Here is a 57671-nt window from a genome sequence, read left to right on the forward strand (position 1 = left end):
TGGAGCAGCGGCGCACGACTGCCGACCGAACCGGTGAGCGCGGGAAGATGCGCCAATTCTCGTCCCGGCCGACCGTCGCGTAACGCCACCGCCAGCTCTAGCCTTTAGAAACGAGGTACCGCACGACACTGGCGCCCGAAAGCTCGCGCCGGCCGATGCGGGAAGGGAACGCAGCACGATGGCCTTGCTAGACGGGCACTGGTACAGCTCAGCCGAACTTGCCGAGCTGCTCCACGTCGACGCATCCACCATTCGACGCTGGCGTACGTCGCATCCGCCCAAAGGCCCGGCCTTCGTACGCGTTTCGGACCGGGTGTACATGTATAACTCCAACGATGTCGAGGCATGGTTGTCCAGTCGGCACGTTGACCCCGGCGAGGTCGCGTGATGGCCGAAGAACTGACACTTCCACTTGGTGTTTCGTTATCAGTTGACATCGAGGAGCGCCCCAGCCGAGCTGCTCCCTTCCGCGCTCGGGTCCGGTGGATCGACCCGATCACCAAGAGCCGCGCTTCGAAATCAGCTTCGTTTGCAACGCGTGAAGCCGCGGTCGACTGGGCCGCCCGGATGGAACGCGCCGCGGCGCACGGGGTCGACCCGAAGACGGCCACGACGTCGCTGGCGGAATACGGCACCACGAACATGGAATTGGCGCTGCGTGGGCTTGAGTCCAAGACCACCGATCCCTACCTGGCCGGCTGGCGCAAACGCGTTGTCCCGACGCTTGGGCACCTGCCCATTGCGATGGTCACCAACGGTGCAGTGGATCGAGCTGTGCACGCGTGGATCGCGGACGAATGCAGTCGATCAACTGTCAAGAACAGCCTCGCCGTGCTCGTCCGCATCATGGAACAAGCGCTGCGAGACGGCATCATCGACCGCAATCCGGCTCGAGTCTCCGGTTGGCAGCGCCAATACAAGCTCGCCGAGGACGAACTCGACGATCCACGGGCACTTGCGCTCCCGAACTGGACTGCCCTCACCACCCTCGCCGATGCACTCGTCGCCCGGTCGGCGGGCCGTTATCGGGGTTGGGGTGACGCAGTCATCTTCGAGGCGTGCACCGCCGCCCGCATCGGCGAAGTGGCCGGATGCCTGGTGCGCGACATCAACACCCACGAGTGGATATGGACGGTGCGCCGTCAGACCACCCCATCGCCGGGTGGCTTGGTGGACAAGAACACTAAGGGCAAACGTGCGCGCGAAGTCCCGTTGATCCCGGCTGTCCGCGAACTCGTCCAGCGACGGATGGACGTCGTCGCAAGCAACCCCGATGCGCGACTCTTCATCGGCCCCAGGGGCGGAAGGATCACCACAGCCACGCTGCGCGACGCCACCTCTTGGGATGCCGTGGTCACCCAGCTCGGCTACGAAAAGCTCACGCGCCATGGTTTACGGCATACGGGACTGACGTGGATGGCCGATGCCGGTGTCCCGCTACACATCCTCCGCAAGATCGCCGGTCACGGAGCGCTGACAACGACCCAGCGCTATCTGCACCCCGATCGGCAATCCGTCATCAATGCGGGCGACCTGCTTGAGCGGCACTTGTGGTCCCCAAGTGGTCCCCAACTCCGCGTCATCTCATCCTGACCTAATCGCGTCACCGCAGATCAGGACACATTTCCTCTGGTCGGGCTGACAGGATTTGAACCTGCGACCACTTGACCCCCAGTCAAGTGCGCTACCAAACTGCGCCACAGCCCGCGCGCCAGTGGTTCCACCGGCAGCAGGTCGAAAGCCTACCGTAAACGCCCCGCCACCCCGCTAATCGACCTTCCCCAACGCGGCGTCCACCCTGTGCGCCCAGGCCAGCAGCGCCCGGGCAAGTTCGGCTTCGCGGCCGTAGAACCGCTGCGCGGGGACCGGCACGCTGACCGCCACCATCTCCTCGGTCAGCCCACTGAGCACGGCCCCCACCGCGCAGATGCCCTCGGTCTGCTCCTCGCGGTCATAGGCGACCCCGTCGCTCTGGACCTGTTCGAATTCGTCGCGCAACGCGACCGCGGTGGTGATCGTGTTGGCGGTGAACGCCGTCAGGCGGCTGGGCAGCGCCCGGTCCCGCTCCGCGGGCGGCAGTGTGGCCAGCATGGCTTTCCCGTTGGCGCAGCAGTGCAACGGGAAAGACTCGCCCACGGCACTGATCGCGCGCAGCCGATGCGGCGAGACCACCTGGTCGACGAACGTTGCGCGGTCCCCGTCCAGGATGGACAGGTCCACGGTCTCCCCCAGCTCGCGCGACAACTCCTCCAGATACGGGTGCACATCCATCACCAGGCTGACGCGCACGCTGCCAGCCATCCGCGCGATCTCCGGGCCCAGCCGATACCGTCCGCGCACGCCGCGCGAGGCGACCAGACCCTCGTCGTCCAGCGCGTTGAGGATGCGGCTGACGGTGGAGCGCGCCATGCCCAGCCCGTCGCCGATCTCGGCCTGGCTGAGCCCCCCGGGGTGGGCCTGCAGCAGCCGCAGCATTTCCGCCGCGCGGGCGATGACCTGGATTCCGCCGGCGCGGGCGTCGGGTTCGGTGGTTGTCACGCCGCCCGTCCCGTCTCGATGCGGTAGTCACCGGTCGGGTCGACGATCGCGACCAGCCGCACGATGCACCCGTCGCCGCCGACCCAGCGCCATGGGAAGGCGGCGAACGTGACGCGCTTGCCGGTGACCTTGTCCAGGTCGCCGCCCACGTTCTCGAAGCCGTAGATGCCCTTCGACAGGATCGCCCGGTGGCATGGTTCCCATTCGGGGAAGTCGTCGAGGACGTGGCGGCCGGTCTCCTGCTCGTATTCCTTGACGGCCCAAGGCAATAGACCGCCGGTGTGCTCGGCCGGGCCGTGCGGCCCGATCGAGGTGGCCAGCGGGTGATCCAGCGCCTGGGTGTCGGTGCCGACGGCTTTGACGCCCTTGGCCGCGAACCACTCGCCGGCTTCCTTGTAGAAGCCCGGGGAGTAGGCGTAGTACGCGGCGCTGTCGGCGTACTTGTGGTGCCATCCGGTGTTGACGATGACGATGTCGCCGGGCCGGATCCGCGGCGTGGCGTTCTCCAGGTCGTCGGCGGTGACGACGCCCCACTTGCCCTTGGGGATCGACACGACGACGCCGGTGCCGAAGAAGGCGCTCAGCGGGATCTCGTGCAGGAAGGGGGTGCCTTCGATCACGTGCGCGGGCGCGTCGATGTGGGTGCCGGAATGCATGACGGTGGTGATCTTTTGGGTCAGCACCCGGCTTCTGGCCATGTTGTGCAGCCGCTCGATCTTGACGTCCTCGAAATACGGCCACGCCGGCACGCCATGCCCCCACGGGTGCGACAAATCGTAGAACTCCAACCTCGATTCGGCCTCGCCCAGTGGCCAATTCGCGCTCATGCTTATCGGTTCCTTCCGTCGGGTGTGGGTCAGCACGCCGTATAGCCGCCGTCGAGGTACATCACCTGGCCGGTGAAGAAGGCCGACGCGTCGCTGAGCAGATAGATCAGGGCGCCAACGAAGTCGTCGGGTTCGGCGAAGCGGCGCAACGGGATTCGCGCGAACATCGCCTCGCGGGTGGCGCGCCCTTTCTCATCGTCGGTGTACATCCATTCGGTCAGCTCCGATCGGAAAACCGTTGGCGCGAGGGCGTTTACCCGGATGCCGGCCGGACCCCATTCGGCCGCCAGGCTCTTGGCCAGCAGGTCGGTGGCGGCTTTGGACGGGCAGTAGGCGGTGTAGCCGGCGGGGTGCCCTAGCGTCCCGCGCACCGAGGACACCAGCACGACGCTGCCACCGGCGCGCTGCTCGAGCAGGACGCGCCCGGCGGCCTGGCACACCAGCCAGGCGCCGCGGGCGTTGGCGTTCATCACCAGGTCGAAGTCCTCGACGGCCATCTCGGTGATGGGCGCGACGTGGTTCATGCCCGAGGCGACCAGGACTCCGTCGAGGCGGCCGTGCCGGGCGAGGGCGGCCTGGACGATGGCCTCGGCGTCGGCGGGTGTGTCGGGGCGGCGATCGACCACGGCCGCGGTGTCGATGCCGGCGTCGTCGACGAGCCGCGCGAGTCCGTCCGCGTCGCCGCCGGCCAGCGTCAGGCGGGCCCCCGCTTCGGCCAGCGCCCGCGCCGCGACACCGCCGAGCGCACCCGTTGCACCGGTGACCACGATCGACTTGTCTCGCACGCTGAACCGCGTCGCGGTCTCCACTACTGCCTCCGCCGTTCCCGCAGTGCGGGCATATCAACCCGTTATACGGGAGACGCTACGGCTGCTGGACGGCCAATGTCAACGTCATATCCCGCAATGCGGACGTCATCTGCCGTATCGCGGGAACATGGCCGTCATGCCCCAATCCGCTAGCGCCTGCGCTAGCGGATTCGAGATGCGCCACGTGGTCCGGGGAGAGACCGGAAACCGCCCCGAGAGCCCAGCGCTCAGCGCCGCCGGCCGCCCCGCTTTTCGCGCACCCGCACGTTGATCCGGATCGGAGACCCCTCGAAGCCGAAGGTCTCGCGCAGCCGTCGCTCCAGGAAACGCCGATACCCGGCCTCGAGAAAGCCGGTCGTGAACAGCACGAATGTCGGAGGCCGGGCGGTGGCCTGGGTGGCGAACAGGATCCGCGGCTGTTTGCCGCCGCGCACCGGCGGCGGGGTGGCCGCCACCACCTCTTTCAGCCAAGAGTTGAGCGGGCCCGTGGCGATGCGCGCATCCCACGACGCCAGCGACGTCTCCATGGCCGGCACCAGCTTTTGCACGGCGCGGCCGGTCTTGGCGGAGATGTTGACGCGCGGCGCCCACCGCAACTGCACCAGCTCGCGGTCGATCTCGCGCTCGAGCAACTCGCGCCGGTCCTCGTCGACCAGGTCCCACTTGTTGAAGGCCAACACGAGCGCCCGGCCGGCCTCGATGACCATCGACAGCACCCGTTGATCCTGTTCGGTCAGCGGGTCGGACGCATCGATCAGCACGACCACCACCTCGGCCGCGTCGATGGCCGAGTGCGTGCGCACCGAGGCGTAGAACTCATGGCCGCTGGCCTGGCCGACCTTGCGCCGCAACCCCGCGGTGTCGACGAACCGCCATACCCTGTCGCCCAGCTCGATGAGGGAGTCCACCGGGTCCACCGTCGTCCCGGCGACGTCGTGCACCACCGAGCGCTGATCACCGGCCAGCTTGTTCAGCAGAGAGCTCTTGCCCACGTTGGGCTTGCCGACCAGCGCCACGCGCCGCGGGCCACCGGGTTTGGGGCCCACCTCGGACACCGTGGGCAGCGCGGCCAGCACCTCGTCGAGCAGATCGGCCACCCCGCGACCGTGCATCGCGCTGATCGTGTGCGGCTCTCCGAGCCCGAGCGACCACAACATCGCCGCGTCCGCTTCGGCCTTGTCGCTGTCAACCTTGTTGGCGGCCAAGAACACTGGCTTTCCCGACCGCAGCAGGATCCGGGCGGCCGCCTCGTCGGCCGAGGTGGCGCCGACGAGGGCGTCGACCACCAGGATCACCGCGTCGGCGGTGCGCATGGCCACCGAAGCCTGCTGGGCCACCAGTTGCTGCAGCCCCTTGGCGTCGGGCTCCCATCCCCCGGTGTCCTGCACCACGAACCGGCGCCCGGTCCATAGCGCGTCGTAGGACACCCGGTCGCGGGTGACGCCCGGGATGTCCTGCACCACCGCTTCGCGCCGGCCCAGGATCCGGTTCACCAGCGTCGACTTGCCGACGTTGGGCCGGCCGACCACCGCCACCACGGGTGCCGGGCCGGCCTCCTCCTGTTCGTCGAGGCCGAATTCGACGGAGTCCCAGTCGCTTTCGTCACTCCACGTGCCGTCCTGAGTCACCGCACCGCTCCGCTTCGCTGCTTGACCAAGTCCCGCAGGTGGGTGATCACCTGCGCCTCGGTCATCTCACTGGTGTCGACGACCACCGCGTCGGGGGCCGCCCGCAGCGGCGACACCGCCCGGGTGGAGTCGAGATGGTCGCGGCGGCGGACGTCGGCGAGCACGGCGTCGTAGTCGTCGGCCAGCCCGGCCGCCACGTTCTGATCGTTGCGCCGACGCGCGCGCGTTTCGGCCGATGCGGTCAGAAAGATCTTGACCGGTGCGTCGGGCAACACGACGGTGCCGATGTCGCGGCCCTCGACGACGACGCTGCCCATGCCGTCGGCCATTTCGCGCTGCAAGTCGACGAGCCGGGTACGCACGCCCGCCACCGACGACACCGCCGACACCGCGGCCGTGACTTCGTCGCCACGGATCTCCGCCGAGACATCTTCTCCGTCAAGGAAATAGCGATCCCCGTCGGGGTGGTAGTCGACCGACATCCGCACGGCTTGCGCCGTGTCCGCGACCGACCGCGCATCGGCGGGGTCGATACCGGCGCGCAGGACCGCCAGCGTCACCATTCGGTACATCCCACCGGTGTCCAGATAGCGCGCCCCCAGCGCCTTCGCCAAACCCTTTGACACCGAGGACTTTCCGGTGCCCGCCGGCCCGTCGATGGCCACCACGACGCCGCTCGCTTCGCTCACAGGCCCACCGCCTTGTAGAGCTGCCCGATCTCGTCGCGCCCCAGCGCCCGGAAGCTGCCCGGCCGCTGCTTGCCGAGCGAGACCGGACCTATGTCGGTGCGCACCAACGCTTCCACCGGGAACCCCGCGGCGGCCAGCAGCCGGCGCACGATGCGATTACGGCCCTCGTGCAATGTCACCCGCACCAGCGTCTTGCCCGGGATGGCGTCCACCACCGCGAACTCGTCGACCCGCGCGGGCCCGTCCTCCAGCTCGATGCCGGCGCGCAGCGTCTTGCCGACCCCGCGCGGCACCGACCCGGTCACGGTGGCCAGATACGTCTTGGGCACTTCGTGGGACGGATGCATCAGCCGGTGCGCGAGTTCGCCGTCGTTGGTCAGCAGGATCAGCCCTTCGGTGTCGGCGTCCAACCGCCCGACGTGAAACAGGTTCTTGTTGCCGCGAACTCGGCGTTCGATCAGATCACCGATACACGGTCGGCCCCGGTCGTCCGACATGGTCGAGTGCACGCCGCGCGGCTTGTTCAGCGCCAGATACACCTGCGAATCATCGAGGACTATCCGTGCGCCGTCGACGCGGATCACCGAGGCGTCCGGATCGACGCGGGTGCCCAATTCGGTCACCACCTGACCGTCGACCTCGACGCGGCCGTCGATGATCATCTTCTCGGCGGCCCGCCGCGACGCTATTCCGGCTTGGGACAACACCTTTTGCAGCCGGATCCCCTCAGCTTCGACCATCAATCCTGGTCCACGTCGAACGTCAGCGCCGGGTCGGCCGCCTGGCCGCCGGAAAGTTTGATGAAACGTGGCTCGCTGTCCAGGGATTCGCTGAGGTCCTCGATGGTGTCCACGTCGGGCAGCAGCGGTGCGATGTCCGGCAGGTCGGCCAGCGACGTCAGGCCCAGGCGCTCCAGGAACAGCTCGGTGGTGGCGAACGCCGTCGCGCCGCTGTCGTCGTCGACCCCGGCTTCGGTGATCAGGCCGCGCGCCAGCAGCGTGCGCATCACGGCGTCGACGTTGACGCCGCGCACCGCGCTCACCCGCGCGCGCGTCACGGGCTGGCGGTAGGCGACCACGGCCAGCGTCTCCAGCGCGGCCCGGGTGAGCTTGGACCGCGCCCCGTCCAGCAGCAGCTTCTCCACGTACGGCGCGAACCGGGCGCGGGTGTACATCCGCCAGCCCTCGCTGTTCTTCCGCAGGTCGATACCGCTGTCGCGGGCGGTCAGTTCCTCGGCCATCTCCTGCAGCTTGGTGGCGATCCGGTACACCGGCTGTTGCGTGGCCGAGGCCAGCGCCTCCGCGGTCACCGGGGTGTCGACCACCAGCAGCAGCGCCTCCAGCACCGAGCCGAGTTCCTCGGACTCCATCGGCGCGGCCTCGGCGATGTCCGGAATGCCCGCGTCGAGGTCGGTACCGAGGTCGGAATCCAGATCGGTGCCGGGATCGACGTCGCGATCGACGTCGTGGGGCAGCACGTCGTCGCCCGGTTCGGCACCGTTCAGATGCCGTTCCTCCGCATCGCCACGCTCTGCGTCGTCACCGGCGGTGCCGAAGCGCCGTTCCTCCGCATCGCCACGCTCTGCGTCGTCACCGGCGGTGCCGAAGCGCCGTTCCTCCGCATCGCCACGCTCTGCGTCGTCACCGGCGCCATTCATGATTCGTCCCGCACTTCTACCAAGGCTTCACTGACCGGACGTTCGCCGGTCCACGAGATTTGGAGCACGCCAAGCGGCTCTAACTGGTCGAATGCTACCGCCCGCGACCGATACAGTTCGAGCAGCGCCAGGAACCGCCCGACCACCTCCATCGACGCCTCACAGTCGGCGACCAGCTCGGAGAACGTCGCCCACGCGCCGCTACCCCGGGCCTGCAGGATCGCCAACAACTTTTTGGCCTGCTCGGGAACGGAGACCTGCACCTCGTGCAGGTGCGACACCGACACCGTCGGGACGGGCCGCGGGCTGAACGCGATCGCCGCGATCTGAGCGAAGCGATCGGCGTCGACGCCGATCATCACCTCGGGCAGCAGCTCGGTGAACCGGTCATCCAGCGACACGGCGCGCGGATAGCTGCGCAGTGCGGTGGCCTCCAGCTCGGCGAACATCTCGGCGACGTGCTTGAACGCGCGGTACTGCAGCAGCCGGGCGAACAGCAGGTCGCGCACCTCCAGCAGCGCCAGGTCCTCGTCGTCGTCGACCTGCCCGGCCGGCAGCAACCGCGCGGCCTTCAGGTCGAGCAGGGTGGCGGCCACCACCAGGAACGCGGTGGTCTCCTCGAGCTCCAGCTGGGGACCGATTTCGCGGGTGTAGGCGATGAAGTCGTCGGTGACCTGGTGCAGCGCCACCTCGGTCACGTCGAGGCGATGGGCGAAGATCAGCTGCAGCAGCAGATCGAACGGCCCCTCGAAATTGGTCAGGCGGACCTGAAAGCCGTTCTGCTGGGGCGCCTCACCATTTGCGGTCGCGTTCACGCGCCGAATCGGTCGATGAACTCGCGGGCCAGCGCGCGATAGGCGATGGCCCCGGTGGAGCGCGGGGCCCACGTGGTGATGGGCTCGCCGGCCACGCTGGTCTCCGGGAACCGGACGGTCCGGGTGATGACGGTGTCGAACACCAGGTCGCCGAATCGTTCCACTACCCGGGCCATCACCTCGCGAGAGTTGACCGTGCGGGGGTCGTACCGGGTCAGCAGGATCCCGCTGATCTCGAGCTTCGGGTTGAGCCGGTCGCGCACCTTGTCGACGGTGTCGGTGAGCAGCGCCAGGCCGCGCAGCGAGAAGTACTCGCACTCGGTGGGGATCACCACGCCGTCGGCGCAGGCCAGGCCGTTGACGGTGAGCAGGCCCAGCGACGGCTGGCAGTCGATCAGCACGTAGTCGTAGCGATCGAGCACGGGGTGCAGCGCCCGGCCCAGGGTCTGCTCGCGCCCCACCTCGTTGACGAGCTGGATCTCGGCGGCCGACAGGTCGATATTGGACGGCACGAGATCCATGTGCTTGACGCGGGTCTGCAGCAGCACGTCGTCGACCGACACCCGCGGCTCGACCAGGACGTTGTGAATGGTCTTTTCCAGCTCGTAATGCGGGACGCCCAGGCCGGCGGACAGCGCGCCCTGCGGATCCATGTCCACCAGCAGCACCCGGCGGCCGTATTCGGCGAGCGCGGCACCCAGGTTGATGGTGGACGTGGTCTTCCCGACGCCGCCCTTCTGGTTGCACATGGCGACAACTTTGGCCGGGCCGTGCGAGGTGCGCGGCTGCGGTTCCGGGATCGCCCGCGGCGGCCGCCCGGTCAGGCCGAGCTCGACGCCGTTCTCCGGCTGCTCGGTCATGGCGGGGGTGTTCGGGAGGTGAACATCGACCGAAAGTCTAACGGGTCCGCGCGCCGAAACCCGGCGACCCGCAGGCAATTAACCAGCCAATATGAGCGAACATCGGTGGTGAAACGCACATCCCGACAGCCTATTCACTCCAGTCACAGCAGCACCAGTTTGGGGGCGGTATGCCGGCCGCGAAAAGCTGTCGCCAGCGAGGGCACCGCCGGCGGTCGGCCTATCGTGGCCCCTATGGATCTCAAGCGACGGATACCCCTGCTGCGGTGGTCGGTCTGGCGGATGGCCGTCGGGAATCGCAACATCACCACCACGGGCCAGATCGGCGACGGGCGCGAGGCAGCCGCCGTCGAGTACGTGCTGCAGAACGCCCGGGCCGGCGACGTCGACGACGTGTTGGCGACCATCGACAAGTTCGCCTACGAGAAGTCGATGTTGATCAATGTCGGCGACGAGAAGGGGCTGCTGCTCGACGCGGCGGTGCGGCGCGCCGATCCGGCGCTGGCGCTCGAATTGGGCACCTACTGCGGCTACGGCGCGCTGCGCATCGCCCGGGCCGCGCCGAAGGCCAAGGTGTTCTCGGTCGAACTCGCCGAGGCCAACGCCGCCAACGCCCGCCAGATCTGGGCCCATGCTGGCGTGGCCGACCGTGTGACGTGTGTGGTCGGCACCATCGGCGACGGCGGCCGCACCCTGGACGTGCTGGCCGATCAGCACGGGTTCGCCGGCGGCACACTCGATTTCGTGTTCCTCGACCACGACAAGGACGTATACCTGGACGACCTGAACAGCATCCTGGACCGCGGCTGGCTGCATCCGGGGTCGATCGTGGTCGCCGACAACGTCCGCGTCCCGGGCGCACCGAAGTACCGCGCGTACATGCACCGGCATGAGGGCAAGCAGTGGAACACCGTCGAGCACAAGACCCACCTCGAGTACCAGTCGCTGATGGCCGACCTGGTGCTGGAGTCCGAATACCTGGGCTGAGCGTCGACTTGTTGTCGACGATTCCGCCTTTCCCGCGCAACAACTCGACGTTCGGCGGAGAGGGAATGGGTTAGCGCGCCCGCGGGTGGGCCTCGGCCCACACTTCGCGCAGCGCGTGCACGGTGACCATGGTGTAGATCTGCGTCGTCGTCACCGAGGCGTGCCCGAGCAACTCCTGCACGACACGCACGTCGGCGCCGCCCTCGAGCAGATGGGTGGCGAACGAATGCCGCAGCATGTGCGGCGACACCCCCGAGCTGATGCCCGCGCGTTCGGCCGCGTCCTGCAGCACCTGCCACGCGCTCTGACGCGACAGCCGCCCGCCGCGCACATTGAGGAAGATGGCCGGCGTCCCACGCCCGCGGCGCGCCAGGTCCGAACGCCCGCGCACCAGGTAGGCGTCCAGCGCGGCCACCGCGGGCCGTCCGATCGGCACCAGCCGCTGCTTACCGCCCTTGCCGCGCAACAACACTGACCTGGCCTGCGTGTCGACGTCGTCCACGTCGAGACCGACGGCTTCCGAAATCCGCGCGCCGGTGGAGTACAGCAGTTCCAGCAGCGCCCGGTTGCGCAGGGTCAGCGGGCCGTCGGCCGGGCTCTCGCCCCCCGCGCCCTCCAGCAGCGCCAGGACCTGGTCGATGGTCAGGCTTTTGGGCAGCCGGCGCCCGGGCGTGGGCGGGCGGACCGCGCGCGCCACGTCGAGTTCGGCCAGCCCTTCGGCGGCGGCGAAGCGGTGCAGGCCGCGCACCGCGATCAGGGCCCGCGCCGCCGACACCGCCGACAGCGCCGCCGCCCCGGTCTCGGGATCGCCGCGGCGCAGCGCCACCAGGAACTCGCTGACGTCGTCCTCGCCCACCTTGGCCAGATCGTGGATTCCGCGGTCCGACAGGTGTTTTGTGTAGCGGCGCAGATCGCGGCGATACGAGCTCAGCGTGTTGGCCGCGACGCCGCGCTCGATCGTGAGGTGGTCGAGGTAACCCTGGAGTTGGGTATCCAGCGCCACCGTCGTCATGGCCCGTTCTTTCGCGCCGCGAACGCGGTCGGCCGGTCGATCCAGGGGCTGTCCACCGGCCGCGGCTGCGCGACGCCTTCGGTCACGGCATGGGCCGCCAAAATCCCGGCGATGGCAATGGAATTCACGACGTCGCCGCTGAACACCCGGCGCACGGCCTCCGCGATGGGAACCCAGCTCATCGTCATGTCGGCTTCCTCGTGGTGCGCCTCGGGCCTGCCCACCTCGGTCAGCCCGGTCGCCAGATAGATCCGCACCGATTCGTCGCTGAAGCCCGGCGCGGAGTTGAGGTCGACCAGCACCTGCCACGTGTCCGCCCGCAGGCCGACCTCCTCGTGGAGTTCGCGGGCGGCCGTGTGCTGCGGCGGCTCCCCCGCGACGTCGAGCAGCCCGGCGGGCAGCTCCCAGAGCCGCCGGCCGAACGCGTGCCGGTACTGGTAGACCATCGGGATGTTGTTGTCGGCGTCCAGCGCCGCGATGGCCACCGCCCCGTAATGCTCGACGACCTCGCGCACCGCGGTGGTGTCCCCCGGCATCCGCACCCGGTCGCTGCGCAGCGCGAAAATCTTTCCGGTGTACAGCGTTTCGGACGACGCCGTTTCGAAGTTGTGTTCAGCCACGGGACGCGGGCTCAGGTATGGGCCGCGCGGCGCTGTCCCGATGCTGGATGCCGTTGGACGACTGCTCGGGGATTTCCACCGGCAACCGTTCGCCGGCCTTGTATTCGAGGGCCGCGCCGACGAACGCGACGAACAGCGGATGCGGCCGGGTGGGCCGGCTCTTGAGCTCCGGATGAGCCTGCGTGCCGACGATGAACGGGTGGATGTCCGGCGGGTACTCGACGAATTCCACTAGGTGGCCGTCGGGTGAGGTGCCGGAGAACCTGAGGCCGCTCTCGGCGATCTTGTCGCGGTAGGCGTTGTTGACCTCGTAGCGGTGCCGGTGGCGTTCGGACACCTCCGTCGCGCCATAAGCTTGGGCCACAATCGAATCCGCTTCCAGCACGGCGGGGTAAGCACCCAGCCGCATGGTGCCGCCGAGGTCGGCCTCGCCGGCGACGATGTCCACCTGATCGGCCATCGTGGAGATCACGGGATCCGGTGTCTCCGGGTCGAATTCGGCCGAGTTGGCCTCGATCAGCCCGGCCGAGCGGGCGGCCTCGATCACGATGCATTGCAGCCCGAGGCACAGGCCGAGCACCGGCAGCCCCCGGGTGCGCGCGTAGTGGATGGCGCCGAGCTTGCCCTCGATGCCGCGGATGCCGAACCCGCCGGGGATCAGCACGCCCTGCACGTCGCCCAGCGCCGCGGCGGCACCGGCCGCGCTCTCGCAGTCGTCGGACGCCACCCAGACCATCTCCACCTTGGCGTGGTGCTTGAAACCACCGGCGCGCAGCGCCTCGGTGACCGACAGATAGGCGTCGGAGAGTTCAACGTACTTGCCCACCAAGGCGATTCGCACCGTTTCGTGCGGCTCGTGCACCCGGCGCAGCAGGTCGTCCCATTCGGTCCAGTCCACGTCGCGGAACGGCAGGTTGAGCCGGCGCACGACGTAGGCGTCGAGCTCCTCGCGGTGCAGCACCTTCGGGATGTCATAGATCGACGGCGCGTCCGGGGTGGAGATGACGCCGTCGATGTCGACGTCACACATCAGCGCGATCTTGTTCTTCAGCGCCTCGGGGACGTCGCGGTCGCAGCGCAGGATCAGCGCGTCCGGGGTGATACCGATGCTGCGCAGCGCGGCCACCGAGTGCTGGGTGGGTTTGGTCTTGAGCTCGCCCGACGGGGCCAGATACGGCACCAGGGAGACGTGCAGGAAGAAGACGTTCTCGCGGCCCAGGTCGTGACGCACCTGGCGGGCCGCCTCCAGAAAGGGCTGCGATTCGATGTCGCCGACGGTGCCGCCGATTTCGGTGATGACGACGTCGGGACGGTTGCCCTGGGCGTCGGGCTCGGCCATCGCCATGATGCGCCCTTTGATCTCGTCGGTGATGTGCGGGATCACCTGGACGGTGTCGCCGAGGTATTCCCCGCGGCGTTCCTTGGCGATGACGGTCGAATACACCTGCCCCGTAGTGACATTCGCCGAGCCGGACAGGTCGCGATCCAGGAACCGCTCGTAGTGGCCGACGTCGAGGTCGGTCTCGGCGCCGTCCTCGGTGACGAAGACCTCGCCGTGCTGGAACGGGTTCATCGTGCCCGGGTCGACGTTGAGGTACGGATCGAGCTTTTGCATCGTCACGTACAGCCCGCGCGCCGTCAGCAGCTGACCAAGGCTGCTGGCGGTCAATCCCTTACCCAACGAGGATGCGACGCCCCCGCTGACGAAGAGGTGCTTGGTGGCGGTTTGCGGGTGCTTTCGCAACAGGCGACCTCCGTGAAGACGGGCAGGGCTTGAAAAATGTTTCTAGCGAACAACTAGATGGGCCTGCCGACCCACGGAAACCCACCCTAACATCCACGGCGCCGAGCCGCGGCGAACACGCCCGCTACTGAGGAACCGTGATGGAAGTCGCCCCGTGACCGGTGCCGTACTGGCCCGCGTGACCGCCGCCCAGCAGGTCATGCAGACCCAGCACCGCGGTGATGCGCCCCGGCGCGACGTCCACGTCGTCGACCGTGCTGATCGCGGAGTTCAGGCCGGCGTCGGCGCGCGCCACGGCCACGGCGGCGCCGCCGGTCGCCGAACCGTCGCGCCCGGCGAGCAGCGTGCCCGAGCCGTGCGGGGCCAGCGCGGCCGAGAACCGGGCGACGCTCGCCCCCTGGTTGCCGGCGTCCTGGGGCAGCGCGCCGCCGGTGACGACGAGCGCGGCGTTGGCCGCGCCCATGTGGTCGGTTGCCTGATAGGTGATGAAGCCGGTGTCGCGCAGCGCCGCCAGCACGGTGTTGCGCTGGGTGTCGTCCACCGCGGGCACCTCGGGGTTGGGGTTGGCCAGCAGGGCGATGCCCATCAGGTCACCCGCCTGCGAACCCTGGTCGACGAGCTTGGTGCTCAGCTGCTGACCAGCGGGCAGCACCGACGAGTTCACCACGGTCTGCAGCTTCTCCGCCGAGTTGGCCTCGACGAACTCCTGCGTCAGCGACACCGTCCCGGTCACCGTCCCGCCGGCCTGGCCGATGAACTTCGACACCGCGGTCACGTCGTCGTCTTTGGCGTCCGGGGTGCGGAACATCACCACCGATTTGCCGGCCAGCGCGTCGTGCACGATGCGGCCGGCCAGTTGGGTGTCGAAATTATTTGCCGCACTGAGCTTTTCGTTCAGCACATTCTTCTGGTCGTTGAGCCCGCTGATCTGGGTGTTGAGGTCCTTCTTCTCGTCACGCAGGCTGGACAGCAACGTGTCCGACAGGAAGCCGGAGCCCAGCACGACGCCCACGGCCAGCGCCAGGAATACGGCGGCCAGCGACAGGGCGTGTTGGCGTAGCGAGATCATTTAGGTGATCCACTTCTGCACCATCGCGCAGAAGTGGTTCCAGTAGTCGGTGACCCAGTGCAGCACCACGCCGTCGGTGCGCGACACCCACAGCGCGACGATGACGGCGATCAGCATCGTCAGGGCCAGCAGCGCGATGGCACCCGCCGAGATGTGGTTGCGGTACAGCGTGGCCACGGCCTTGGCGTCCACCACCTTCTCCCCGACCCGCAACCGGGTCAGGAAGGTGGACGGGTTGCTGTGCGCGCGGGTGCGGTCGAAGAACGTCTCGATGTTGGCGGTGTGGCCGGCGGTCACCAGCAGCGCGGCGCCGTGGTGGTCGGCCAGCAGCAGGGCCAGGTCGATCGCCGACCCCGCGGCCGGGAACGTCATCGCCCCGACGCCGAGGTCCTGGATGCGCTCCAGGCCGGGCGCGTGCCCGTCGGCGTCGGCCGGCAGCACGACCTGCGCGCCGCACTTGAGCGCGTCGGTGCTGATCTGGTCGGGGTCGCCGACGATCACCTGCGGGCGATACCCCGCCTTGCGCAGGACGTCCGCGCCGGTGCCGACGCCGATCAGCGCCGGCTGATACTCCTTGATGAACGGCTTGAGCGACTTCAGGTCCTCCTCGGCGCTGGGCTCGTCGGCGACGATCACCACGTGCCGACGGCGCAGGTCGACGTCCACATCGGGGATGCCGATGCCGTCGATCAGCAGCGGGCTCTCGCTCTTGATGAACTCGATGGTGTTGCCGGCGAACGCCTCCAGGTGGGCCGACAGCCCGCTCTTGGCCTCGCGCATCAGGTCGGCGATGTCGTGGTCGGTGCGCTCGGTGCCGCGGACCAGCCGCCGGTCGCCGGCGTACACACCGCCCTCGTGCAGGCGGATCTTCGCGCCGTCTTTGACCTTTTTGAAGATGTCGGGTCCGGCCTCGTCGATCAGGGTGACCCCGTTGTTGACCAGAACCTCGGGCCCCAGGTTCGGGTAGCGGCCCGACACCGACGGCGAGGCGTTGACGACCGCGGCGATGTCGGCCTCCACCAGGGCGTCGGCCGTGATGCGATCCAGATCCAGGATGTCGAGCACGACGATGTCGCCGGGGCAGACCCTGCGCAGCAATCGGTCGATGTTCCGGTCAACGCGGGCGGTGCCGACGAGGCCCGGCCGGGCGGGATTACGGGAAAGCAGGCCTGACATCTTCATGGGGGCGATTCTGTCGGTGATGCCCGGACGACGCGGGGAGGCGCGCCGTAACATTAGCCCCAGAAGTTATCTAGAGTCCCATTAGTAACAGGTCGGTGCCGAACTGGTCTCGAACGTCGACTCGATGCCGCGAAACGCCGTGGACGCTGACGCCAAGTCGACGTTCGCGGCGGTGGGCTAGCGCTAGATCTCGTCCTTTTGCGCCGCCTCGAGCAGCTCGCGGGCGTGCGCCCGGCCGCTGTCGGATTCGCCCAGCCCGGCCAGCATCCGTGCCAGCTCGGCGACCCGCTCGTCGCCGCCCAGGCGCCGCACCACGCTGGTCCCCTTGGGTCCGGCCGCGTGCACCACCAGGTGCACGTCGGCGTACGCCGCGACCTGAGGCAGATGCGTGACCACGATGACCTGGTGGGTGCGCGCCAGCCGCGCCAGCCGGCGCCCGATCTGTACCGCCGCCCGGCCGCCCACCCCGGCGTCGACCTCGTCGAACACCATGGTGGTGCCCGCGGCCTCCTTGCGGGACGTGGCCAGCACCACCTCCAGGGCGAGCATCACCCGGGACAGCTCGCCGCCGGACGCGCTCTTGGCCAGCGGCAGCTGGTCCATCCCTCGGTGCGCGGCGAAGCCGAACTCGACCTGGTCGACGCCGTCGGCGCCGGCGCGGACGAGTTCGCCCGACGCAAGCCGTAGCGCGGCCGAGTCCTCGGCGGCCGACGCCGCATCGGGTGCGGCGTCCAGGGTCACGTCGATGGTGAATTGCGCGTCGGCCATCGCCAGCCCGGACAGCTCGGCGGTGACCTCCTTGGCGAGCCGCTTGGCGGCCTTGCGCCGGGTGTTGCTGAGATCGACCGCGGCCTGGGCCAATTCGCGGCCGAGCTCGTCGACCCGGGCCGCCAGCGCCGCCAAGCCCTCCTCGGAGACGTCGAGCTGGGCCAGCCGTTGCCGCGACTCCTGGGCCCACCCGATCACGCCGTCGATGTCGGCGGCGTACTTGCGGGTCAGGGTGCGCAGTTCGGCTTGCCGGGCCAACTTGGATTCCAGCGCGCTGGCGTCGACCGGCAGTTCCTCGAGGAAGCCGCCCAGTTCACCGGCCGCGTCGACGAGCACGGTCAGCACCTCGCCGATCTGGCCGGCCAGCGCCGCCAGCTTCGCGTCGTCGGTGGATTCCAGTGCGGCCCTTGCCTTTCCCAGGCTGTCGGTGGCGCTGAGGCCGGAGCCGTCGGTCTCCTCGGAGGACAGCGCCGCGCGCGCGGTGGCGGCGGCCTCGCGCAGGGTGTCCAGTTCGGAGAGCCGCACGATCTCGGCGACCAGGGCGTCGTCCTCGCCAGGTTGTGGGTCCACGGCGTCGATCTCGTTGAGGGCGAACGTCAGCCGGTCGGCCTCCAGCGCGAGCTCGCGCATGCGGTTACGGCGGTCGAGCAGGTCGCGCCGCGCCGACAACCAGGCGTCGCGCCGTTTGCAGTATCGCTCGAGCGCGGGTTCGGCCTTGGCGAAGCGGTCCAGCGCCGCGCACTGTTCCTCCGGCCGGATGAGACGCAGTTGGTCGTTCTGCCCGTGCAGGGTCAGCAGTCCGGCGGTGAAGTCGCCCAGCGATTTGGCGGGCACGCTGCGGCCGCCGAGGTAGGCGCGCGACGGCCCGTCACGGCTGACCGAGCGCAGCGCGATGACGCTGCCGTCCTCGTCGCGTTCGGCGCCCGACGCGTCGAGCATCTCGTCGAGCTGCACGACCATGGCCTCGTCGAGATCGGTTGTGCTGAAGCGTCCTTCGACGACCGCCCGCTCGGCCCCCGAGCGGACCCGGGTGGCGTCGGCGCGGGCACCGCCGAGCAGATGCAAGCCCGTGACCACCATGGTCTTTCCGGTGCCGGTCTCCCCCGTCAGCACCGTCAGGCCGCGGTCGAACTCGCCGACCGCCGAGCTGATCGCCCCGAGCGACTCGATCCGGATTTCAGTCAGCATTCAGTCAGGATCCTGTGCTGTGCCGTCAGTTTCCGCGCCACCCGGTCACCGGCAGCCGGAACTTGCGCACCAGCCGGTCCGTGAATGGGGCGCTGTCCAGCCGGGCCCACTTCACCGCGGTGTCGCAACGTTTCACCTCGATGCGGCTGCCGGCGGGGATCAGGATCTCGCGGCGGCCGTCGCAGAACACCAGGGCGTCGTGGCCGTCCGCCTCCACCTCGATCGCGATGGTGGCGTTCGGGCTGGTGACCATGGGGCGGCCGAACAGCGCGTGAGCGTTGTTGGGTACCACCAGGATTGCCTCGAGGTCGGGCCAGAGCACGGGGCCGCCCGCGGAGAACGCGTAGGCGGTGGAACCCGTCGGGGTCGACACCAGCACGCCGTCGCAGCCGAAGGCGGACACCGGTCGCCCGTCGATCTCGACCACCACCCCGAGCACACCGAGCCGGGGACCCTTTTCCAGGCTGACCTCGTTGAGCGCCCAGCCGTGCGCGGAGACGCGGCCGCCCTGGCGCACGACCACATCGAGCGTCAGGCGGTTCTCCACCCGGTAGTCCTGTGCGACAACGTGGTCCAGCACCCGGTCGATGGCCTCGGCCTCGGCCTCGGCCAAAAAGCCGATCCGCCCAAGGTTGACGCCCAACACCGGGATGTCGGCGTTGCGCGCCAACTCGGCGGCCCGCAGGAACGTCCCATCGCCGCCGAGTACCAGCACCAGTTCGCAGCCCTCGGCGGCCCGCGGGTCGGCGTCGACGACATCAATCTCGACGCCCATCGCCCGCATGTCGTCGGGGGCCAGGTGCAGCGGCCCCCGGTCGACCGCCTCGGCGGACAGCACCCGAAGCCCGATTCCGTTGTCGCCCAGCGTTTTCTGTACACGGCGGGCCGTCTCGGTGGCTTCTTCGCGGCCGGTGTGGACGACCATCAAGACGGTGCGTTCGGCTGGAGTCACTGCGGCCCGCTTTCCACCGCGCGCCGCACCGCCGTCACCAGCGCATCGCCGGCGAGTGGTCGATCGGTCTCGGCGCGCAGCCAAAGGAAGTATTCGACGTTGCCCGACGGTCCCGGCAGCGGGCTCGCGGTGACGTCGACGGTGTGCCAACCCAGCTCGGCCGCGCGGCCCGCGACGGACGACACGGCGCCGGCGCGCAGGTCGGGGTCGTGCACCACGCCGCCCGCGCCGACCTGACCCTTCCCCACCTCAAACTGTGGCTTCACCATGGGAACGATATCCGCGTTCGGTGCGGCGCATCCAGCCAGCGCCGGCAACACGGTGGCCAGCGAGATGAACGACAGGTCGGCCACGACCAGGTCGGCCGTGCCGCCGAGCGCCTCGGGCGTCAGGTCACGGACGTTGGTCCGCTCGACGACGACGACCCGCGAGTCGCTCCGGAGCGACCACGCCAGCTGGCCGTATCCCACGTCCACGGCCACCACTTCGGTGGCCCCGCGGTCCAGCAGGACCTCGGTGAAGCCGCCCGTCGACGCCCCGGCATCCAGGCAGCGGCGGCCCGCGACGGAGATCCCGAAGGCGTCCAGGGCCCCGATGAGTTTGTGCGCCCCGCGCGAGACCCAGCCGCGTTCGCCGGCGGTGGCCACGGTCAGGGCGGCGGTGACGGCGACGGCCGTGCCGGGCTTGCGCGCCGGCATCCCGTCGATGCTCACCTTGCCCGCGTCGATCAACTCCGCGGCCTGCTGACGCGAGCGGGCCAGGCCGCGACGCACCAGCTCGGCGTCAACGCGGGCACGTCGAGACATGCGCGCACTCAGCCCTTCTCCGCCGACTCCAGTGCGGCCAGCAGGACGTCGTGGGCCTCGGAGAGCCGGCGCGCGATCTCTTCGAGCTCGTCGAGCGAGGGCACCTTCTCGGGATCCTCCTGATCGCCGGGCTGGGGCAGCCGGGCCAGCAGGGCGCCGATTTCGGCGCGAATCTGATCGGGGTCGATACTCATCGCGTTCCTACGCTAGTCACCCGTCAGTCGGTGCGCACCAAATACCAGCGCTGCAGCGCGGCGCGCGCCCGGTCGTCGCCGGCCTCGATGCGCACGGCGTCGGAGTCCGATGCGCCCCACACCGCGCCGGCGACCGCGCGGACGATCGACAGGCCATCGCCCTCGTCCGGGTCACTTGCGCTGACGGTGACCGTCCCGTCCGCGACGTCGACCCGCCAGCTCTGCTGCGGCCCCACCGCGAGCCGCTCGCCGTCGGCATGCAGCGAGCGCAGATCGTGGCCGATGTAGGTGGGTCGCTGGGCGGGCTTGGCGTACACCGCGTCCCGCGCGGAGTTGACCCCGGTGAGCACCATCAGGCTGGGCAGCTCGGCGGCGTTGGCGCCCTCGATGTCGGTGTCGAGCCGGTCACCGATCACCAGGGGCGCGCGGAAGTCGCCCCGCGCGGCCGCGTCGCGCAGCAGCGCGGGCGCCGGTTTGCCCGCGACCTGAGGCTCGGCCCCGGTGGCCGCCCGCAGCGCGGCCACGAACGATCCGTTGCCGGGCAGCAGCCCGCGTTCGGTGGGCAGCGTGAGGTCGACGTTGGAGGCCACCCACCGCGCGCCGGCCCGGATGGCCAGCGCCGCCTCGGCCAGCTCCGGCCACCCGATCGTCTGGGACAGGCCCTGCACGACGGCGTCCGGGTCGTCGTCGTAGCTGCGCACCGGGCGCAGCCCCACGGCGGAGATCTCGCCGGCCAGGGCCTCGGTGCCCACGATCAACACCGGCGAGCCTTGTGGCAGTTGGTCGGCCAGCAGCCGGGCCGCGCTTTGCGCGCTGGTGGCGATGTCGTCGGCGACGGCGGTGAAGCCGAGTTCGCTCAGGTGCGCGGCGACCTCGTCGGCGCTGCGGGAGGCGTTGTTGGTGACAAAGTACGCGCGGCTGCGCACCTCGGCCAGCGCCTGCACCGCGCCCTCGGTGGGCCGACGGCCGCGAAACATCGTGCCGTCCAGATCTATCAGCAGGCAATCATATTCCTGCGCAAGGGTTTTCACGTCGGCAATTCCGTCGCGTCAGCCGAGTTCACTGACCCGGTCTTCGGCGTCGGTGACACCGTCGACGTCGGCGGCCGCCGAACGCAGGAACCATTGCAACGCGTCGTCGGCGCGGTCGAGCGCGAGCAGCGTGTCCGCGTAGGCGTAGAACAGCCGTGCCGCCGTGGAGCCGGTGCGGCTGGGATCCAGTTGCGGCGTGGACAATACCGTCAGCGCCTGCTCCAGCTGGCCGAGGTCCGCGCGCGCCCCGGCGGCGACGATGCGGAGCTCGTCGGCGTCGTCACCGGACAGCTCGGCGGCCTCCGGTCCGCGCGCGAGTTCGATGGCCCGCTCCGGACGGCCAAGTCCGCGTTCGCAATCGGCGATCAGCGGGAGCAACGCGGACTTGCTGCCCATCCGGCGGGCCGCGCGAAACTCCGCCAGCGCCTGCGACCAGTCGCCGCAGTGGTAGGCGGCGATCCCGACCGCCTCGCGGATGGTGGCGATCCGGGAAGACCGGGCGCGCGCCGCGCGGGCGTGGCGCAACGCCGCCTCCGGGTCCTCGTCGAGGAGCTCACCCGCGGCGACGAGGTGGCGCGCCACCGCGTCGGCTGTGGCGCGGTCCAGGGTGCTCAGTTCGCGGCGAACGTCGGGTGCCAGCTGCTTGACTTCCACGCCGGCCGGGATCGGCGGCCCGTCCTGCGGCGCGCGATCGGCCGGGGCGTCCCGGCGCGCGGCGCTCTGCGGCTGAGCCGGCCGCGCACGGCCCGGACCGGACCAGCCGCCCGATGCCGGCCGCGCTTTCCGCTCGCCGCGATGCCTCTGCCTGTCGTCGACCACGCTGCCGAGAATACGGGCAGCACTACACCTAACTTGGCAGCCGGTTGCCCAGCAGCGGCGCGACCAACGCCGGGCAGTAGGTCGCGATCGCGACGATGGTGAACCTGCCGGCCGTCTCGTACGACATGCCGTTGCCCTCGGCCATCTTGGACGTCACCGCGTCGAAGGACCCGCCGGGCTCGAACAGCATCGGGCACACCGACTGTCCCATTGCGGCGGTGCCGGTGGGCTGGCTATAGGAGATCCCGGCGTTCGTCAGCGCCGACAGGAACGCATTGCTGAGCATGTCCGCACGGATCGGCGCCGACAGGGCCCCCGACAACGTCGCCGCCAGCGCCACCAGGCCGGTGATCACCCCCAGGCTCCGCAGGACGGTCAACCGCACACGCGTCGCGAAAATCACCGTGACAACAGTGGTCCCCGCGGGTCACGCCGACGACACGGTGAGGTAAAGATCTGTGCACGCACGTGTTTTGCGGAGCCTCTGTGGCGCCCGGGCGGTCTAGACCTTTTCGACCCCGGCGACGGTGCGCTTGCCGCGGCGCAGCACCAACCATCGGCCGTGCAGGAAGTCCGACGTTTGCGGCGCCCACTCCTCGCTTTCGATGCGGACGTTGTTGACCGAGACGCCGCCCTCGCCGATGGTGCGCCGCGCGGCCTTCTTGCTCTCGGAGAGGCCGCTGGCCACCAGCAGGTCGACGATCCCGTCGGGGCCACCGGGTTTGAGCTCGGCGACCGACGTCTCGCGCAGCGCCGCGGACAGTGTGGCCTCGTCCAGCCGGTCCAGCTCGCCCTGCCCGAACAGCGCCCGGCTGGCGTGCTCGACGGCCTCGGTGGCCGCCTCGCCGTGCACCAGCACGGTGAGTTCGCGCGCCAGCCGCCGCTGCGCGGCGCGTTGTTGGGGACGCTCGGCCGTGGCCTGCTCCAGCTCGCCCAGCTCGTCGGCCGACAGGAAGGTGAACCACCGCAGGTAGCGGATCACGTCGGCGTCGGCGGTGTTGAAGAAGTACTGGTACCAGGCGTACGGGGTGGTCAGCGCGGGGTCCAGCCACAGGCTGCCGCCACCGGTGGATTTGCCGAACTTGGTGCCGTCGGCGGCGGTCACCAGCGGCACCGTCAGCGCGTGGACCGAGGCACCCAGCTGCTGGCGGACCAGCCGGACGCCGGCGATGATGTTGCCCCACTGGTCGGAGCCGCCGATCTGCAGGCTGCAGCCGAAGCGGCGGCGCAGTTCGACGTAGTCGTTGGCCTGCAGGAGCATGTAGCTGAATTCGGTGTAGGAGATGCCGTCGCCGTCCAGGCGACGCCGGACGGTGTCGCGGTCCAGCATGACGTTGACCGAGAAGTGCTTGCCGATGTCGCGCAGGAACTCGATCGCCGACAGGGGCCGCGTCCAGTCCAGGTTGTTGACGACGACGGCGCCGGTGGGCGAGTCGTCGAAGTCGACGAAGCGTTGCAGCTGTCCGCCGATCCGTTCGGTCCACTCGGCGACGGTGTCGGCCTCGTTGAGGGTGCGCTCACCGACGTCGCGCGGGTCGCCGATCATGCCGGTGGCGCCGCCGGCGAGCACGATCGGGCGGTGGCCGGCCCGCTGAAACCGGCGCAACGCCAGCAGGGGCACCAGGTGGCCGGCGTGCAGGCTCGGCGCGGTGGGGTCGAAGCCGGCGTACACCGTCATCGGCCCGCGCTGGGCTTCGGCCGCCAGCGCATCGAGGTCGGTGGACTGCGCGATGAGGCCGCGCCAGCCCAGCTCGTCGAGGATCATGGTGTACGAGTCTTCCAGAGCGCCGATGCCGAGCGTCGACTTGTGGTGCGGTTTCACCGGCGTTCTCCCCCGACAACTCGACGTTCGCGGTCGGCTAGTCGCTGGCACCCGGCGCCGGCGCGCGGGGGCTGCGGCGGTACGCCGACACCTCCGGGCGCCCGGGAAGCCACAACCGCCACGGCCGGTCGGCGGCCTGGCTGACGCCGACCCGAGGGCCGGACACGGAGCTCAGTGATTCGTGCAACTCGAGGGTCACCGGGCTGTCGCCGTCGAACAGGTCAATTCCGTTGTCGTCCATGGTGATTCCCATGGCCGCGCACAGGTTTCCCGGCCCGCGCGCCAGCGCCGCGGTGTGCACCAGCTCGCCGCGGCGGGCCCGCGCGGCGTCGGTTCCGTCCTCGAGCGCGGCCGCACGCAACAACACCGCGGCCGCGGTGCCGTCGGGACCGCACGAGACGTTGGCGCAGACATGGATGCCGTGGCTGCGGTAGGTGTAGAGCCGCCCGGGCGGCCCGAACATCACGAAATTGCGGGCGCGCAGACCCTTGTAGGAGTGCGCCGCGGCGTCCGGCCATGGACCGTCGGGCACTCCCCCGTACGCCTCGACCTCGACGACGATCCCGCTCACGCCCCGCGCGGTGAGGGTGGCCCCCAGCAGCCGGCGGGCGGCCTCGACCGGGTCGGCCAATAGCTGAGCCGCGGCCCTGTTCGCGCGAGATCGTCGTCCAGCCTCGACCAATTCAGATCCTGAGTCCTCTTTTCAGTAACCCAACGAACCTACCGGCGGCCCGAACATGGCAGTATCCCGGTGTCCGGGACCCGAAGGAGGCCCACATGCACGCGATAGACCCTGCCGCCACGGCGTGGCTGCTGGCCAGCACCGCGCTGGTCTTGCTGATGACCCCCGGCCTGGCGATCTTCTACGGCGGCATGGTCCGCACCACCGGGGTGCTCAACATGATGATGATGAGCTTCATCTCCATCCCCCTGGTGACCGTGACGTGGCTGCTCGTCGGCTACACCTTCGCGTTCTCCGAGGACGGGTTCAGCGGGCTCGTCGGCAACCTCAGGCATTTCGGGATGCTCGGCATCACTCCCGACACGGTTCACGGCACAGCGGTGCCCGAGTTGCTGTATGCCACCTTCCAGTTGACATTCGCGATCATCACGGCCGCGCTGGTCAGTGGCGCGATCGCCGACCGCGCGAAGTTCGCCGCCTGGATGGTGTTCGTCCCGGTGTGGACGATCGCCGTGTATTCGCTTGTCGCGCATTGGGTCTGGGGGCCGGGTGGCTGGCTGGCCCGACTGGGCGTCCTCGACTACGCGGGCGGTTTGGTCGTCGAGATCGTCTCGGGTTCCTCCGCGCTGGCGCTGGCGCTGGTGCTCGGGCCGCGCATCGGTTTCAAGAAGGACGCCATGCGGCCGCACAATCTGCCGCTGCTGTTCGTCGGCGTCGGGCTGCTGTGGTTCGGCTGGTTCGGGTTCAACGCCGGTTCCGCCCTGGCCGCCAACGGAACCGCCGCGGCCATCTTTCTCAACACCCTGGTCGCCGGGTGCCTGGGCATGCTGGGTTGGCTTGCGGTCGAACAGATTCGCGACGGCAGGCCCACCACGTTCGGTGCGGCATCGGGTGTGGTCGCCGGCCTGGTGGCCATCACCCCGTCGTGCGGGACCGTCAACACGCTCGGCGCGACGGTCGTCGGCCTCGCGGCCGGAGTCGTGTGTTCGTTCGCGGTGAGCGCGAAACTGCGCTTCAACTATGACGATTCGCTCGACGTGGTGGGTGTCCACTTCGTCGGCGGCGTGGTCGGCGTCTTCCTGATCGGGCTGCTCGCCACGGCGGTCATGACCGCCGGCCCGCGCGGCCTGTTCTACGGCGGCGGCATCGGCCAGCTGGGCAAGCAGACGCTGGCGATCGCGGTCGTCGCGTCCTACGCGTTCGTCGTGTCGTTTGTGCTGGCCAAGGTGATCGACCGGGTGATGGGCTTCCGGCTCAGCACCGAAGAGGAAACCACCGGCGCCGACCTCACGCAGCACGCCGAAACCGCCTACGCCGAGGGCGTGCACGGACATCTGCCGCAGCGCCGCCCGGCCATCGGCGAGCGCTTCAACTAAGCCCGGGCCCCGCGAAAGCCCGAACACCGACCCCTTGACAGCGCCGCCGCGCGCGACGAATATTCATCACATGATGAGTTCATCTCGTGATGAATTAATCGTGGAGCGGGCCGAGCCGGCCGTGAGCATCGATCACCTGCGCGTGATCCGCGGTAAACGCCCGGCCCTGCACGATTTCTCCGTGCAGATCGCCACGGGCAGCATCACCGGCCTGCTCGGCCCCTCCGGCTGCGGCAAGACCACGCTGATCCGGTGCATCGTCGGCACCCAGATCGTGAGCTCGGGCACGGTCTGTGTGCTGGGTAAGCCCGCCGGCAGCGCCGAACTGCGCCGCCGCGTCGGCTACCTGCCGCAAGACCCGACCATCTACAACGACCTGCGCGTCGTCGACAACGTTCGCTACTTCGCCACGCTGTACGGGTTCGACGGCCAGGACGCCGACGCCGCCATCGAACGGGTCGGTCTCACCGATCACCGAACCGCCTTGTGTGGCAACCTCTCCGGCGGCCAGCGCACCCGGGTATCGCTGGCGTGCGCGCTGGTGTGCCAACCCGATCTGCTGGTGCTCGACGAACCCACGGTCGGCCTGGATCCCGTGTTGCGGGCCGACCTCTGGGAGCAGTTCACCGAGCTGGCCCGCGCCGGGACCACGCTGCTGGTTTCCAGCCACGTCATGGACGAGGCCGACCACTGCGGGGACCTGCTGCTGATGCGCGACGGCCGGCTGGTCGCCCACACCACCCCGTCCCGACTGCGAGAGGACACCGGATGCACGTCACTGGAGGACGCGTTTCTGTCCATCATCAAGCGCAGCACCATGCGCGAAGCCGGTTAGGGCTCAAGGGATACACGGCGACCACGACGCGGATTCTTCGCCAGTTGGCCGCCGATCACCGCAGTGTCGCGATGATCCTGCTGGTGCCGGTCCTGGTGATCACGCTGATGTACTTCATGTCCGAGAACGCGCCGCACCGCCCTGGCGGCCCGACCCCGTTCAACAACGCCTGCCTGATCCTGTTGGGCCTGTTCCCGCTGTTCGTGATGTTCATCATCACGGCGATCACCATGCAACGCGAACGGGCGTCCGGAACGCTGGAGCGCATCCTGACCACTCCGCTGCGTCGACTCGACCTGCTGATCGCCTATGGCACCGCGTTCTCGACGGCCGCTGCGGCGCAAGTGGTTCTGGCCTGCGCCGTGTCGTTCTGGCTGCTCGGCTTCGACACGGCGGGCAGCCCGCTATGGGTGTTCGTGATCGCGATCGTCAACGCCGTGTTGGGCGTCGGCCTGGGCCTGTTGTGTAGTGCGTTCGCCCGCACCGAGTTTCAGGCCGTGCAGTTCATCCCGCTGGTGATGGTGCCGCAGCTGCTGCTGGCCGGCATCATCGTGCCGCGCGCGGTGATGCCACACTGGCTGCAATGGATCAGCAATGTGCTGCCCGCGAGCTACGCGCTCGAGGCCCTGCAACAGGTGGGCGCGCACGCGGAACTGACCTTCATCGCGTCGCGCGACATCGTCGTCGTGCTGGGCTTCGCTCTGGCGGCGCTGTGCCTGGCGGCGGCGACGCTGCGGCGACGGACGGGCTAGTGGCCATCGCAAGCGCGGCGCAGCCGGGCGCAGCGGGTCGCTGGTGACGGCCACCAGCGCGGGGCGCCGGCGACGCGGCCGGCCCGCCGGGAACTCCGACACCCGGGAGCGAATTCTGAACAGCGCCCGGGAACTGTTCGCGCGCAACGGCATCGACAGAACGTCGATACGCGCGGTCGCCGCGGCCGCCGGGGTCGACTCGGCGCTGGTGCACCACTACTTCGGCACCAAGCAGCAATTGTTCGCCGCCGCGATCCGCATTCCCATCGACCCCATGACGGTCCTGGTGCCGATGCGGGAGGTGCCCGTCGAAGAGCTCGGCTTCAAGCTGCCGTCGATGTTGCTGCCGATCTGGGACTCCGAGCTGGGCGCGGGTTTGATCGCGACGCTGCGGTCGCTGCTCGCGGGCGCGGACGTGAACCTGGCACGCTCTTTCCTGCAGGAGATCGTGACCGCGGAAGTGGCTGCGCGCGTGGACAATCCACCCGGGACGGGCGTCGTGCGCGCCCAGTTCCTCGCCTCCCAGCTGATGGGTGTGGTGATGGCCCGCTACATCGTGCAGGTCGAGCCGTTCGCGTCGCTGCCGGCCGAACAGATCGCGCAGACCATCGCGCCCAACCTGCAGCGCTACCTCACCGGGGATCTGCCGGACGGCCTTGTGCCATGAGCCGGGCGTGCTCGTCGTCGCCGACGTCGCGGGCCTCGTCGATGAGCAGCACCGGGATGCCGTCCTCGATCCGGTAGGCGCGGCGCAGCCGGGGGTTGTAGAGCAATTCCTCACCGCCCGTTGCGGATACCAATACCAGCGGGCCGCGGTCGGCCGGGCACACCAGGATGTTCAGTAGCTTGTCGTCGATCATGACCGCGCGCCGCTCAGCTCGGACCGCACCCCGGCAGTCAGCCGGCGGTAGTGTTCGGTCTCCGCGTCGAAATACCAGACGTGGCGTCCCGCCTTCGGAATCCCGGCGGCCCGCAGCGCGCTGACGGTCGGGCGGTATGTCGCGCTCAACGTCATCTCCGGGACCACGCAGACGATGTCGGGCCCCAAACCGATGGGGACCTTGGCGAAGGCCTCGGTCAGGTCGGCCGCGGTGATGGAGGCGCCCGGCAACAGCGTCACCGCCGAGACCGCGACCTCGTGGTCACCCACCGGCACGTTGTAGGTCACGGCGAGGTCGACGCCGTTGATACAACCCAGGGCGTCGGTGACCGGCTCGGCGTAGACCAGGCCGCGCCGGGTCCGCACCACCGAGCCGCGCCGGCCCGCCAACCAGTAGTCACCGTCGTCGTCGCGGTAGAACAGGTACTCGGTCGAGATCCAGGTGTCGCCGGCGGCGAACACCCCGCGCTTAACCGAGGCGCTCGGATCGATCGGGCCGTTGGAGGCGGCGAGCAGGACGCCGACCTGTTTGGGTTCGGCGATCTGCACGAAGCCACGCTCGTTTTCCAGGATCAGGTCGTGTTCGGTGTCGTAGGCGCCCAACTCGATGCGCCCGGCGCCCGGCAGCGGGCGGCCCTTGCTGCCGACCTTGGCGCCCGAGACGTTGGCCAGCACCGCCTGTCCGTCGGTGGTGGCGAAGAACTCGACGACGTGGGCGGGGGCGAACGCCTCGACGACGCGCCCCCACAGCCCCGTCGGCATCCCGGAACCGATGAACAGGCGCACGGGGTGATTGCCGTGCAGGACGAAGGGCGGATCGGACGGGTTGTCCAGGATCTCGCCGAGCATGGCCCAGGTGTAGGACACCACGGTGACGCCGTACTGGCGCACCTCCTGGATGAACCGGTCCCGGTCCAGGCCGCGCGATAGCGCGATGCGGGTGCCGCCCACCACCGCGCCGCCCAGGCTGACCAGCAGCGCCGACTCGTGGTGCAGCGGCGTCAGGCAGTAGACGGTGTCGCGGCGGTCGAGGGCCGCCGTCGAGGCCGTGCCGAACGCCGACACCGCCCAGCGGTAGTTGGTGATCTGCTTGGCCACCAGCTCGCCGCCGGCCGCGCTGAACGCGATGAACGCCAGGTCCCGGGCCAGTCCCGGGTTGGGCCGGTACCAGCCGGGCAATTCGACGGCATCCGGGTCGATCTGTTCCATGTCGATGACTTGGGGCTGATTGTCGGAGTCCTCGGGCAGGTGCAGATCCCGCGACTCGCCGCCGCCGAGCACCAGCACCTGGCGCAGCAGTTGGCCGTCCGACTCGAGCACCGCGTCGAGGTTGGTCGGGTCGGTCAGGATCTCGGTCACTCCCCCGAGCCGCACCGACGCGGCCAGGTCGGAGTCGGGTCGCATCACCACCGCGATGGCGCCGAGGCGGGACAGCGCGGCGATGGCCACCAGCGCGCTGGGCCGCGTCTCCATCAGCACGCCGACCCGGTCGCCCTGGCGCACCCCGACCTCGATGAGGCCGCGGACGACGTTGTTGATGCGCCGATTCACCGCCTCGTAGGTGTGCACCCGTCCGTCGAACAACAGGAATTCGCCCTGCGGGGCATCGCGAGCTTGCTCCTCGATGATGCGGCCCAGCGAGATCCGGGTGTGGTCGTTGATCTGTCCCAGCCGGACGAGTCGCGGCAGCGTGCGGGCGGTTTCGACGGCCAGGGTGCGCATGGATTTGTTGGCCGCGACGACGGTGTTGGCCGCGCCGCGCGCTATCCCCAGCGCCGCCTCGGAGGCCTCCCCGAGGCCGTGCGCGATCCGGGAGCTGAGCGCCACCCCGCTGTCGGTGTGCTCGGCGGGCTGGTCGGCCATCACCTCGATGCTGGTGGGTTTGTCGCCGCCGGCGGAGAGCCACTTCACCCATTCGGCGACGGTCGGCCAACTCTGTTGTGCCGCTTTGGTTCCGACGACCAGGCCGAAATGTCCTGTGCGAATGGTGTATTCGTAGACCTCGGCGTACGGCGCCGCCCGCCGGATGCCGCGCACCGACGCGGGCTGCCCGATATCGTCCACCTCGCCGACGAAGGCCAGCACGGGACAGGTGATGTCGGTGAGCGTCACCATCTGGCCGTTGACGGCGAAGCCGCCCGTCATCATCCGGTTGTGGGCGATGAACTGCTTGAGCAGTTCGGAGATCGCCGGGCCCGACCAGGCGATCCAGCCTTCGCGTTCGAGGAAGCGGCGCTGCTGCTCGCGCGGCAGCAGTGCCTCGCGGTCGTGCAGCTGGCGCACGAAGTCGACGCGCGCCTTGGCGGTCTTGAGCGGGTCGAGCATCTGGAAGCCGGTACGCGCCATCCAGCTCGGGATGGCCAGCCGGCTGAACACGTGGTCGGCCATGAAGTTGGCGGCGGGCGCCGCGAAGTTTGCCGGGATGCCCATGGGCAGGGCGGCCAGGGTGTCCACCGGCGACCCGAAGGTGACGATGCTGGCGAGATTCTTGGAGCGCCGGTAGGCCGCGACCTGATAGCACCACATGCCGCCCTGCGAATAGCCGACCAGGTGCACGTCGCTGCCGGCCACGTCCTTGACGGTGTCGATGGCCTCGCCCAGCGCGACGATGTGGTCGGCCAGCGTGCGGCGCATGCCGCCTTCGACCTTGTCGGGTTCGCCGAAGTCGATGACCCAGGGGTCAAGGCCGTGGGCGTGCAGGATCCCGACCGCGCCCTCGTCGCGGGTGACGTCCCACATATCGGCCGACATCATCATCGGGTGCACCATCAGCACCGGCGGTCCGACAGGCGACTGGCCGGGCCGGCTGTCCGGCGGGAAGTACCGCCGGAGCTTGTACATCGGCACGCTCTCGACGATCTGGGACGGCGATGGCACCGTGCCGGTTTCCAAACCCCCCAATCGCAAGACTTCCAGCCCGTTCTGCGCGGTAGCGATCAGCCGCTCGACCGGTCGTGTGACCATCGAAAAATTGAGATCCACTGCTGCTCCCTGAGTCTTGACAGCTTGGACATCATGGCACATCTGGGCAGCTAGAAGGGCGGTGGTTACCCTGATTGGGCGTCGGCGCGCGCCGTGCGGACAGAGCCGAGTTCGGCTAGATAAGTGGTGACTCGCCGTCGCCGTTGGCCGGCGGCTCGGCCTGTGTCGCCGCGGCGGCTAACCCGTCACCTACCCACGTCGATCCATATCGTCAGGGCCACGGTCAACACGGCGACCACCACGAGCAGGATCGTGTCGGTCCTACGAAGCCGCGGCGCGTCGGATGCGCCCAGGCGTAATTCGCGGGCGATCAGGAAAAGCGGGAACATCACGCTGACGGCGATGAAGAACGATCCGACGACGTAAAGCCACACGAATCGCACGTTGTGCTTCCTGGCTTCGATCACCATCAGAATGACCGCGCTCAGGGCCAACATCAGGGCGTCGGCTGCGATGTTTCGCGACGCCGCCGTCGTTTGGGTGTCGCGCCAGAAATTAACGAAGAAGCCGGTCGGGCTGTGTACATACGCGACTGTCTGGCTCCACGTCGCGATGAGCGCGGCGACTGCGATGGCGCCGTAGACGGCGCAAAGAACCTTGCGGGACGTGGGGACCGATGATGCTTGGTCGGCTGTTGTCATGGCTCAAGGTAGAACGAACTGAACTGGCGACAGCACAAAATGGCAACTTCACTGGCGGCCCGAAGGCTGCGCGCCCAATGGCTGCCGCGAGTGATCGTCAGCCACTCCGCGGACCCCCAGCCTGGTGGCTCGCTGTGAATCAGCTGCACGTTCGTTTGTGCCCAAGGGCACCGGGTATTCACTCGACGCGCTTCGGTCGCGACGTGCCGTGTCGAGACCGCTTCGGTTGAAACCCACAGCTGGGCGCTTCCAGTTCGCTGGGCGGCTTCCGCAACGGTCACTGACGTGTCGGGACTGAAGCCCGCCGGACCGTTTCCTTCCAGCCCGAAGGCGAGGTCGCTTGATCGACACCACGACGGATTCGCTCGGCAAGCAGGCGCACGGAAATCCCCACGCATTCCTGCCATCACCCCACGGCGCGCGCAGCGCCAGCAACCATTTCACGAAGGAAACCAGCCCGGGCCGGTGATCGTCGGCCCGGCACGACGCGAGCGAAGAAGGGATTCACATGTTGTTGCTGGGCAACGGCGGAGGGCGCAAGGGTCGCACCGCCGGCAGCGACGGACTGGGCGAGGTGTCGCACCTGGCCGAGCGGGCACTCTACGACGTCGCACACGGTCGTTTCGAACGCTCGCTGTCCGGGCTGACCGCCATCGCGGCGCTCGTCACGACGGCCGAAATCTACTTCGAGCACTACAAGGCGAGCTTCGGCAACAAGTGGATGTGGAGCCCGATCGTGGTGACCCCGCCGGTGGTCGTCGCCGGCATCGGGGGCGTCTTCTCGCGCCGCTGGGCCAAACTCTGGCTGCCGATCACCGCCGGCATCTATACGGCCAACGGGCTGATGGGCGAATACCTGCACGCGCGCGGCGTCGCCCGCAAGCCGGGCGGGTGGAAGCACGCGTCGTACAACGTGCCCATGGGCCCGCCGATCGCGGCGCCGGGACTGATGTGCATGGTCGGAGGGATGGGACTGCTGGCGTCGATCCTGCGCCGCGAACGGTTCCGGGGTTAGGCATCGGGATCACCGAGATGGCTGACACCTCACGCCCCGACCACCTGCCCAACCTGCGCCCCGACGGCAAGCCGCCGCACCCCTCCTGGCTGCCCAGACAGCGCCGCGGCACCACGCCGCAGATGATCGGGCGCTACCCCGACTTCGACGTGCTGCGGACCGCCGAAACCTGGGACGAGGCCACCAGGAAAGTCGTGCTGGCCCGGCTCGAACCGCCCGGCCCCCTACGGTTTTTCACCGCCGAAGAGGAGCCGTGCCTGCGCGCGTTCTGCGACACGGTGCTGGCGCAGGACGACGAGCCGCGCGTGCCGGTGGCCGAATCCGTCGACTCCAAACTCGCCGACGGGCGCCTCGATGGCTACCAGTACGCGGACATGCCGGACGACCGCGACACGTGGCGCTTGGTGCTGCGCGGGCTCGACGAGACCGCGGCCGCCACATACGGCGCATCCTCGTTCGCGGCCGCCGGGCGGGAAACGCGCGAAGAGATCATCGGCCAGTTCTCGCAGGGCGAGCTGGAGGGCGGCGCCTGGGAGAACCTGAACGTCAAGCGCGCCTGGTCGGTGTGCATGCGAATGACGCTGTCCGGCTTCTACTCTCACCCGTGGGCGTGGAACGAGATCGGCTTCGGCGGCCCCGCCTACCCGCGCGGGTTCATGCGCCTCGGCGGCGCCACCGGGCCCGCCGCCGCGCGCGAACCGTTCGAGACCCCCGGCGCCACGGACGAAGACCCCGTGCAGGTTGTGCAGAACGGCGAGGTGTGATGGGCGACTTCTGGCGAGGCCTGCTCAAAGGAGCCGTGGGTCCCAAGGACAACGACTCGCGATTCCTGCTCGACGTGCACTCGCGCGACCTCCCCGGCGAGAAGACCATGCGGCGCTACCGCGACGACGACGAGGTCGACCTGGTGGTCGTCGGAGCCGGCGCCGGCGGCTCGGTGCTGGCGCAGCGGCTGGCCCGCGCCGGCTGGCGGGTCGTGATCCTCGAGGCCGGCCCGTTCTGGCATCCGGATGAGGACTGGGTGTCCGACGAGGCGGGCTCCCATGCGTTGTACTGGACGCAGAAGCGCATCATCGGCGGTGACGACCCAATCGAGCTGGGCAAGAACAACTCCGGGCGCGGGGTGGGCGGCTCCATGGTGCACTACGCCGGCTACACCCCGCGGTTCCACCCCAGCGACTTCGAGACCTTTTCGCGGGACGGGGTGGGCGCCGACTGGCCCCTGCGCTACGAGGACATCCGCCGCCACTACGAACGGATCGAGCTCGAGCTGCCGGTGGCCGGGCAGAACTGGCCGTGGGGCGATCCGCATCGCTATCCCTTTGCCCCGCACCCTATTTCGGGGGCCGCCGCCAAGATCTGGGAGGGCGCGCTCAAGCTCGGCATCGAGATGCGGGTGGGGCCCGTCGGCATCGTCAACGGCACGTTCGGCAACCGCCCGCACTGCATCTACCGCGGCTACTGCCTGCAGGGCTGCAAGGTCAACGCCAAGGCCAGCCCGTACGTCACGCACCTCCCCGACGCGCTGGCCCACGACGTGGAGATCCGCGCCAACTGCATGGCGTCGCGCGTCGAACTCGACGAGACCGGCGCCGCGCGGGGCGTGGTCTACTACGACGAGGTGGGCGGCAAGGAACGGCTTCAGCGCGCCAAAGTGGTTGCCGTGGCCGGGTATTCGATCGAAACACCGCGCCTGCTGCTGAACTCGGTCAGCGACCGCTTCCCCAACGGGTTGGGCAACAACGACGATCAGGTCGGACGCTACGTCATGGTGCAGGGCGCCACTCAGTCCGCGGGCCGGTGGTCCGAGGAGGTTCGAATGTACAAGGCGCCTCCCCCGGAGGTGACCTCCGAGCAGTACTACGAGACCGACCTCTCTCGCGGGTTCGCCCGCGGGTTCTCCATCCAGACGGTGTCACCGATGCCCATCGGCTGGGCCGAACACGTGATGGCCGACGGACATTGGGGCCGCGCGCTGCGGGAGTACATGCGCGATTACAACCATTGGGCGACCGTCGGCGTGCTCAACGAGTTGTTGCCACTGCCGGACAATCGGGTGACGCTGGCGCAGGAGAAGGACCCTTACGGCATCCCGATCGCCCGGTTCGACTACACGCTGTGCGACAACGACAAGGCCAACATGGCCTACTCCACCAAGGTGATCGGCGATATCCTGCATGCCGCCGACGCCCAGGACGTGCTGACCATCGAGCGATTCGCCCACCTGATCGGCGGAGCCCGCATGGGCACCGGGCCGCAGAATTCGGTGGTCGACTCCGACCACCGGGTGTGGGGCGTGCCGAACCTGTTCCTCGCCGACGGCTCGGTGTGTCCCACCCAGGGTTCGGCCAATCCGGCGCTGACGATCATGGCGCTGGCCTCGCGGCTCGCCGAGCGGATGGCCGCCGGACAAATCGATACCGGTGTGGGGCGGGGGTCGAAGGCGGAAGCCCGTGGCTGACCTGAAGATCGACACCGCGACCACGTTCGCCCCCCGGGTGCTGCGCGAGTATGCGCTGCTCGCCGACGGTGAGCGGGGCGCGCTGATCGGGCCGCAGGGCGACGTGGCGTGGATGTGCGCGCCGCACTGGGATTCCGACGCGGTCTTCTCCAATCTCATTGGCGGCGGCGGGGTTTACGCCGTCACCCCGACCGATGTTCGGCACGTCTGGGGTGGCTACTACGAGCCGGGCACCCTGATCTGGCGTAACCGTTGGATCACCCGCGACGGCATCGTGGAATGCCGTGACGCGCTGGCCTTTCCGGGCGACCCCGACCGAGCCGTGCTGCTGCGGCGGCTCACCGGCTGCCGTGGGACGGCGCGGGTGCGGGTGCTGCTGGCACCGAGCGCGGAATTCGGCCGGCACGGCCCCGGCAAGCCCACCGTGGACGGCGGGGTGTGGAGCGGCCGCTCGGGGAAGTTGCACTGGCGCTGGCGGGCCGGCTGCGACGCGCGCCCCGTGCGGGCCGCCCAGGAGAAGGGCCCACTGCTCACCTGTGAGATCACCCTGGACGAGGGCGAGCAACACGACCTGGTGCTGGAACTGTCCGAACGCGCCCTGCCGGACCAGCCCCCGGACCCCGACATCGCCTGGGAAGCCACCACCGCCGCCTGGCAGCGCAGCGTGCCCGAGCTGAGTTGCACCATCGCTCCGCGCGACGGGCGTAACTCCTACGCCGTGCTGCGCGGGCTGACCAGCAGCGGCGGCGGCATGGTCGCCGCCGCCACCATGAGCCTGCCCGAACGCGCGCACTCCAACCAGAACTACGACTACCGCTATTCCTGGATCCGCGACCAGGTGTACGCCGGCATGGCCGCCGCCGCCGTCGGCACGACCGAGTTGCTCGACCAGGCGGTCGAATTCGTGGGCGCTCGGCTGCTCGAGGACGGCCCGAACCTCAAGCCCGCCTACACCGTCACCGGCGGCGCCGTGCCCGGCGAAGAAACGCTCGACCTGCCCGGCTACCCCGGCGGCGCCGACAAGATCGGCAACTGGGTCAACCAGCAATTCCAGCTGGATGCCTTCGGCGAGGCGCTGCAACTGCTGGCCAAGGCGGGCGCCGCCGACCGGCTCGACGCCGACGGCTGGCGCGCGGCGCAGACGGCGATCAAGGCCATCGAAAAGCGTTGGCGTGAACCGGATGCCGGCGTCTGGGAGATCGACAACGAGCGGTGGACGCAGTCCCGTCTGGCCTGTGTTGGGGGGTTACGTGCCATCGCGAAGCTCGCCGGCGCGGGGCCCGAGGTCGCCGCGTGCGCACCGCTGGCCGATGCGATCCTCGCCGACACCGCCTCGGAAAGCCTGAACCCGCACGGGTATTGGCAACGCAGCCCCGGGCAGACGGGTGTCGACGCATCGCTGCTGCTGCCACCGGTGCGCGGGGCCGTGCCCGCCGACGATCCCAGGACCATCGCCACCCTGGACGCCGTTCGCCGCCAACTCGCCGACGACGGATTCGTCTACCGATTCCGGCACGACGAACGCGACCTCGGCGACGCCGAGGGAGCCTTCCTGCTCTGCGGGTTCATGATGGCGCTGGCCGAACATCAACAGGGCCATGCCCATTGCGCGATGCGATGGTTCGAACGCAACCGCACCGCCTGTGGGCCACCGGGACTGTTCTGCGAGGAATACGACGTGCGGCAGCGCCAGCTCCGCGGCAACCTCCCCCAAGCGTTCGCGCACGCGCTGATGCTGGAATGCACCGCCACCCTCACCGGCGACGCCGCCCACCATGACTGATCGGGTGCCTGACACCTGCACCGAGCGAAAGGAATTCCTGCGATGACTCAGACAGTGGTGATCACCGGAGCCAGCGCCGGCATCGGCCGCGCCACCGCGAAGGAGTTCGGGCAGCGCGGCGCGAACGTCGCCCTGCTCGCCCGTGGCGCCGCCGGCCTGGAAGGCGCGGCGCGTGACGTCGAGGCCGGTGGCGGTAAGGCGTTGGCCATCCCGACCGACGTGTCCGACCACGCGGCCGTCGTCGCCGCCGCCGACGAGGCCGAAGCCGCGTTCGGTCCCATCGACGTCTGGGTCAACGTCGCGTTCACCTCGGTGTTCGCGCCGTTCACCGAAATCAGCGCCGAGGAGTTCAAACGCGTGACCGAGGTGTCCTACCTGGGCTACGTGCACGGCACGATGGCGGCGCTGGCCAAGATGCGCCCGCGCGACCGCGGCACCATCGTGCAGGTCGGTTCGGCGCTCGGGCAGCGATCAATCCCGCTGCAGTCGGCCTATTGCGGGGCCAAACACGCCATCAACGGGTTCACCGAATCGGTGCGCTGCGAACTGTTCCACGAGGGCTCCAAGGTGCGGATCACCGTGGTGCAGATGCCCGCGGTCAACACCCCGCAATTCTCCTGGGTGCTGTCCCGGCTGCCCCGCCATCCGCAACCGGTGCCGCCGATCTATCAGCCCGAGGTCGCCGCCCGCGGCGTGCTCTACGCCGCGGATCATCCAGGGCGCAAACAGTATTGGGTCGGCGATTCGACCATGGTGACGCTGCTGGCGCAGAAGTTCATCGCGCCGCTGCTGGACCGCTACCTCGGCCGCACCGGATACGACTCGCAGCAGACCGAGGAGCACGTCGGCCCCGGCCGGCCCCACAACCTATGGGAACCGCTCGACCAGCAACCCGGGAGCGATCACCGCGCCCGCGGCGAGTTCGACGACGAATCGCACTCCCACAGCCCGCAACTGTGGGCCTCACAGCACCCTGTCGTCAGCGGCACCGGCGCGCTCAGCGCCGCCGGTGTGGGCGCGTGGCTCGCGGCGCGCGCGGGCCGCCGGTGGGCGCGATGACGACCGCCGCGCGGATCGACGCGGCCATCGACGAGGTCACCGCGCAGGTCTACAAGATCCCCACCGACGCACCGGAAGCCGACGGGACCCTGGAATGGTCGTCGACCACGCTGGTGCTGGCCGAGGTATCCGCCGGCGGCCAGCGTGGCATCGGCTACACCTACGGCGACGGCGCTTCCGCCAAGCTCATCACCGGTCCGCTGGCCGGCACGCTCACCGGACACAACGCCGTCGACATCCCCGCCTTGTGGGAATCGATGGTCAAGGCGATGCGCAACAACGGGCGGCCGGGGCTGGTGTCGTGCGCGATCTCGGCGATCGACACCGCCCTGTGGGACCTCAAGGGCAAGCTGCTGGGGCTGCCGGTGTGCCGACTGCTGGGCATGGCGCATCCCAAAGTGCCGATCTACGGTAGCGGCGGTTTCACCACGTACGACGAACACACCACCCGCGCCCAGCTCGAACGCTGGGTCGACGAGTGGCAGATCCCGCGCGTCAAAATCAAGATCGGCGAATCATGGGGCTCCGACGAACGTCGCGACCTTGATCGAATCGCCTTGGCGCGCAAGGTGATCGGACCCGATACGGAACTCTACGTCGACGCCAACGGGGCCTACCAACGCAAGCAGGCGATCCGGGTGGCCCACGCCATGGCCGATCACGACGTCACGTGGTTCGAAGAACCCGTCTCCTCGGACGATTTGGCCGGACTCCGGGAGGTCCGCGACCAGGTGACCCCGGATGTCACCGCCGGCGAATACGGCTACGACCTGGCCTATTTCCATCGAATGCTGGCCGCCGACGCGGTCGACTGCCTGCAAATCGACGTCACCCGCTGCGGGGGCATCACCGACTGGGTGCGCGCGGCCGCCGTGGCCGCCGCCTGCAACGTCGACGTCTCCGGGCACTGCGCCCCTAACCTGCACGCCCACGTCGCCACCGCCATCCCGAATCTGCGGCACCTGGAGTATTTCCACGATCACCACCGCATCGAGCACATGCTGTTCGATGGCGCGCTGACACCCAAGGGCGGCGCCCTGCGGCCGGATCAGCACCGGCCGGGCTTCGGCCTGGAGTTCAAGCACAGCGACGCCGAGCAGTACCGGGTGGCCTGAGCGGCACCGTCCGAAACACACATGCATGGACGCGGCCCAAAACGGGAATCGATACGCCAGGTTTTTCACAAAAGGGATTGGAGCAAGGCGCGATGACACTGAACTCCGACGACGACACCGTGGAGCGCCGCGAGGCACTCATGCGTGCCGTCGTCGAGGAAAGCGACCTCAGTGCGGTCGACTCGGTGCTGGGTCTCGGCGATCCGCAGCGCGTCGGCCGGTTCCGGTTTTTTCTGGACGGGCATCGCTGGGAATGGTCGGACGCGGTGGCGCGCATGCACGGCTACAAACCCGGACAGGTGCAGCCCACCACGGAACTGTTGCTGCGACACAAGCACCCCGAGGACCGCGAACGGGTGGCGGCGGTGCTGGAGCGGGTGATGAAGGGAAAGCCGTTCAGCAGCCGGCACCGCATCGTCGACACCGCCGGACGCACCCACTGCGTCGTCGTCGCCGGCGATCGGATGGTCGACGACACCGGCGCGCTGGCGGGCACGTCCGGCTTCTACGTCGACGTCACCGACTCGCTGCACACCGACATCACCAATGTGCTCTCGGCAGTCGCCGACGCCCGGTCCCGCATCGAGCAGGCCAAGGGCGTGCTGATGATCGCCTACGGCATTTCCGCCGAGCGGGCGTTCGACATCCTGGTGTGGCGTTCCCAGGAGTCCAACCTCAAGGTGCGCGACGTCGCCGGCCGCTTCCTGGACGCCGTGGCCAGCAAGGCGTCAGCGGAAACGCAGAGTCATGTGGACCAGGCGCTGCTGACGCTGGAGTAGCCACGCCGCGGCCGGATGGCGCGACTTCTCCTCCGGCCGTCAATCGGCCGGCTTCGTCGCCGCGCTAGGGTCGGGCCGGTGGCGCACCTACTCGGAGCCGAGGCCGTACACCTCGAATACCCGACCCAGGTGGTGTTCGGGTCGATCACGCTCGGGGTCAACGACGGCGCGCGCATCGGCATCGTCGGCCGCAACGGCGACGGCAAGTCCAGCCTGCTGCGGTTGCTCACCGGCCAGCAGCAGCCCGACTCCGGCCGCGTCACCCGGCGCAGCGGGCTGCGGGTCGGCGCGCTGAGCCAAGCCGACACCCTGGACCCTGACCACACCGTGGGCTGGACGCTGGTCGGCGACGCCGCCGAACACCAGTGGGCCGGCGACCCACGGGTCCGCGACGTGGTCGCCGGGCTGGTCTCCGACATCGCTTGGGACGCAACGGTTGCCACGCTGTCCGGCGGCCAACGCCGGCGGGTGCAGCTGGCCAGGTTGCTGGTGGGCGAATGGGACGTCATCGCGCTCGATGAGCCCACCAACCATCTGGACATCGAGGGCATCACCTGGCTGGCCGGCCACCTGAAGGCGCGCTGGGCGCGCAACACCGGCGGGCTGCTGCTGGTCACCCACGACCGCTGGTTCCTCGACGAGGTCGCCACCACGACGTGGGAGGTACACGACGGGATCGTCGAGCCATTCGACGGCGGGTACGCGGCCTACGTGCTGCAGCGCGTCGAGCGCGACCGGATGGCCGCTGTCGCCGAAGCCAAACGGCAGAACCTGATGCGCAAGGAGCTGGCCTGGCTGCGCCGCGGCGCCCCGGCCCGGACCTCGAAGCCCAAATTCCGGATCGAGGCCGCCAACCAGCTGATCGCCGACGTGCCGCCCCTGCGCAACACCGTCGAGCTGGCCAAGCTGGCGACGGCACGGCTCGGCAAGGTCGTCGTCGACCTGCTCGACGTGTCGGTCGCATTTGACGGCCGCCCGGTGCTGCGCGACATCGAGTGGCGGATCGCCCCGGGCGAACGCACCGGCATCGTCGGGGCCAACGGGGCCGGGAAATCGACGCTGCTTGGCCTGATCGACGGCACGATCACACCCGATGCGGGGCGAGTCAAGCGCGGCAAGACGGTGCGGCTGGCGGTACTCGACCAGCAGGGCGATGCGCTGGCCGAGGTCAACGACGACCGGATCGCCGACGTGCTGGGCGGGCTGCGCGGCGACTACCAGGTCGACGGCCGTGAGGTTACGCCCGCCCAACTGCTGGAGCGGCTCGGCTTCGGACGCGGCCAGCTGTCCGCGCGCGTGGCGGATCTTTCCGGCGGCGAGCGTCGGCGGCTGCAGCTGATGCTCACGTTGCTGTCGGAGCCCAACGTGTTGCTGCTCGACGAGCCGACCAACGACGTGGACACCGACACCCTGGCCGCGATGGAGGATCTGCTCGACTCCTGGGCGGGCACGCTGATCGTCGTCTCGCACGACCGCTATCTGCTCGAGCGGGTCACCGATCAGCAGTACGCGGTGCTCGACGGCCGGTTGCGGCACCTGCCCGGCGGCATCGACGAATACCTACGGCTGGCCGAGCGGCGGACGGACGGGGCGACCACCGACGAAGTGAGGCCGTCGCAGCCGTCGCAGCCGTCGATGTCCGGCGCCCAGCGCCGCGCCGCCGAGAAAGAGATGGCCGCCGCCGATCGCCAGCTGGTGCGGCTGGCGGGCCGAATCAAGGACAAACACAACGAACTCGCCGCGCACGACCAGTCCGATCATGTCGGTATCACCCGGCTCACCCAGGAGCTGCGCGCGCTCGAAGACGAGGTCGCCGCGACCGAGGGTCGTTGGCTGGAGCTCTCGGAGTTGCTCGAATAGTCTTGAACGGCAATAGGTTTTGTGGGCGGCGTCGAGTCGCATCTCAGGGCCAGCAATGGCGATGTGGGGGCGATGTGGACCGGCCGAGACGGATAGTGTGGACGAATCCCTCGATTTTCCAAGCTATTTGAGTTGCGCAGCGACCGGTACCACGAACCGGGCTAGTTGTTGGTCGGTGGTGGTTGGGGTTGGAAGGGGTCATACCACCACCAGTGGGCGCGTTCGCCGGTCGGGCCGGGGCAGGGCGCCACCGCGGGCGGGGGCCCCGTGGGTGGGCGTGCCAGTGATCCCGGTCTCAGGATTCGGCCGTCCTCGTCGGTGACCACCAGAGCGTGCGCGGGTCCGGTGAGGGTGATCAGGCCCCGATGATGCAACCGGTGGTGATAGGGACACACCAGCACCAGGTTGGCCAACTCGGTGGGGCCGCCGTCTTCCCAGTGCCGCAGGTGATGGGCATGCAAACCCCGGGTGGCGCCACAACCCGCAACCACACACATACGGTCGCGGTGCTCGAGCGCGCGACGCAGCCGCCGGTTGATCACCCGGGTTGCCCGCCCGGCCCCAATGACCTCACCGTGGCGCTCAAACCACACCTCACAGGTGGCATCACAGGTGAGGTATCGGCGTTCGGCGTCAGACAGCAGCGGACCCAGATGCAGTGCCGCAGCGCGCTGGGCGACATCAAGGTGCACCACCACCGTGGTGTGCTGCCCATGAGGCCGACGAGTGGCCTCGCTGTCCCAGCCCGCTTCGATCAGGCGCATGAACGCCTCGGCCGTGCCCGGCACCGGCGGACGCTGATCACCCACGCCCGCGCCCTCGCCGTGGTCGCGGCGCCACTCGGCGATGAGCGCGTCACGATGCGAGGCCAACGCGGCGTCGAACGTCGCGGCATCCACGTGGCCCAGCGTGATCCGATAACACGCCCCCTGCTCGGTGGCGGTCGCGATAAACGACCGCTCGGGCTCGGGCCGGGGTTCGGGGTCAGGACGCGGTTCCAGCTTGACCGCGGTGCGCAGCTGATTGACCGTGGCGACCGCGGCCAGTTGGGCGTAATGGTCATCAGATCCCTGGCCCGCGTGTGCGGCGATCACCCCGACCTGATCGGCCGACAGCCGACCCTCGCGCATGCCTGCCGCGCAGCGGGGAAACTCCTCCAGCCGGCCAGCGATGGTGCTGATCGTGTGGGCATTGCCCGACGAACACCCCAGCTTCCAGGCCACCAACGCCGGCACCGACCGCGCACCGGTCACACCGCACAATTGGTCGCGATCGATCTCGGCGACGATCTCCACGATGCGCCCATCAATCGCATTGCGCTGACCGGCCAACTCCGCCAACTCCTCAAACAACACCTCAAGGCGGTCGCTCGCAGTCACCACCTCGGCGTCAGCAGGTGCGGTCGAAGACATAACGCCATCATCGCAGCGACCACCGACAAATCCGTCAGGCAACAGGTCGGCGGAAGTTATGCGCTCAATGCCAGCGCAGCAGCACCAGTTCGGAACCGAAGCCGGGTCCCGTCGCGATCATCAGCCCGGGGTTTCCGCTCGGCGGCGGTTTGGCGATGGTGTCCCTCAGGATGTGCAGCACCGACGCCGATGAGAGGTTGGCGATTTCCCCGAGCGAGCGCCAGGTCAGCTCGTGCGCTTCCGGCGGCAGCTCGAGGCACTTGGCGATGGTGTTGATGACTTTGGGTCCGCCGGGGTGCGTGACCCAGGCACCGACATCGTCCTTGGTCAGCTGATGTGCGGCGAGGAACCGGCTCACGTCGTCGGCCAGGTACCGGTCGATGATGGTCGGCAGTTCCGGCGACATCACCAGCTGAATGCCGGCCGAGCCGATGTTCCAGCCCATGATGTGCAGCGATTCGGGGTACAGCCGGCTGCGCGAATCGAGGATGTCGGGCCCGGCCGAACTCAGTTGCTCGGCGCGACGGTCACCGACTGCGACCACTGCGGCGGCGCCATCGCCGAACATCGCGGTCCCGACCAGGCCCGACACGGTCGGCGCGACCGCGGGGAAGGTCAACGAGCACAGTTCGACCGACACCAGGGCGGCGACGCCGTCCGGAGCGCCGCGCAGGTAATCGTGCAGCCTGCCGACGCCGGCCGCCCCGCCAGCACAGCCCAGCCCGAACAGCGGCACCCGGCGCACGTCCGGGCGCAGGCCGAGACGCCCGACGATCCGGGCGTCGAGTGACGGCACCGCGATGCCGGTGACGGTCGTGGTGACGATCGTGTCGATGTCTTGCGGGCTGAGCCCCGCCTCGTCGAGGGCGCCCAGCAGCGCGTCGCAGCCCAGTTCCACGGCCTTATCGATGAAGACCTCGTTGGCGTCACCGAAGTCGCTCAGCGAGTGGTACCGCTCGAGCGGCAGCACGAAGTGGCGGCTGTTGACCTTGGCGGCGGCGTGCAGACGCCGGACGATCTCTTCGTGTTCCTTCAACGCGGGGAACTCGACGATGTGGTCGGTGATTTCGCGTTGGCTATAGCGATGCGGCGGCACAGCGCCGAATACACCCGCGATGACGCTCATGCTCTACTCTCTTGATTGCCAACCAACGTGAATACGATTCCGCGTAATGCCGGAAGTTTATGCGGTTGGTTGGGGTCTTGCAAAAGATCCTGGTATTCAACACATGTCTGATTGAGGGCGCCTGGTGTGCGCGTAATCATGTCCGGCAGCGGGGAATTCGTCATTCGACATCCTCGTCTTCCGCCGAATTGAGTGCCATGGCGATTAAATCGTCGGGGCTCAAAGAATCGATATCGTCGCCACTTACGCCGGGTTTGGTTGCGTCGCCAACGGGTGTTTCCGGCATACCGGCGAGTAAGAGGAGTTTGTCGAGCAATCCCGTTCTGCGAAGCTCACGCACGGGAATCTTCCTCAGCGCGGACCAGAGTTTTTCATCGTCGGATTCCTCGCGATCGTCGTGGAGTAATTGACGGCGGAGATGGTCGGCCAGTGCGGCCGGGGTCGGGTAGTCAAAGATCAGCGTGCGTGACAACGCCGTCCCGGTGTGCGTAGTGAGGCGGTTGCGCAGTTCGACCCCGATCAGCGAGTCGAATCCGAGGTCGCCAAAGGCGCGGTCGTGATCGACGGCCTGCCCGCCCGGGTGCCCCAGCACGGCCGCCGCGTGCTCGCACACCAACTCGATCAGCACACGCTGCTGTTCGTCGCGCGGCAGTGCGTGCAGCTGGTGGGCCAAGTCGGGTGAGCGCGTGACGCTGGCGGCCGGGGCCGTCGCGTCCCCGGGTCCAGCCAGCCCGGCGCCGAGCCAGAACCTCTGTCGCGCAAAGCCATACGTAGGTAACTCGACGCGTCGGGCGTTCAGGCCGGCGAACACGCCTGCCCAGTCGAGGCTGAGCCCGCGGGTGAACAGCTGCCCGGCGGCACCCAGGACCGATTCCGTCTCAAGGCAATCTTTGGTCATGGTGGCCAGCGACACCGCCCGCTCGGTGCTCAGCGACTGGTCCACGGCGGCCGTCAGCGCCGCGCCCGGACCCAGCTCGAGGAACGTCGTGGCGCCGGCCGCCTCGGCGGCGCGCACCCCCTCGAAGAAGCGCACCGGCTGACGCACGTGCTGCACCCAGTACTGCGCCGACCCGTAGTCGGCGTCGGCCAGTCGCCCGGTCAGGTTCGACACCAACCCGACTCGCGGGGGGTGCGGTTCGATGCCGGCCGTCACCGCGGAAAACTCGGCCAGCATGGGCTCCATCAGTGGCGAGTGAAACGCGTGGGAGACCGCCAACCGGTGCACGCGCCGGCCGGTTTGCGCCAGCCGATCCGCCAGCGCCCCGACCGGTATCTCCTCACCGGACAGCACGACCGAATGGGGGCCGTTGACGGCCGCGATGCTCACCCCGCCGTCCATCAAAGCGGCCACCTCGGCCTCGCCGGCGCCGACGGCCACCATCACCCCGCCGGCCGGCAGGCGCGCCATCAACCGGCCGCGGGCGGCCACCAGACGCGCCGCGGCGGGCAGCGACAGCACCCCGGCCACACACGCCGCGGCGATCTCCCCCACCGAATGCCCCATCACCACATCCGGTGTGACGCCGAAGGATTGCCACAGCCCCGCCAGCGCGAACCCCAGCACGAATAACGCGGGCTGGGCAAACTCCGTGGCCTGCAACAACTCCGGGGCCGCGCCCCACATCACCTCGCGCAACGGCAGCCGCAGATGACCGTCGATCGCCTCGGTGGCCTCATCGAAGGCACGGGCGAACACCTCGAAGCGGTCGTAGAGTTCGCGCCCCATCCCGAGCCACTGCGAACCCTGGCCGGGAAAGACGAATACCGTCTTGCCTCCCGGCGTCGCCCGGCCCACCGCCACGCCCGGATGTGGCTCCCCCGCCGCCAGCGCCGCCAATCCCGCTGCCAGCGCGTCACGATCGGCTCCCGCCACGACCGCGCGGTGCTCGAAAGTTGCCCGGGTGCTGACCAACGACCAGGCCACGTCGAGGGCGGTGAGGTCCCCTCGCTCGGCGACGTGGGCCGACAGCCGCTGCGCCTGATTGGCCAGCGCGCGTTCGGATCGGGCCGACAGCGCCCACGGCACCGCGTGGTCGAACTCCGGTCGCGCCGGATCGGGTTGGGCGGGCGGCTGTTCCACAACGACGTGCGCGTTGGTCCCGCCCATGCCGAACGAGGACACCCCGGCGCGCCGCGGGTGGCCCGTCGACGGCCACGGCTCGGTCACGGTGTTGACCTGCAGCCCAAGGCGATTCAGATCCGTGTCGGGATCCGGGTCGGCATAGTTGAGGCTCGGCGGAATCGTCGAGTTCTGGATCGCCAGCACGGCCTTGAGCAGGCCCGCGACCCCGGCGGCGGCACCGGCGTGGCCGAGGTTGGTCTTCACCGAACCGACCCGCACCGGATCGTCGACGCGCTCGCCGAAAACCTCGCCGAGCGCCTGCGCCTCGATCGCGTCGCCCACCTTGGTTCCCGTGCCGTGGGCCTCGACGTAATCGATGTCCGCGACGTCCAAGTCGGCGTCGGCGAGCGCGCGGCGGATCACGTCGGCCTCGCCGCGCGCCGACGGCACGGTCTGTCCGGCCGGGCTGTGCCCGGCGTTGGCGACGGCGCCGCCGCGGATGACGGCGTGGATGCGATCGCCGTCGTCGAGGGCGGCCGGCAGGGGCTTCAGCAGCACCAGTCCGGCGCCCTCGCCGCGCACGTACCCGTCGGCGCGCCGATCGAACGCGAAGGTGTGGCCCGAAACCGATACGGCGCCGAATTCGCGTTCCAGCATGGCGATTTCGTCGGCCAGGTTCAGGTGGACCCCACCCGCGATGGCCAGCGACGATTGCCCGCTTCGGACGCTTTCGCAACCGAGGTGCACCGCGACCAGGGACGAAGATTGGCCGGAGTCGACGGTCATGCTGGGTCCCCGCAGCCCGAAGGCATACGAGATCCGGTTGGCGATCATCGCCCTGCTGATGCCGGTGAACGTGTGGTGGTCGAGATTGTCGGCGAGATCGCGCACGGTCAGGGCGGCGTAGTCATCGGTCATCGCCCCGAGGTATACCGAGACCGGTTCTCCGCGCAGCGTTTCCGGCACGACGAACGCATTCTCGAACAGTTCCCAAGTCAGCTCCAGGACCAGCCGTTGCCGCGGGTCCATCGCGCACGCCTCGCGCGGCGAGAGGTTGAAGAAGTCGGCATCGAATTGCTCGGCCTCCCCGGCGAACTGGGTGTTCTCCCGTCCGTCGCGAAGCAGCCGCCACAAGGCCTCGGGGCCGGCGGCTCCGGGGAATTTGCATGCGAGCCCGATGATCGCTACGTCCGTGGGCGCCAAGGTCAGCGGCCGACTTCGTCGTCGAGGATTGCAAAGAGCTGGCTCTCGGTGGCGGTGGCGAGGTCGTCGTCGAACGCCTCCTCGGGGTGCTCAGGCAGCGCGGGAAGCGACGGGCCGGTCGCCGCCGCCAGCAGGCCCTGGAGCCGGGCGACAAGCTCCGCCCGGTCGCCGGAGCTCAGCCCGGGTTGGGCGAGCAGTGTGTGCAGTTCCCGCGCGATGTCGTTGAACCGGGCCATGCGATCGGGTGGCATGGCCGGGGCGGTCGCGGAGTTGGTGGCCAGCTCGGTTCCGAGGTGTTCGGCGAGCGCGGCCGGCGTCGGGTGATCGAAGATCAGCGTGGGCGAAAGGGTAAGTCCGGTCGCGATTTTGAGCCGGTTGCGCAGTTCGACGGCGGTCAGCGAATCGAAACCGAGGTCACCGAAGGCGTCGTCGGCGTTGACGTCCGCGCTGGTGTGCCCCAGCACCGTGGCGGCGTTGCCGCAGACCAGCTCCACCAATTCGGCTTGTCGCTGTTCGGGACTCAGGCCGTCCAGCCGCGCCCGCAGGCCCGTCAGGGACACCATGTCGGTGTGCTCGAGGACCCGGCGAGCGGGGCGAGTGGCCAGCTGGCTCAACAGCGGCGGCAGCGCGGCGCTGTGGTGCGCCAGCGCGCCCCGGTCGAGGCGGGTACCCACCGCCATGGGCTGCTCGCCGCGCAGCGCGGCGTCCAACAGTTCCAGCGCCTGCCGGGTGGACAACGCGCTCAGCCCGGCCCGGCTCATCCGGGCCCGGTCGGCCTCGCCGAGGTGCTGCGTCATCGCCGACGGCTCTTCCCACATCCCCCACGCCACCGACAATCCCGGCAGTCCCTGGGCGTGGCGATGGGCTGCCAGCGCGTCGAGGAAGCTGTTGGCGGCCGCGTAGTTGCCCTGGCCCGGCGCGCCCACGATCCCGGCCATCGACGAAAAGGCCACGAACGCGGCCAGATCCAGATCTCGGGTCAGCTCGTGCAGGTTCCAGGCGCCGTCGACCTTGGCACGCAGCACGGTGTCGATGCGCGCGGGCGTCAACGACGCGACCACCGCGTCGTCGATCACCCCCGCAGCATGGAACACCGACCGCAGCGGGTATTGCGGGGGCACCTGCGCCAGCAGCGACGCGACCGCGTCCCGGTCGCCGACATCGCAGGCGACCACCGACACCGAGGCGCCCGCCTCGCGCAAATCGCCGGCCAGCTCGGCCATTCCGGCCGCCCGCTCCCCGGTGCGGCTGACCAACATCACGTGGGGCACCCGATGCCGCTCGACGAGGTGACGGGCCACCGCCGAACCCGCCATGCCGGTGCCGCCGGTGATGAGCGCAGTACCACCCGCCAGCCCCGCGGGCCCGTCCGGCATGGTGAGCACGACCTTGCCGATGTGGCGGGCCTGGCTCACAAAGCGATAGGCGTCGGCGGCGCTACGCGCGTCGAAAGCCTTGACCGGCAACGGCGCCAAGACCCCACTGGCAAACAACCCGATCAATTCGGCCAGCATCTCCGCGATGCTGTCCGGCCCGGCCTCCATCAGGTCGAACGCGCGGTACCCCACCCCGGGGTGGGCTTGCGCCACGACGTCCGGATCACGCAGGTCGGTCTTGCCCATCTCGATGAAACGACCGCCCGGGCCCAGGAGCCGCAGGGACGCGTCGTTGAAATCACCGGCCAACGAGTTGAGCACCACGTCCATGCCGCCGGTGGCGGCGAACTTCTGCTCGAACTCCAGCGTTCGCGAATCCGCGATGTGCGCGTCGTCGAAGCCCATGGCGCGCAGCGTGTCCCACTTGCCGCGGCTGGCCGTCGCGAACACCTCGGCGCCCCAATGCCGCGCCAGCTGGACCGCGGCCATGCCGACCCCGCCGGTGGCCGCGTGCACCAGCACCCGTTGACCCGCCCGCAATCCGGCCAGCACCGACAGCCCGTAGTACGCGGTCAGAAACACCACCGGCACGCCCGCGCCCTGTGCCATCGACCAGCCCGGCGGCACGCCGGTGACCAGCCGGCGATCGACCGCCGCTTCCGAGCCCGCCAGCCCGAAGATCCCCATCACCGCGTCGCCGACGGCCACATCGGTGATGCCGGAACCGACTTCGGTGACGATGCCGGCGCCCTCGGCACCCAACTGCGCGGCACCGGGATACATGCCCAGTGCCACCAACACGTCTCGAAAGTTCACGCCGGCCGCGGCCACCCGCACCCGCACCTGACCGGATTCCAGCTCCGCCGGGGGGTACTCCTGGACCGCCAGGTCCTCCAGCGTGCCGGCGTCGCCGGCGGCCAGTCGCCATACCGACGGCGGCTCGGGCAGCGACAACAGCGCTCGCCGGCCCGCCGGCTTCAACCGGGCACAGTAGGCGACGCCGTCACGCACCAGCAATTGCGGTTCGCCGCAACCGATCACCGCGGCGATGTCCAGCGAGCCATCGGTGTCCACCAGCACCATGCGGCCGGGGTGCTCGGCCTGCGCCGAGCGCACTAGGCCCCAGACGGCCGCGCCGGCCAGGTCCGACACGTCTTCACCGGCGCGTGCGACCGCCCCGCGGGTCGCCACCACCAGCGTCCCGGCCGCATCACCGGTCAGCCGGGAGTGCAGGACGGCGAGGGCGTCGTGCGTGGCCGCGTAGACCGAGGTGACCGAAGCGCCGGGCGGCGGCTCCCAGACCGTGACGCTCTCGCCGACGTCGTTGCCCGGCGGAGAAACCGGCGACCACACCACGTCGAGGAGTTCGCCGCTGCCGGAGCGGGTCGCCACCGCCGCGCTCAACTGGTCGGCCGACACCGCGCGCGTCACCAACTCCCGCACCGACAGCACCGGCAGGCCCGACGCGTCGGCCAGGTCGACCGCCACGGCGCCGGCACCCGCCGGCGCCAGCCGCACCCGGACGCGCGACGCTCCGGCGGCATACAGGCTCACGCCCTGCCAGGAGAACGGCAACACGGTCTCGATCGATTCGTCGGCCACCCCGAGCGCGTGCAGCGCCGCGTCCAGCACCACCGGGTGGATGCCGAAGCCGCCGGTCGCTGCCCCGGCCTGCTGCGGGAGTTCGACCTCGGCGAACGTCTCGCCGCCCCGCCGCCACACGGCCCGCAGCCCCTGGAAGGCCGGGCCGTATCCGTAGCCGCGGTCCGCCAGGCCGTCGTACGCGCCGGTCACGTCCACCGCCTCGGCGCCGACGGGCGGCCACACCGACAGATCCGCCGCCGGGGCGGCGGGGCCGTCGCTCAACACGCCTTCGGCATGCAGGGTCCAATCCGATTGCGCGACACGCGAATGCACCGAGACCGCCCGGGCCCCCGCGTCACCGGCCGCATCCACCACCACCTGAAGCTGCACGACGCCCCCCGCAGGGACCACCAGCGGCGCCGACAGCGTCAGTTCCTCGATCACCGAGCAGCCGACCTCGTCGCCGGCGCGCAGCGCCAGCTCCACGAAGCCCGCCCCCGGAAACAGCACCGTGCCGGCCACCGCGTGGTCGGCCAGCCATGGTTGAGCGGCCGTCGACAGCCGGCCGGTGAGCACCATGCCCCCGGAATCCGGCCGGTCCACCACCGCCCCCAGCAACGCGTGCTCGGCCTCGGTCAAACCCAGGCTGGCGATGTTCGCCGAGCCCACCGAGTCGCTCGACAGCCAAAACCGGCGCCGCACAAAGGCATACGTGGGCAGCGCGATGCGCCGGGCGTTGAGCCCGGTAAACGCCGCCGACCAGTCCACGTCCGAACCGGTCGCGAACAGCTGTCCGGCCGCCGACAGCAGCGAGTCGACCTCGGGACGGCCCTTGGCCATCGACACCACCGACATGGCGCGGTCGGTCGTCAGGGATTGGTCGACCGCGGCCGTCAACGCCGCGCCGGGTCCGACCTCCAAAAACACACCGGCACCCAGCGATTCGGCCAGCTGCACGCCGTCGACGAACCGCACGGGCTTGCGCACGTGGTCGACCCAGTATGCGACCGTCCCATAGTCGGGGCCGGCCAGCTGCCCGGTCAGGTTGGATACCAGCGCGATCCGCGGCTCGGATGCCGATACGCCGGCCGCCACGGCGGAGAACTCCCCCATCATGGGTTCCATCAGCGGGGAGTGGAACGCGTGCGAGACCTCCAGCTGCCGCACCCGGGCGCCGCCGTCCGCCAGGCGGTCCGCGACCATCTTCACCGCTGCCTCCGAGCCCGAAAGCACCAGCGATCGCGGGCCGTTGACCGCCGCGATGCTCACGTCGCCGTTGAGCAGCGGCGCCACGTCGGCCTCGGCGGCGGTCACGGCCATCATCACCCCGCCGGGCGGCAACTGCGCCATCAGCCGGCCGCGGGCCGTCACCAGGCCCGCCGCATCGGAGAGCGAGAGGGCGCCGGCGACGCAGGCCGCGGCGATCTCCCCCACCGAGTGCCCGATCACCACATCCGGTGTGACGCCGAGTGATTCCCAGAGCGCGGCCACCGCGATCTCCAGCACGAACAGCGCCGGCTGGGCAAATTCGGTGCTCTGCAACAACTCCGCGTCGGCGCCCCACATCACCTCGCGCAACGGCAGTCGGCAATGGTTGTCCACCGCGGCCACGGCGTCGTCAAAGGCCTGGGCGAACACGGGAAATCGTTCGTACAGGCCCGCGCCCATGCCCAGCCACTGCGAACCCTGACCCGGAAACACGAACACGCGCTTGCCCACCGAGCGGGTGCGCCCGGTGATCGCGCCCGGGACCGGCGCCCCGGCCGCCAGCCCCGCCAGCCCCGCGGTCAGGTCCGCGCTTTCGGCGCCGATCAACACCGCGCGGTACTCGAACGCCGCCCGGGTGGTCGCCAGCGACCAGCCCACGTCCGCCGCGGGCACACCGGGGCCGGCGCCCGGGTGATCCAGCAGTCGTTGCGCCTGGCCGGTCAGCGCGTCGGGCGAGCGGGCCGAAACCACCCACGGCACAACCGGATTCGAATCGCCGCCTGCGGGTGCGCTCTCCGGTTCGGGGCTCACTTCGACGGGGGCCTGCTCGACGATCACGTGCGCGTTAGTGCCGCTGATACCGAAGGAGGAGACGCCCGCGCGCCGCGGCCCGCCGTGCTCCGGCCACGGGCGCGGCTCGGTCAGCAGCGACACCGCCCCGGCCGACCAATCCACATGCGGCGACGGGACATCCACGTGCAGCGTCTTGGGCATCACGCCGTGCCGCATCGCCTGCACCATTTTGATCACCCCGGCCACGCCCGCCGCGGCCGAGGTGTGGCCGATGTTGGATTTGATCGACCCCAGCCACAGCGGCCGATCCGCCGGCCGGTCCTGCCCGTACGTCGCGAGCAGCGCCTGCGCCTCGATCGGATCCCCGAGCACCGTCCCGGTTCCGTGTCCCTCCACGACATCGACGTCCGCCGCCGTCAATCCGGCGTTGGCCAGTGCCGCCCGGATGACCCGCTGCTGCGACGGGCCGTTGGGTGCGGTCAGCCCGTTGGACGCGCCGTCCTGGTTCACCGCGGTGCCCCGGAGCAACGCCAGGACGGGATGTCCCAGGCGCCGCGCGTCGGCCAGGCGCTCCAGCACCACCACGCCCGCGCCTTCCGACCACGAAGTCCCGTCCGCCGCACCGGCATACACCTTGCAGCGTCCGTCGGGCGCCAGCGCCCGCTGCCGGCTGAACTCGACGAACGCCGCGGGGGTCGCCATGACGGTCACGCCCCCGGCCAGCGCCAGGTCGCATTCTCCGGACCGCAACGACTGCGCGGCCAGGTGCATGGAGACCAACGAGGACGAGCACGCGGTGTCCACCGACACCGCCGGGCCCTCCAGCCCCAACACGTACGACACCCGGCCCGACGTGACGCTCAGGGTCGAGCCGGTGAGCCCGTAGCCCTCCAGCTCGCCTTTGACCTCGCCGCCATACCCGGCGTGGATGACGCCCGCGAACACCCCGGTCGCCGTGCCGCGCAGCGCGAAGGGGTCAATTCCCGCGCGCTCCAACGCCTCCCAGCAGATCTCCAGCATCATCCGCTGCTGGGGGTCCATGGCCAGCGCCTCGCTGGGCCCGATGCCGAAGAAGCCGGCGTCGAAGTCGCCCGCGTCCTGCAGGAAGCTGCCCTGCCGGGTGTACATCTTGCCTTTGGCGTCCGGATCCGGGTCGTAGAGGCCCTCGACGTCCCAGCCGCGATCGGGCGGGAAGTCCGACACCGTGTCCCGGCCCTCGGCCACCAGCTGCCACAAAGCTTCCGGCGTGTCCACCCCGCCGGCGTACCGGCAGGCCATGCCCACCACCGCGACCGGCTCGGACAGCTGGCCTTCCAGCTCCGCGACGCGCCGCCGGGTCCGCCTGAGATCCGCCGTAAGGCGTTTCAGGTAGTCGACGTGCTGAGCGGTGCCCGGCGTCGACGCTCCTGGCGGGGTGTCAGCGGCCGAGTTCTTCATCGAGGATCGCAAAGAGTTGACTTTCGGTGGCGGCATCGAGGTCATCGTCGAGGTGTTCAGGGTCGGCCGGATCGCCGGGCGCAATGGCGCCGAGCAGGGTGTGGAGGCGGGCCCGCAGCACCGACCGGTCGTCGGCATTCCAATTGGGCGCGCCCAGCAGCGCCTGCAGTTCCCGGGTGATGTCGTTGACGCGGGCCATCAGGTTCGGCTGGACGTCGGTGTCCGCGCCCGCCAGCTGCGTGTCCAGGTGCCCGGCCAGCACGGTCGGTGTGGGGTAGTCGAAGATCAGCGTCGGCGAAAGGGTAAGGCCCGTCGCGTTTTTGAGGCGGTTGCGCAGCTCGACCGCGGTCAGCGAATCGAAGCCGAGTTCCTGGAACGCGCGGCCGACGTTGATGTCGGCCGGGTTCGGCACGCCCAGCACCATCGCGGCGTTGCCGCGCACCAGGTCGATCAGTTCGCGTTGCCGGGCCTCGGGACTCAGGCCGTTCAGGCGCGCGCTGAGGCCGCTGCTCGACGCGGCGGCGTCCGTGTCGTCGACGACGCGCCGCACCGGGCCGGCGGCGAGTTCGCGCAGCAGCGGCGGTAGCGCGGCGACGTTGTCCGACAGGGCGGCCCGGTCCAGGCCGGCGGCCACCAGCACCGGACGGTCGACGAGTACCGCGGCGTCGAAGGCCGCCAAGGCCTGCCCGGTGGACAGCGGCGCCAGACCGATTCTGCTCATCCGGGCCTTGTCCCGGTCACCGAGGTGCGCCGTCATCGCCGAGGCCTGCTCCCACAGACCCCAAGCCAGCGACAGGCCCGCGAGGTCGTGGGCGCGCCGGTAGGCGGCCAGCCCGTCGAGGAAACTGTTGGCGGCCGCGTAGTTGGCCTGCCCCGGGGTCCCCACGATCCCGGCCATCGACGAAAACACCACGAACGCTGACAAATCCAGATCACTGGTGAGCTGGTGCAGGTTCCAGGCCCCGTCGACCTTGGCCCGCAGCACGGCGTCCATCCGGTCCGGGGTCAGCGAGGAGATCAACCCGTCGTCGAGAATCCCGGCGGCATGGACGACACCGCGCAGCGGATGCTGCGCCGGTATCCGGGACAGCATCGCCGCCACCGCGTCGGGATCGGCGACATCGCAGGCTTCCACCGACACCTCGGCGCCGGCGCGGTGCAACCCGTCCACCAGTGCGGCGACGCCGGCCGCCTCCGCGCCGGCTCGGCTGACCAGCACCACGTGGGCCACGCGGTAACGCTCGACGAGGTGGCGGGCCAGCGCCGAACCGGCCATCCCGGTGCCGCCGGTGATCACCACGCTGGCCCCCGCCAGTCCGCCGCCGCAGCCGCTGAGCACCTCGCCCGGCCCTGACGGGACGGTGAGCGCGACCTTGCCGATGTGGCGGGCCTGGCTGACGTACCGGTAGGCCGCCGCGGCGCATCGGACGTCGAACGTCTTCTGCGGCAACGGTGTCAAGAACCCGTCGGCCAGCAATCCGACGATCTCGGCCAGCATCGCCGCGGTTCTGTCCGGGCCGGCCTCCAATAGGTCGAAGGCCCGGTAGTGGGCGCCCCGATACTGTTCGGCGACGACGTGCGGGTCGCGGACGTCGGTCTTGCCCATCTCGATGAACCGCCCACCGGGCGCCAACAGCCGCAGCGAGGCGTCGGTGAAGTCGCCGGCCAGCGAATTGAGCACCACGTCGAAGCCGCGGTCACCGGCCACAGCGCGGAACTTCCCCTCGAACTCGAGCGTGCGGGAATCCCCGATGTGGTCGTCGTCGAATCCCATCGCGCGCAAGGTATCCCACTTGCCGCGGCTGGCGGTGACGAACACCTCCGCACCCCAATGCCGCGCCAGTTGCACCGCGGCCATGCCCACTCCCCCGGTGGCGGTGTGCACCAACACGCGCTCCCCGCGGCGCAGCCCCGCCAGCACCGACAACCCGTAGAGCGCCGTGAGGAACACCACCGGCACGCCGGCGGCCGCGACCAGCGACAGCCCGTGGGGCACCGGTGTCACCAACCGCTGGTCCACCACCGCCTCGGAGCCGACGACGCCCAGCAACCCCATCACGGGGTCACCGACGGCCAGCCCGGTCACGTCGGGGGCGACCTCGACGACCACGCCGGCGCCCTCGGCACCCAGCCGTCCGCCGCCGGGATACATTCCCAGGGCCACCAGCACATCACGGAAGTTGACCCCGACCGCGGCCACCGCCACTCGCACCTGCCCGGCGGTCAAGTCGGTTCGCGGGCAATGGCTTACGACCAGGTCCTCCAGGGTGCCTTTGCCGCCGGCGTCCAACCGCCAGCCGCCGGCCGGCAGGCCGATCGCGGAATCCGCTCGCACCGGCCGCAGCCGGGCCGCGTAGGCCACGCCCCCGCGGACCACCACTTGCGGTTCACCACAACCGATGACCGCGTGCGCGTCCAGTGATCCGTCGGAGTCGATGAGCATCATGCGGCCGGGGTGCTCGGCCTGCGCCGACCGCACCAGGCCCCACACCGCGGCGCCGGCCAGGTCCGAAACGTCTTCGCCGGCAAGGGCGACCGCCCCGCGGGTCTGCACGGCCAGCACGCCGGCGCCGTCGGCGCGCAACCAGGATTGCAGCGCCTCCAACATCTCGGTAGCCGCCGCGTGCACCGACTTCACCACGTCGCCGCCGTGATCGGTCAACTCCCACAGCGTGGCTTCCGCACCGGCGTCCTCGCCGCCCAGCGAGATCGGTGACCAGGTCACGTCGAGCAATCCCTGGGCGAGCGGGCGCTGCGGGAGCGCCGCCGCGGTCGTCAACTGCTCGGCGGAGGCCGGGCGCATGGCCAGCGCGCCCACCGACAGCACCGGCAGCCCCGCGCCGTCCGCCAATTCCACCGAGACCGCCCCGGCGCCGGCCGGCGCGATCCGTACTCGCGCCCGCGCCGCGCCCGACGCGTGCAACGACACGCCCTGCCAGGAGAACGGCAATACGGTCACGTCCTGCTCGCCGGCGGCGCCGATCGCGTGCAGGGCGGCGTCCAGCAGGACGGGATGGATCCCGAAGCCGCCGTCGGCCGCGGCCGCATCGTCGGGGACGGCGACCTCGGCGAAGAGCTCGTCCCCGCGCTGCCACATCGCCCGCAATCCCTGGAATGCGCCGCCGTATTCGTAGCCGCGCCGGGCGAGCCGGGCATAGGCGTCGGAGACCTCGACCGCGGCCGCACCGACGGGCGGCCACACCGAGAGGTCCGCGGTTGGGGTCACCGCCCCG

Annotated in this window: 47 protein-coding genes and 1 tRNA gene (1 of these 48 cut by a window edge); 16 read left to right on the forward strand and 32 right to left on the reverse strand. The window is 69.7% G+C overall.

Translation table 11 applies throughout. The features are described 5' to 3' along the window. Positions 1–178: 178 nt before the first annotated feature. On the forward strand, positions 179–388 hold the full coding sequence (locus G6N26_RS05790; protein WP_008257535.1) for a helix-turn-helix transcriptional regulator: 210 nt from the start codon (positions 179–181) through the stop codon (positions 386–388). Next, positions 388–1593 (forward strand): tyrosine-type recombinase/integrase, encoded by a 1206-nt coding sequence (locus G6N26_RS05795; protein ID WP_033710438.1) that lies wholly within the window; start codon positions 388–390, stop codon positions 1591–1593. Before G6N26_RS05790 ends, G6N26_RS05795 begins: the two co-directional genes overlap by 1 nt. A gap of 37 nt (positions 1594–1630) precedes the next feature. Here G6N26_RS05795 and G6N26_RS05800 read toward each other — a convergent pair. From G6N26_RS05800 to G6N26_RS05845, 10 genes are all read right to left on the reverse strand, one after another. Then, a tRNA-Pro gene (locus G6N26_RS05800) sits at positions 1631–1707 on the reverse strand. Positions 1708–1767: 60 nt separating this feature from the next. Next, complete coding sequence (locus G6N26_RS05805) at positions 1768–2475, reverse strand: IclR family transcriptional regulator (protein ID WP_415621343.1); 708 nt, start codon at positions 2473–2475, stop codon at positions 1768–1770. 59 nt (positions 2476–2534) lie between these two features. Then, positions 2535–3365, reverse strand: coding sequence for a cyclase family protein (locus G6N26_RS05810; protein WP_083020001.1), 831 nt, complete (start codon positions 3363–3365; stop codon positions 2535–2537). A 29-nt stretch (positions 3366–3394) separates the two neighbouring features. Then, positions 3395–4174: an SDR family NAD(P)-dependent oxidoreductase gene (locus G6N26_RS05815; RefSeq protein WP_083019999.1), complete on the reverse strand. Its 780-nt coding sequence runs from the start codon at positions 4172–4174 to the stop codon at positions 3395–3397. A 227-nt stretch (positions 4175–4401) separates the two neighbouring features. Next, positions 4402–5802, reverse strand: a complete 1401-nt coding sequence (der, locus tag G6N26_RS05820; protein WP_083019997.1) for a ribosome biogenesis GTPase Der — start codon at positions 5800–5802, stop codon at positions 4402–4404. Further along, entirely contained in the window at positions 5799–6491 is a 693-nt protein-coding gene (cmk, locus tag G6N26_RS05825; RefSeq protein ID WP_179960294.1) for a (d)CMP kinase, read from the reverse strand. The genes der and cmk overlap by 4 nt, the downstream gene beginning before the upstream one ends. Next, positions 6488–7231, reverse strand: a complete 744-nt coding sequence (locus tag G6N26_RS05830) for a pseudouridine synthase (RefSeq protein WP_067173780.1) — start codon at positions 7229–7231, stop codon at positions 6488–6490. Before G6N26_RS05830 ends, cmk begins: the two co-directional genes overlap by 4 nt. Beyond that, the gene (scpB, locus tag G6N26_RS05835) at positions 7231–8148 is read right to left on the reverse strand and encodes an SMC-Scp complex subunit ScpB (RefSeq protein WP_232067537.1); all 918 of its coding nucleotides are present in this window, start codon (positions 8146–8148) and stop codon (positions 7231–7233) included. Before scpB ends, G6N26_RS05830 begins: the two co-directional genes overlap by 1 nt. Continuing rightward, positions 8145–8963 (reverse strand): segregation/condensation protein A, encoded by an 819-nt coding sequence (locus G6N26_RS05840; RefSeq protein ID WP_083019995.1) that lies wholly within the window; start codon positions 8961–8963, stop codon positions 8145–8147. The genes scpB and G6N26_RS05840 overlap by 4 nt, the downstream gene beginning before the upstream one ends. Next, positions 8960–9823: a ParA family protein gene (locus G6N26_RS05845; protein ID WP_083019993.1), complete on the reverse strand. Its 864-nt coding sequence runs from the start codon at positions 9821–9823 to the stop codon at positions 8960–8962. Before G6N26_RS05845 ends, G6N26_RS05840 begins: the two co-directional genes overlap by 4 nt. Before the next feature lie 234 nt (positions 9824–10057). Between G6N26_RS05845 and G6N26_RS05850 the strand changes: the two genes are divergently transcribed. Further along, positions 10058–10810 carry an O-methyltransferase gene (locus G6N26_RS05850; RefSeq protein ID WP_083019991.1) on the forward strand — a complete coding sequence of 251 codons (753 nt, stop codon included), beginning with the start codon at positions 10058–10060 and terminating at the stop codon, positions 10808–10810. 70 nt (positions 10811–10880) lie between these two features. Here G6N26_RS05850 and xerD read toward each other — a convergent pair whose 3' ends face one another. The 14 genes from xerD to G6N26_RS05920 form a co-directional block, all read right to left on the reverse strand. Then, positions 10881–11822, reverse strand: coding sequence for a site-specific tyrosine recombinase XerD (xerD, locus tag G6N26_RS05855; protein WP_067173764.1), 942 nt, complete (start codon positions 11820–11822; stop codon positions 10881–10883). Further along, on the reverse strand, positions 11819–12442 hold the full coding sequence (locus G6N26_RS05860) for an NUDIX domain-containing protein (protein ID WP_067173761.1): 624 nt from the start codon (positions 12440–12442) through the stop codon (positions 11819–11821). The genes xerD and G6N26_RS05860 overlap by 4 nt, the downstream gene beginning before the upstream one ends. Next, the gene (locus G6N26_RS05865; protein ID WP_083019989.1) at positions 12435–14186 is read right to left on the reverse strand and encodes a CTP synthase; all 1752 of its coding nucleotides are present in this window, start codon (positions 14184–14186) and stop codon (positions 12435–12437) included. Before G6N26_RS05865 ends, G6N26_RS05860 begins: the two co-directional genes overlap by 8 nt. A 124-nt stretch (positions 14187–14310) precedes the next feature. Continuing rightward, positions 14311–15255, reverse strand: a complete 945-nt coding sequence (locus tag G6N26_RS05870; protein ID WP_067173751.1) for a copper transporter — start codon at positions 15253–15255, stop codon at positions 14311–14313. Further along, the gene (gene steA, locus G6N26_RS05875; RefSeq protein WP_067173747.1) at positions 15256–16437 is read right to left on the reverse strand and encodes a putative cytokinetic ring protein SteA; all 1182 of its coding nucleotides are present in this window, start codon (positions 16435–16437) and stop codon (positions 15256–15258) included. Between the two features lie 183 nt (positions 16438–16620). Beyond that, positions 16621–18393 (reverse strand): DNA repair protein RecN, encoded by a 1773-nt coding sequence (gene recN / locus G6N26_RS05880; protein ID WP_083019987.1) that lies wholly within the window; start codon positions 18391–18393, stop codon positions 16621–16623. A gap of 25 nt (positions 18394–18418) precedes the next feature. Next, positions 18419–19318, reverse strand: coding sequence for an NAD kinase (locus tag G6N26_RS05885; protein WP_067168044.1), 900 nt, complete (start codon positions 19316–19318; stop codon positions 18419–18421). Positions 19319–19341: 23 nt separating this feature from the next. Beyond that, positions 19342–20151: a TlyA family RNA methyltransferase gene (locus G6N26_RS05890; RefSeq protein WP_083019985.1), complete on the reverse strand. Its 810-nt coding sequence runs from the start codon at positions 20149–20151 to the stop codon at positions 19342–19344. Positions 20152–20159: 8 nt separating this feature from the next. After that, positions 20160–20345, reverse strand: a complete 186-nt coding sequence (locus G6N26_RS05895) for a hypothetical protein (protein ID WP_067168037.1) — start codon at positions 20343–20345, stop codon at positions 20160–20162. 23 nt (positions 20346–20368) lie between these two features. Beyond that, complete coding sequence (locus G6N26_RS05900; RefSeq protein WP_083019983.1) at positions 20369–21376, reverse strand: HAD-IIA family hydrolase; 1008 nt, start codon at positions 21374–21376, stop codon at positions 20369–20371. 18 nt (positions 21377–21394) lie between these two features. Beyond that, the gene (locus tag G6N26_RS05905; protein WP_308208265.1) at positions 21395–22195 is read right to left on the reverse strand and encodes a tetratricopeptide repeat protein; all 801 of its coding nucleotides are present in this window, start codon (positions 22193–22195) and stop codon (positions 21395–21397) included. A 28-nt stretch (positions 22196–22223) separates the two neighbouring features. Then, complete coding sequence (locus G6N26_RS05910) at positions 22224–22598, reverse strand: DUF732 domain-containing protein (protein WP_067168035.1); 375 nt, start codon at positions 22596–22598, stop codon at positions 22224–22226. Between the two features lie 99 nt (positions 22599–22697). Then, the gene (tyrS, locus tag G6N26_RS05915) at positions 22698–23960 is read right to left on the reverse strand and encodes a tyrosine--tRNA ligase (RefSeq protein ID WP_083020007.1); all 1263 of its coding nucleotides are present in this window, start codon (positions 23958–23960) and stop codon (positions 22698–22700) included. Positions 23961–24054: 94 nt separating this feature from the next. Beyond that, positions 24055–24699, reverse strand: a complete 645-nt coding sequence (locus tag G6N26_RS05920) for a DNA-3-methyladenine glycosylase (protein ID WP_083019981.1) — start codon at positions 24697–24699, stop codon at positions 24055–24057. Positions 24700–24794: 95 nt separating this feature from the next. On the opposite strand from G6N26_RS05920, the gene G6N26_RS05925 reads away from it, so the two are divergent. The 4 genes from G6N26_RS05925 (at position 24795) to G6N26_RS05940 (ending at position 28329) form a co-directional block, all read left to right on the forward strand. Then, a complete protein-coding gene (locus G6N26_RS05925; protein ID WP_067168033.1) occupies positions 24795–26075 on the forward strand; it encodes an ammonium transporter in 1281 nt (426 codons plus the stop codon). A gap of 70 nt (positions 26076–26145) precedes the next feature. Beyond that, entirely contained in the window at positions 26146–26910 is a 765-nt protein-coding gene (locus G6N26_RS05930; protein ID WP_083019979.1) for an ABC transporter ATP-binding protein, read from the forward strand. Further along, positions 26844–27662 carry an ABC transporter permease gene (locus G6N26_RS05935; RefSeq protein WP_139799217.1) on the forward strand — a complete coding sequence of 273 codons (819 nt, stop codon included), beginning with the start codon at positions 26844–26846 and terminating at the stop codon, positions 27660–27662. Before G6N26_RS05930 ends, G6N26_RS05935 begins: the two co-directional genes overlap by 67 nt. Positions 27663–27705: 43 nt before the next feature. Further along, positions 27706–28329, forward strand: a complete 624-nt coding sequence (locus G6N26_RS05940) for a TetR/AcrR family transcriptional regulator (protein WP_083019975.1) — start codon at positions 27706–27708, stop codon at positions 28327–28329. On the opposite strand, the gene G6N26_RS05945 is transcribed toward G6N26_RS05940, so the two are convergent. From G6N26_RS05945 to G6N26_RS05955, 3 genes are all read right to left on the reverse strand, one after another. Beyond that, positions 28295–28522, reverse strand: a complete 228-nt coding sequence (locus G6N26_RS05945) for a Trm112 family protein (RefSeq protein ID WP_067168030.1) — start codon at positions 28520–28522, stop codon at positions 28295–28297. The genes G6N26_RS05940 and G6N26_RS05945 overlap by 35 nt on opposite strands. Beyond that, positions 28519–31566, reverse strand: a complete 3048-nt coding sequence (locus G6N26_RS05950) for an acyl-CoA synthetase (protein WP_120312654.1) — start codon at positions 31564–31566, stop codon at positions 28519–28521. The genes G6N26_RS05945 and G6N26_RS05950 overlap by 4 nt, the downstream gene beginning before the upstream one ends. 143 nt (positions 31567–31709) lie before the next feature. After that, the gene (locus tag G6N26_RS05955) at positions 31710–32165 is read right to left on the reverse strand and encodes a DUF2834 domain-containing protein (RefSeq protein ID WP_067168028.1); all 456 of its coding nucleotides are present in this window, start codon (positions 32163–32165) and stop codon (positions 31710–31712) included. A gap of 340 nt (positions 32166–32505) precedes the next feature. Between G6N26_RS05955 and G6N26_RS26330 the strand changes: the two genes are divergently transcribed. From G6N26_RS26330 to G6N26_RS05995, 9 genes are all read left to right on the forward strand, one after another. Then, a complete protein-coding gene (locus tag G6N26_RS26330) occupies positions 32506–32634 on the forward strand; it encodes a hypothetical protein (protein ID WP_263644516.1) in 129 nt (42 codons plus the stop codon). A gap of 39 nt (positions 32635–32673) precedes the next feature. Beyond that, complete coding sequence (locus tag G6N26_RS05960) at positions 32674–33180, forward strand: hypothetical protein (RefSeq protein WP_067168027.1); 507 nt, start codon at positions 32674–32676, stop codon at positions 33178–33180. A gap of 17 nt (positions 33181–33197) precedes the next feature. Continuing rightward, the gene (locus G6N26_RS05965; protein ID WP_083019973.1) at positions 33198–33944 is read left to right on the forward strand and encodes a gluconate 2-dehydrogenase subunit 3 family protein; all 747 of its coding nucleotides are present in this window, start codon (positions 33198–33200) and stop codon (positions 33942–33944) included. Further along, entirely contained in the window at positions 33944–35641 is a 1698-nt protein-coding gene (locus G6N26_RS05970; RefSeq protein WP_083019972.1) for a GMC family oxidoreductase, read from the forward strand. Before G6N26_RS05965 ends, G6N26_RS05970 begins: the two co-directional genes overlap by 1 nt. Continuing rightward, complete coding sequence (locus G6N26_RS05975) at positions 35634–37424, forward strand: glycoside hydrolase family 15 protein (RefSeq protein WP_083019970.1); 1791 nt, start codon at positions 35634–35636, stop codon at positions 37422–37424. The genes G6N26_RS05970 and G6N26_RS05975 overlap by 8 nt, the downstream gene beginning before the upstream one ends. Positions 37425–37466: 42 nt before the next feature. Further along, positions 37467–38483 (forward strand): SDR family oxidoreductase, encoded by a 1017-nt coding sequence (locus tag G6N26_RS05980; RefSeq protein WP_083019968.1) that lies wholly within the window; start codon positions 37467–37469, stop codon positions 38481–38483. Then, on the forward strand, positions 38480–39598 hold the full coding sequence (locus G6N26_RS05985; protein ID WP_139799216.1) for an enolase C-terminal domain-like protein: 1119 nt from the start codon (positions 38480–38482) through the stop codon (positions 39596–39598). The genes G6N26_RS05980 and G6N26_RS05985 overlap by 4 nt, the downstream gene beginning before the upstream one ends. A gap of 92 nt (positions 39599–39690) precedes the next feature. After that, positions 39691–40377, forward strand: a complete 687-nt coding sequence (locus tag G6N26_RS05990) for a PAS and ANTAR domain-containing protein (protein ID WP_067168041.1) — start codon at positions 39691–39693, stop codon at positions 40375–40377. Between the two features lie 78 nt (positions 40378–40455). Next, entirely contained in the window at positions 40456–42237 is a 1782-nt protein-coding gene (locus G6N26_RS05995) for an ABC-F family ATP-binding cassette domain-containing protein (protein ID WP_083019967.1), read from the forward strand. Positions 42238–42398: 161 nt separating this feature from the next. On the opposite strand, the gene G6N26_RS06000 is transcribed toward G6N26_RS05995, so the two are convergent. From G6N26_RS06000 to G6N26_RS06020, 5 genes are all read right to left on the reverse strand, one after another. Then, positions 42399–43649, reverse strand: coding sequence for an HNH endonuclease signature motif containing protein (locus G6N26_RS06000; protein ID WP_163648736.1), 1251 nt, complete (start codon positions 43647–43649; stop codon positions 42399–42401). Between the two features lie 64 nt (positions 43650–43713). Next, positions 43714–44775 (reverse strand): type III polyketide synthase, encoded by a 1062-nt coding sequence (locus G6N26_RS06005; protein WP_083016009.1) that lies wholly within the window; start codon positions 44773–44775, stop codon positions 43714–43716. A 160-nt stretch (positions 44776–44935) separates the two neighbouring features. Then, the gene (locus G6N26_RS06010; protein WP_083016012.1) at positions 44936–48040 is read right to left on the reverse strand and encodes a type I polyketide synthase; all 3105 of its coding nucleotides are present in this window, start codon (positions 48038–48040) and stop codon (positions 44936–44938) included. A 2-nt stretch (positions 48041–48042) separates the two neighbouring features. After that, the gene (locus G6N26_RS06015; protein ID WP_083016015.1) at positions 48043–54438 is read right to left on the reverse strand and encodes a type I polyketide synthase; all 6396 of its coding nucleotides are present in this window, start codon (positions 54436–54438) and stop codon (positions 48043–48045) included. Continuing rightward, positions 54419–57671, reverse strand: the 3' portion of a protein-coding gene (locus tag G6N26_RS06020) for a type I polyketide synthase (protein WP_083016018.1). Its footprint extends 3140 nt past the window's final position; only the last 3253 of its 6393 coding nucleotides appear in the window; its start codon lies off the right edge, out of view; its stop codon occupies positions 54419–54421. Before G6N26_RS06020 ends, G6N26_RS06015 begins: the two co-directional genes overlap by 20 nt.

Origin of the sequence: Mycobacterium marseillense (assembly GCF_010731675.1) — a bacterium.
GTDB lineage: Bacteria > Actinomycetota > Actinomycetes > Mycobacteriales > Mycobacteriaceae > Mycobacterium > Mycobacterium marseillense.

Coding starts and splice junctions, on each gene's coding strand:
- G6N26_RS05790 (WP_008257535.1), top strand. CDS start 179: ATGGCCTTGCTAGACGGGCACTGGTACAGCTCAGCCGAACTTGCCGAG.
- G6N26_RS05795 (WP_033710438.1), top strand. CDS start 388: ATGGCCGAAGAACTGACACTTCCACTTGGTGTTTCGTTATCAGTTGAC.
- G6N26_RS05805 (WP_415621343.1), bottom strand. CDS start 2,475: ATGCTGCGGCTGCTGCAGGCCCACCCCGGGGGGCTCAGCCAGGCCGAG.
- G6N26_RS05810 (WP_083020001.1), bottom strand. CDS start 3,365: ATGAGCGCGAATTGGCCACTGGGCGAGGCCGAATCGAGGTTGGAGTTC.
- G6N26_RS05830 (WP_067173780.1), bottom strand. CDS start 7,231: ATGGTCGAAGCTGAGGGGATCCGGCTGCAAAAGGTGTTGTCCCAAGCC.
- scpB (WP_232067537.1), bottom strand. CDS start 8,148: ATGAATGGCGCCGGTGACGACGCAGAGCGTGGCGATGCGGAGGAACGG.
- G6N26_RS05845 (WP_083019993.1), bottom strand. CDS start 9,823: ATGACCGAGCAGCCGGAGAACGGCGTCGAGCTCGGCCTGACCGGGCGG.
- G6N26_RS05850 (WP_083019991.1), top strand. CDS start 10,058: ATGGATCTCAAGCGACGGATACCCCTGCTGCGGTGGTCGGTCTGGCGG.
- xerD (WP_067173764.1), bottom strand. CDS start 11,822: ATGACGACGGTGGCGCTGGATACCCAACTCCAGGGTTACCTCGACCAC.
- G6N26_RS05870 (WP_067173751.1), bottom strand. CDS start 15,255: ATGATCTCGCTACGCCAACACGCCCTGTCGCTGGCCGCCGTATTCCTG.
- steA (WP_067173747.1), bottom strand. CDS start 16,437: ATGAAGATGTCAGGCCTGCTTTCCCGTAATCCCGCCCGGCCGGGCCTC.
- recN (WP_083019987.1), bottom strand. CDS start 18,393: ATGCTGACTGAAATCCGGATCGAGTCGCTCGGGGCGATCAGCTCGGCG.
- G6N26_RS05885 (WP_067168044.1), bottom strand. CDS start 19,318: ATGGTCGTCCACACCGGCCGCGAAGAAGCCACCGAGACGGCCCGCCGT.
- G6N26_RS05890 (WP_083019985.1), bottom strand. CDS start 20,151: ATGTCTCGACGTGCCCGCGTTGACGCCGAGCTGGTGCGTCGCGGCCTG.
- G6N26_RS05895 (WP_067168037.1), bottom strand. CDS start 20,345: ATGAGTATCGACCCCGATCAGATTCGCGCCGAAATCGGCGCCCTGCTG.
- tyrS (WP_083020007.1), bottom strand. CDS start 23,960: ATGATCCTCGACGAGCTGGGCTGGCGCGGCCTCATCGCGCAGTCCACC.
- G6N26_RS05925 (WP_067168033.1), top strand. CDS start 24,795: ATGCACGCGATAGACCCTGCCGCCACGGCGTGGCTGCTGGCCAGCACC.
- G6N26_RS05930 (WP_083019979.1), top strand. CDS start 26,146: ATGATGAGTTCATCTCGTGATGAATTAATCGTGGAGCGGGCCGAGCCG.
- G6N26_RS05935 (WP_139799217.1), top strand. CDS start 26,844: ATGCACGTCACTGGAGGACGCGTTTCTGTCCATCATCAAGCGCAGCAC.
- G6N26_RS05945 (WP_067168030.1), bottom strand. CDS start 28,522: ATGATCGACGACAAGCTACTGAACATCCTGGTGTGCCCGGCCGACCGC.
- G6N26_RS05950 (WP_120312654.1), bottom strand. CDS start 31,566: ATGTGCCATGATGTCCAAGCTGTCAAGACTCAGGGAGCAGCAGTGGAT.
- G6N26_RS05955 (WP_067168028.1), bottom strand. CDS start 32,165: ATGACAACAGCCGACCAAGCATCATCGGTCCCCACGTCCCGCAAGGTT.
- G6N26_RS05960 (WP_067168027.1), top strand. CDS start 32,674: ATGTTGTTGCTGGGCAACGGCGGAGGGCGCAAGGGTCGCACCGCCGGC.
- G6N26_RS05965 (WP_083019973.1), top strand. CDS start 33,198: ATGGCTGACACCTCACGCCCCGACCACCTGCCCAACCTGCGCCCCGAC.
- G6N26_RS05970 (WP_083019972.1), top strand. CDS start 33,944: ATGGGCGACTTCTGGCGAGGCCTGCTCAAAGGAGCCGTGGGTCCCAAG.
- G6N26_RS05980 (WP_083019968.1), top strand. CDS start 37,467: ATGACTCAGACAGTGGTGATCACCGGAGCCAGCGCCGGCATCGGCCGC.
- G6N26_RS05985 (WP_139799216.1), top strand. CDS start 38,480: ATGACGACCGCCGCGCGGATCGACGCGGCCATCGACGAGGTCACCGCG.
- G6N26_RS05990 (WP_067168041.1), top strand. CDS start 39,691: ATGACACTGAACTCCGACGACGACACCGTGGAGCGCCGCGAGGCACTC.
- G6N26_RS06000 (WP_163648736.1), bottom strand. CDS start 43,649: ATGTCTTCGACCGCACCTGCTGACGCCGAGGTGGTGACTGCGAGCGAC.
- G6N26_RS06005 (WP_083016009.1), bottom strand. CDS start 44,775: ATGAGCGTCATCGCGGGTGTATTCGGCGCTGTGCCGCCGCATCGCTAT.
- G6N26_RS06015 (WP_083016015.1), bottom strand. CDS start 54,438: ATGAAGAACTCGGCCGCTGACACCCCGCCAGGAGCGTCGACGCCGGGC.